The organism is Flavobacterium collinsii (assembly GCF_902804485.1).
In the GTDB taxonomy this organism is placed as follows: domain Bacteria; phylum Bacteroidota; class Bacteroidia; order Flavobacteriales; family Flavobacteriaceae; genus Flavobacterium; species Flavobacterium collinsii.
In genome coordinates this window covers 1-57,671 of the sequence record NZ_CADCST010000107.1, presented here as the reverse complement: position 1 = coordinate 57,671, position 57,671 = coordinate 1, and the positions used below count along the sequence as shown (strand labels likewise).

Annotated in this window: 47 protein-coding genes and 1 tRNA gene (1 of these 48 running past the window's edge); 28 read left to right on the top strand and 20 right to left on the bottom strand. The window is 35.1% G+C overall.

Annotated elements, in window-relative coordinates:
• Positions 1–401, bottom strand: the 5' portion of a protein-coding gene (locus FLA105534_RS17380) for an Lrp/AsnC family transcriptional regulator (protein WP_173967360.1). It extends 55 nt beyond the left edge of the window; the window shows 401 of its 456 coding nt (coding positions 1–401); its start codon is at positions 399–401; its stop codon lies beyond the left edge, outside the window.
• Positions 402–883: 482 nt separating this feature from the next.
• On the opposite strand from FLA105534_RS17380, the gene FLA105534_RS17375 reads away from it, so the two are divergent.
• The gene (locus FLA105534_RS17375) at positions 884–2,128 is read left to right on the top strand and encodes an aminotransferase class I/II-fold pyridoxal phosphate-dependent enzyme (RefSeq protein WP_173967359.1); all 1,245 of its coding nucleotides are present in this window, start codon (positions 884–886) and stop codon (positions 2,126–2,128) included.
• Positions 2,129–2,351: 223 nt separating this feature from the next.
• On the opposite strand, the gene FLA105534_RS17370 is transcribed toward FLA105534_RS17375, so the two are convergent.
• The 3 genes from FLA105534_RS17370 to FLA105534_RS17360 form a co-directional block, all read right to left on the bottom strand.
• Positions 2,352–3,446 (bottom strand): DUF695 domain-containing protein, encoded by a 1,095-nt coding sequence (locus FLA105534_RS17370; protein ID WP_173967358.1) that lies wholly within the window; start codon positions 3,444–3,446, stop codon positions 2,352–2,354.
• A 290-nt stretch (positions 3,447–3,736) separates the two neighbouring features.
• Positions 3,737–5,671 carry an amino acid permease gene (locus FLA105534_RS17365; RefSeq protein WP_173967357.1) on the bottom strand — a complete coding sequence of 645 codons (1,935 nt, stop codon included), beginning with the start codon at positions 5,669–5,671 and terminating at the stop codon, positions 3,737–3,739.
• Positions 5,672–6,369: 698 nt separating this feature from the next.
• Entirely contained in the window at positions 6,370–9,276 is a 2,907-nt protein-coding gene (locus FLA105534_RS17360; protein ID WP_173967356.1) for an FAD-binding and (Fe-S)-binding domain-containing protein, read from the bottom strand.
• An 852-nt stretch (positions 9,277–10,128) separates the two neighbouring features.
• Between FLA105534_RS17360 and FLA105534_RS17355 the strand changes: the two genes are divergently transcribed.
• The 3 genes from FLA105534_RS17355 to FLA105534_RS17345 all read left to right on the top strand — a co-directional run bounded on the left by FLA105534_RS17355 (position 10,129) and on the right by FLA105534_RS17345 (position 12,673).
• Positions 10,129–11,109 carry a hypothetical protein gene (locus tag FLA105534_RS17355; protein ID WP_173967355.1) on the top strand — a complete coding sequence of 327 codons (981 nt, stop codon included), beginning with the start codon at positions 10,129–10,131 and terminating at the stop codon, positions 11,107–11,109.
• 223 nt (positions 11,110–11,332) lie between these two features.
• Positions 11,333–11,803 carry an Imm26 family immunity protein gene (locus tag FLA105534_RS17350; RefSeq protein ID WP_173967354.1) on the top strand — a complete coding sequence of 157 codons (471 nt, stop codon included), beginning with the start codon at positions 11,333–11,335 and terminating at the stop codon, positions 11,801–11,803.
• A 186-nt stretch (positions 11,804–11,989) separates the two neighbouring features.
• On the top strand, positions 11,990–12,673 hold the full coding sequence (locus FLA105534_RS17345) for a hypothetical protein (protein ID WP_173967353.1): 684 nt from the start codon (positions 11,990–11,992) through the stop codon (positions 12,671–12,673).
• 401 nt (positions 12,674–13,074) lie between these two features.
• On the opposite strand, the gene FLA105534_RS17340 is transcribed toward FLA105534_RS17345, so the two are convergent.
• Both FLA105534_RS17340 and FLA105534_RS17335 read right to left on the bottom strand, forming a co-directional pair.
• Positions 13,075–13,449 carry a hypothetical protein gene (locus FLA105534_RS17340; protein ID WP_173967352.1) on the bottom strand — a complete coding sequence of 125 codons (375 nt, stop codon included), beginning with the start codon at positions 13,447–13,449 and terminating at the stop codon, positions 13,075–13,077.
• Between the two features lie 43 nt (positions 13,450–13,492).
• Complete coding sequence (locus FLA105534_RS17335) at positions 13,493–13,930, bottom strand: DUF6896 domain-containing protein (protein ID WP_173967351.1); 438 nt, start codon at positions 13,928–13,930, stop codon at positions 13,493–13,495.
• Positions 13,931–14,187: 257 nt separating this feature from the next.
• Here FLA105534_RS17335 and FLA105534_RS17330 point away from each other — a divergent pair, with 257 nt between their 5' ends.
• Complete coding sequence (locus FLA105534_RS17330; protein WP_173967350.1) at positions 14,188–14,421, top strand: hypothetical protein; 234 nt, start codon at positions 14,188–14,190, stop codon at positions 14,419–14,421.
• Positions 14,422–14,953: 532 nt separating this feature from the next.
• On the opposite strand, the gene FLA105534_RS17325 is transcribed toward FLA105534_RS17330, so the two are convergent.
• Positions 14,954–15,484 carry a hypothetical protein gene (locus FLA105534_RS17325; protein ID WP_173967349.1) on the bottom strand — a complete coding sequence of 177 codons (531 nt, stop codon included), beginning with the start codon at positions 15,482–15,484 and terminating at the stop codon, positions 14,954–14,956.
• Between the two features lie 280 nt (positions 15,485–15,764).
• The gene (locus tag FLA105534_RS17320; RefSeq protein WP_173967348.1) at positions 15,765–16,514 is read right to left on the bottom strand and encodes a DeoR/GlpR family DNA-binding transcription regulator; all 750 of its coding nucleotides are present in this window, start codon (positions 16,512–16,514) and stop codon (positions 15,765–15,767) included.
• Positions 16,515–16,737: 223 nt separating this feature from the next.
• On the opposite strand from FLA105534_RS17320, the gene FLA105534_RS17315 reads away from it, so the two are divergent.
• The 23 genes from FLA105534_RS17315 (at position 16,738) to FLA105534_RS17205 (ending at position 43,381) form a co-directional block, all read left to right on the top strand.
• Positions 16,738–19,800 (top strand): SusC/RagA family TonB-linked outer membrane protein, encoded by a 3,063-nt coding sequence (locus FLA105534_RS17315; RefSeq protein WP_173967347.1) that lies wholly within the window; start codon positions 16,738–16,740, stop codon positions 19,798–19,800.
• Between the two features lie 15 nt (positions 19,801–19,815).
• Complete coding sequence (locus FLA105534_RS17310) at positions 19,816–21,093, top strand: RagB/SusD family nutrient uptake outer membrane protein (RefSeq protein WP_173967346.1); 1,278 nt, start codon at positions 19,816–19,818, stop codon at positions 21,091–21,093.
• A 66-nt stretch (positions 21,094–21,159) separates the two neighbouring features.
• On the top strand, positions 21,160–21,981 hold the full coding sequence (gene murQ, locus FLA105534_RS17305; RefSeq protein WP_173967345.1) for an N-acetylmuramic acid 6-phosphate etherase: 822 nt from the start codon (positions 21,160–21,162) through the stop codon (positions 21,979–21,981).
• Between the two features lie 220 nt (positions 21,982–22,201).
• Entirely contained in the window at positions 22,202–23,707 is a 1,506-nt protein-coding gene (locus tag FLA105534_RS17300; protein WP_173967344.1) for a sodium:solute symporter, read from the top strand.
• 229 nt (positions 23,708–23,936) lie between these two features.
• A complete protein-coding gene (locus tag FLA105534_RS17295; protein ID WP_173967343.1) occupies positions 23,937–25,145 on the top strand; it encodes an anhydro-N-acetylmuramic acid kinase in 1,209 nt (402 codons plus the stop codon).
• A gap of 215 nt (positions 25,146–25,360) precedes the next feature.
• Positions 25,361–26,629 carry an acyltransferase family protein gene (locus FLA105534_RS17290; protein ID WP_173967342.1) on the top strand — a complete coding sequence of 423 codons (1,269 nt, stop codon included), beginning with the start codon at positions 25,361–25,363 and terminating at the stop codon, positions 26,627–26,629.
• Between the two features lie 83 nt (positions 26,630–26,712).
• Complete coding sequence (locus FLA105534_RS17285; protein ID WP_173967341.1) at positions 26,713–28,284, top strand: glycoside hydrolase family 10 protein; 1,572 nt, start codon at positions 26,713–26,715, stop codon at positions 28,282–28,284.
• The gene (locus tag FLA105534_RS17280) at positions 28,271–29,593 is read left to right on the top strand and encodes an MFS transporter (RefSeq protein ID WP_173967340.1); all 1,323 of its coding nucleotides are present in this window, start codon (positions 28,271–28,273) and stop codon (positions 29,591–29,593) included. Before FLA105534_RS17285 ends, FLA105534_RS17280 begins: the two co-directional genes overlap by 14 nt.
• A 23-nt stretch (positions 29,594–29,616) precedes the next feature.
• Positions 29,617–29,958, top strand: a complete 342-nt coding sequence (locus FLA105534_RS17275) for a hypothetical protein (protein WP_173967339.1) — start codon at positions 29,617–29,619, stop codon at positions 29,956–29,958.
• A 144-nt stretch (positions 29,959–30,102) separates the two neighbouring features.
• Positions 30,103–30,555 carry a GNAT family N-acetyltransferase gene (locus FLA105534_RS17270; RefSeq protein ID WP_173967338.1) on the top strand — a complete coding sequence of 151 codons (453 nt, stop codon included), beginning with the start codon at positions 30,103–30,105 and terminating at the stop codon, positions 30,553–30,555.
• Positions 30,556–30,757: 202 nt separating this feature from the next.
• Positions 30,758–32,371: a glycoside hydrolase family 3 protein gene (locus FLA105534_RS17265; RefSeq protein WP_173967337.1), complete on the top strand. Its 1,614-nt coding sequence runs from the start codon at positions 30,758–30,760 to the stop codon at positions 32,369–32,371.
• A gap of 137 nt (positions 32,372–32,508) precedes the next feature.
• Entirely contained in the window at positions 32,509–33,147 is a 639-nt protein-coding gene (locus FLA105534_RS17260; RefSeq protein WP_173967336.1) for a peroxiredoxin, read from the top strand.
• 225 nt (positions 33,148–33,372) lie between these two features.
• The gene (locus tag FLA105534_RS17255) at positions 33,373–33,681 is read left to right on the top strand and encodes a thioredoxin family protein (protein WP_007805605.1); all 309 of its coding nucleotides are present in this window, start codon (positions 33,373–33,375) and stop codon (positions 33,679–33,681) included.
• Positions 33,682–33,788: 107 nt separating this feature from the next.
• Positions 33,789–34,046 carry a DUF6952 family protein gene (locus FLA105534_RS17250; RefSeq protein ID WP_017495510.1) on the top strand — a complete coding sequence of 86 codons (258 nt, stop codon included), beginning with the start codon at positions 33,789–33,791 and terminating at the stop codon, positions 34,044–34,046.
• Between the two features lie 553 nt (positions 34,047–34,599).
• Positions 34,600–35,097, top strand: coding sequence for a thiol peroxidase (tpx, locus tag FLA105534_RS17245; protein ID WP_173967335.1), 498 nt, complete (start codon positions 34,600–34,602; stop codon positions 35,095–35,097).
• A 9-nt stretch (positions 35,098–35,106) separates the two neighbouring features.
• Positions 35,107–35,481 carry a diacylglycerol kinase gene (locus FLA105534_RS17240; protein WP_089054575.1) on the top strand — a complete coding sequence of 125 codons (375 nt, stop codon included), beginning with the start codon at positions 35,107–35,109 and terminating at the stop codon, positions 35,479–35,481.
• Positions 35,482–35,499: 18 nt separating this feature from the next.
• On the top strand, positions 35,500–37,953 hold the full coding sequence (locus FLA105534_RS17235) for an FtsK/SpoIIIE family DNA translocase (RefSeq protein ID WP_173967334.1): 2,454 nt from the start codon (positions 35,500–35,502) through the stop codon (positions 37,951–37,953).
• A gap of 7 nt (positions 37,954–37,960) precedes the next feature.
• The gene (locus tag FLA105534_RS17230; protein ID WP_173967333.1) at positions 37,961–38,653 is read left to right on the top strand and encodes a LolA family protein; all 693 of its coding nucleotides are present in this window, start codon (positions 37,961–37,963) and stop codon (positions 38,651–38,653) included.
• A gap of 8 nt (positions 38,654–38,661) precedes the next feature.
• Entirely contained in the window at positions 38,662–40,116 is a 1,455-nt protein-coding gene (locus tag FLA105534_RS17225) for an LptF/LptG family permease (protein ID WP_173967332.1), read from the top strand.
• A gap of 2 nt (positions 40,117–40,118) precedes the next feature.
• On the top strand, positions 40,119–41,252 hold the full coding sequence (gene ribB / locus FLA105534_RS17220) for a 3,4-dihydroxy-2-butanone-4-phosphate synthase (protein WP_173967331.1): 1,134 nt from the start codon (positions 40,119–40,121) through the stop codon (positions 41,250–41,252).
• A 6-nt stretch (positions 41,253–41,258) separates the two neighbouring features.
• Positions 41,259–41,657, top strand: a complete 399-nt coding sequence (locus tag FLA105534_RS17215; protein WP_173967330.1) for an acyl-CoA thioesterase — start codon at positions 41,259–41,261, stop codon at positions 41,655–41,657.
• A 152-nt stretch (positions 41,658–41,809) separates the two neighbouring features.
• A tRNA-Ser gene (locus tag FLA105534_RS17210) sits at positions 41,810–41,897 on the top strand.
• Between the two features lie 260 nt (positions 41,898–42,157).
• A complete protein-coding gene (locus tag FLA105534_RS17205) occupies positions 42,158–43,381 on the top strand; it encodes a site-specific integrase (RefSeq protein ID WP_173967329.1) in 1,224 nt (407 codons plus the stop codon).
• A 1,468-nt stretch (positions 43,382–44,849) separates the two neighbouring features.
• Here the strand turns inward: FLA105534_RS17205 and FLA105534_RS17200 are convergent.
• From FLA105534_RS17200 to FLA105534_RS17145, 12 genes are all read right to left on the bottom strand, one after another.
• Positions 44,850–45,773: a HipA domain-containing protein gene (locus tag FLA105534_RS17200; RefSeq protein WP_173967328.1), complete on the bottom strand. Its 924-nt coding sequence runs from the start codon at positions 45,771–45,773 to the stop codon at positions 44,850–44,852.
• Complete coding sequence (locus FLA105534_RS17195) at positions 45,766–46,080, bottom strand: HipA N-terminal domain-containing protein (protein WP_072964549.1); 315 nt, start codon at positions 46,078–46,080, stop codon at positions 45,766–45,768. Before FLA105534_RS17195 ends, FLA105534_RS17200 begins: the two co-directional genes overlap by 8 nt.
• Positions 46,081–46,083: 3 nt before the next feature.
• Positions 46,084–46,293, bottom strand: coding sequence for a helix-turn-helix domain-containing protein (locus FLA105534_RS17190; protein WP_173967327.1), 210 nt, complete (start codon positions 46,291–46,293; stop codon positions 46,084–46,086).
• 667 nt (positions 46,294–46,960) lie between these two features.
• Positions 46,961–47,704, bottom strand: coding sequence for a zeta toxin family protein (locus FLA105534_RS17185; RefSeq protein ID WP_173967326.1), 744 nt, complete (start codon positions 47,702–47,704; stop codon positions 46,961–46,963).
• A 1-nt stretch (position 47,705) separates the two neighbouring features.
• Positions 47,706–47,981, bottom strand: coding sequence for a hypothetical protein (locus tag FLA105534_RS17180; protein WP_173967325.1), 276 nt, complete (start codon positions 47,979–47,981; stop codon positions 47,706–47,708).
• Positions 47,982–48,515: 534 nt separating this feature from the next.
• On the bottom strand, positions 48,516–49,454 hold the full coding sequence (locus FLA105534_RS17175) for a DNA/RNA non-specific endonuclease (RefSeq protein ID WP_173967324.1): 939 nt from the start codon (positions 49,452–49,454) through the stop codon (positions 48,516–48,518).
• Complete coding sequence (locus FLA105534_RS17170; protein WP_173967323.1) at positions 49,435–50,475, bottom strand: trypsin-like peptidase domain-containing protein; 1,041 nt, start codon at positions 50,473–50,475, stop codon at positions 49,435–49,437. The genes FLA105534_RS17175 and FLA105534_RS17170 overlap by 20 nt, the downstream gene beginning before the upstream one ends.
• Before the next feature lie 8 nt (positions 50,476–50,483).
• Positions 50,484–51,626 carry a hypothetical protein gene (locus FLA105534_RS17165; protein ID WP_173967322.1) on the bottom strand — a complete coding sequence of 381 codons (1,143 nt, stop codon included), beginning with the start codon at positions 51,624–51,626 and terminating at the stop codon, positions 50,484–50,486.
• Between the two features lie 5 nt (positions 51,627–51,631).
• Entirely contained in the window at positions 51,632–54,169 is a 2,538-nt protein-coding gene (locus FLA105534_RS17160; protein ID WP_173967321.1) for a GAP1-N1 domain-containing protein, read from the bottom strand.
• Positions 54,169–54,996: a TRAFAC clade GTPase domain-containing protein gene (locus FLA105534_RS17155; protein WP_173967320.1), complete on the bottom strand. Its 828-nt coding sequence runs from the start codon at positions 54,994–54,996 to the stop codon at positions 54,169–54,171. Before FLA105534_RS17155 ends, FLA105534_RS17160 begins: the two co-directional genes overlap by 1 nt.
• Positions 54,997–55,959 (bottom strand): TRAFAC clade GTPase domain-containing protein, encoded by a 963-nt coding sequence (locus tag FLA105534_RS17150; protein WP_173967319.1) that lies wholly within the window; start codon positions 55,957–55,959, stop codon positions 54,997–54,999.
• 1 nt (position 55,960) lies between these two features.
• Entirely contained in the window at positions 55,961–57,205 is a 1,245-nt protein-coding gene (locus FLA105534_RS17145; RefSeq protein WP_173967318.1) for a GTPase-associated system all-helical protein GASH, read from the bottom strand.
• Positions 57,206–57,671 lie beyond the last annotated feature (466 nt).

Genomic DNA, 57,671 nt, shown 5'->3' with positions numbered 1-57,671 from the left:
CTTCCAATGTGTTGCAAATTTGTGAGTTTAGTAACCAAAAACTCTCGATAGGCTTCCATGTCTTTGACTAAAACTTTCAAGATATAGTCGTAATCACCGCTTACGTGGTGGCACTCTAAAACTTCATTGAGTTTGATGACTTCGCTTTCGAATTTAGTGAGGAATTCTTTGGTATGCTGAATGAGTTTTAAATGACAGAAAACTACAAATCCTTTTTCGATTTTAGTTTTATCAACCAATGCTACATAGTTTTTGATGATTCCCTCACGCTCTAACTTTTTAATCCGTTCGTAAACTGCTGTAACAGACAAATTGAGTTTTAGTGACAATTCTTTGGTTGTCTTTTTACTATCGGTTTGTAATAAAACCAGCAGTTTTTTATCGGTAGTATCTAAAGTCATTTCGTTGAGGATTAGTGTATTTGGTTTGTTGTTAGTGGTTTGTTGTTGATTGTTAAAGTGAAAGAAAATCTATTAAATTATCTTTTATCAATCAAATTTAGATTAAAAATCATAACAAACACATTTTTATAGTTTTAAAATCTAATTACATGTTTTACAGTTGATTATTTTTCTAATTAAGTCTTATTTTGAGTAGATTTTCTTTTGAAAACGAAAGCCCTAGCCCTGATGGAAGTGAAAATCCTTTTGTGTCCGCCGCGGCGGACGCAAAAGATTGAAACGGACAGCAGGAATTAGCTTCTGAGAATTTCAATGTCAATGTCAATTTCAATGTCAATGGGAATTTCAATGTCAATTTCAATGTCAGTTCCAATGTCAATGGGAATTTCAATGTCAATGTCAATGTCAATGTCAATGGGAATTTCAACAAATCACAAACCACAAACAATAAACAATTAACCACTAACTATAAACTATTTAAAATGAAAAACTTTAATCCAGCAGACAAAATCCAGGATTTACAATACTTTGGGGAATTTGGAGGGGTGAATCCATCGATTTCCGATTCTTCTACTTATACTTTTCTTTCAGCCAAAACTATGTTTGATACTTTTGAAGGGAACATGGAAGGCTGCTACTTATATTCGCGTCATTCATCGCCTAGTAATTTGTATCTGGATCAGGCTTTGGCAGCTATGGAAGGAACAGAAACTGCAAATGTATCGGCTTCAGGAATGGGGGCTATCACACCTACCTTGCTGCAACTTTGCGGTGCTGGCGATCATATTGTTTCGAGTAGAACAATTTATGGCGGAACCTATGCTTTTTTAAAGAATTTCGCTCCGCGTTTTGGAATTGAAACCTCCTTTGTAGACATTACCAAACTGGAGTTGGTAGAAGCTGCTATTACCTTGAAAACAAAAGTTTTGTATTGCGAAACCGTAAGTAATCCATTGTTGGAAGTAGCCGATATTGCAGGTCTTGCCCAAATTGCTAAAAAATACAACCTGAAATTAGTCGTCGATAATACGTTTTCACCATTATCGGTTTCTCCGGCAAAACTGGGAGCCGATATTGTAATTCATAGTTTAACCAAATACATTAATGGAAGCAGTGATACTGTTGGCGGCGTAACCTGTGCTTCGAAAGAGTTTATCAATTCGCTGAAAAATGTAAACTCCGGAGCAAGTATGCTGCTAGGCCCTACAATGGACAGTTTGCGATCGGCTTCGGTGATGAAGAACCTGCGCACGCTTCATATTCGCGTCAAGCAACATAGTCATAATGCACACGTTCTGGCCGATAAATTTGAAAAAGACGGCTTAAAAACGGTTTACCCAGGCTTAAAAAGCCACCCAAGTCACGAATTGTACAAAACAATGATTAATCCGGAATATGGTTTTGGAGGTATGATGACAATTGACGTTGGGACTTTAGCAAAAGCCAATGAACTGATGGAATTAATGCAGGCCAGAAATTTGGGTTATCTGGCAGTAAGTTTAGGTTTTTACAAAACACTATTCAGTGCACCGGGAACTTCGACTTCGAGCGAAATTCCGCTAGAAGAACAAGCCGAAATGGGTTTAACAGACGGCTTAATTCGTTTCTCTATTGGTCTTGATAATGATATTGAGCGCACTTATGAAATGATGAAGGCTTGTATGATTGAACTTGGGATTTTGAATTCCACAGAGATTCGCAAAGAAGTTTTCACAGAGATCCGCTAAGTTTTCTTCTGTAAGCAACTTAAAGTTTTCTTTTACGCAGATTATAGCAGATTTTCTTTTTAGATTATAAATAGATTCACACCGATCTGCTTAGATCTTTTTAAAATCTGCATGAAACAAAAAAGATCGTTGTAAAATATTCTCGATAGAGATTCACTAAGTTTTTTTGCCACGAATTCACGAATTTTTTTAACAATACATCCGTGAATTCGTGGCTATAAAACTATCTCGGCTCGTAATGGCTAAACGTTTGCCAGTACTTGTCTTTGTAGATTTCGTAACTTACATCAAAAGAACTACTGTATTTTTTAAGTATTGCATCTGCCGTTTTTGATGGCTTTCTAAAATCTTTACATGCAAAAAAGATTTCTCGCTTATTCTCTCCTGTTTCTCTCCCAATGTTTAAATATCCATCAGAATCTTTTAGTTCGACCATAATTTCATCTTCAATTTCATTTAACAATTGATACGTTTCCTCATCAGGCATTCCATTAGTATTACTTCCATCAAACGGAATGCTAATAATAAATATCCACGGATGTGATGCTTTTTTATCCCATTTCAAAATAGATGTATTCATAATAGCCAAAAGAACGCCGCCTTCCTTCGTACCTGCTTCAAAGCTTGAATAATTATCCTTTTCAGTATCGTACCAAATATCTTCGTATTTTTCTACAAACTCTTTTTCTCTCCAAATCAAATAATCTTTTAATTTTTCAATTGGTACTAACTCTTCAGAAATTTCGTTGTTTCCTATTACTTTCATGTTATCTATCGAAGTAACAGAATCCAATTCGCCTAAATAATTATCCAGAAAAATATAAACTCCATTAGTTATTAGCTGCTTCTTATCTTCTGTAAAATGATAATAAACAATTGTCAAATCAATTTCATCTGGAAAGTCTTTATTTATAGTAGGATAAAATTTTAAATTATCAGCATTGAGTTCAAAATTTTCAAACTTTATTCCAACATTTTTAATATTTATTGCAGGCTTAAGAGCAGTGAATTTCCAACCTTCAATCTTTGGCGCAGCATTTACTAACTCTTCTATTATATAAATATTCCTAATTACTCCGTCGGGCGTTAAAACTAATTCAGCTATTTGATCGTCAATCATTCCTGCCAAAAAATAAATCTCAGGGTGAATTTCTGCTAATTTTGGTCCTAATTTATCAAAGAAACCCTTAGGGATGTTTTCTCCCCTTTGAACAATATTAAAAAACTCTTTTTCATTTTTCAGAAACCAATTCCAAAAATCATCATACGAATTTATTGGGCCTCGCTTCTTACCCAATACTTTATCAAAAAAACTCATGCATAAAAAATTAAAAATTCATAAAAACCAAAAATAAGAAAAAACCTTCTTTTAAATTCAGTTTAAAGTAAGAAATCTCATAAATTATTTCTAAAGTTCTTCTGTAAGGAATACAAAGTTTTTCACGCAGATTTAGCAGATTTTATTTCAAAATTATAAATTGATCTCCGCCGATCTGCTTTGATCTTTTTAAATCTGCGTGAAACAAAAATCTCCTTAATCTGTGACAAAATAAAAAGCCGTTCTGAAAATTACTTCTCAGAACGGCTTATCTCTTTTGTATGCTTAACTTACAAGGTTTCTATATTCAGTTTACTGTTTTTACGACTGAAGCCAAAGTAAATACAAAGACCAATAAGTAACCAAACTGTGAAATAAATCCAGTTCCATACACTTAATTCAGCCATCATATACAAACAACAGATTAAACCTAAAAGCGGAATCAATGATAAATTTTGTTTGAAAGCCCAAGCTGTCAAACCAACCAGAACAAGTAAGAAGATCCACATTGGAATTTTATGCTTGAACAAGCTGAATCCGCTTTCAAATTTTAAGGAATCACTAATTGGTAAACCTTTTACAACCTCAGCATACTTCGCATCATCAGATTGATATTGGCTTAGTAAATGCTCTAAATCGGCTGTTTCTGAAGTTTTATTTTGTACATCAATACTTTTTAGATAATTGAAAACTTTTTCGGACTCACTTTTATCCAATGACGTAATAATATCTGCCGGGCTATTAATTTGAGTCTCGTTTGTAATAAAGCTCATAGTGGCTTTTTTATTATATCCGAAGGCAAAAACTAATCCGATGGTTAATAAAACCGGCATTATGTATTTGGAATTGATATATGGTGTTTTGAACTTTCCTCTTGGAATCTCAGGTTTGTTTTGCAATACCAAAACTCCGGCACAAACCAATACGAATGCGAATAAAGTTCCAATACTACATAAATCTGTTACCATGGTAAGATTTAAGAATAAGGCCGGAACAGCAACCACAAAACCGGTTACAACGGTCGCATAAGAAGGCGTTTTGAATTTTGGATGTACGCGTGAAAAACGTTTTGGCAATAATCCGTCACGGCTCATACTCATCCAGATACGAGGTTGTCCCATTTGAAATACCAATAAAACGCTGGCCATTGCCACTACCGCACTTACTGCAATAATTCCGGACATCCATTTTAAGTCTAATTTTTCGAATACAAATGCTAACGGATCCCCTACATTTAACTCATTATAACGTACCATTCCGGTAAGAACCAGGGCAATGGCAATATACAAAATCGTACAAATAATAATCGCCCACATCATTCCGCGTGGTAAGTCTCTTTGTGGGTTTTTACATTCTTCAGCCGTGGTAGAAATAGCATCAAAACCAATGTAAGCAAAGAATACTGCCGAAACACCTTTTAGTACTCCACTCACTCCGTTTGGTGCAAACGGATCCCAGTTGGCTGTATCTACATAAAATATACCTACTGCAATTACCAAAAGTACAATACAAAGCTTCACCACAACCATAATATTACTGGCATTACGGGATTCTTTCATTCCGCGGTAAATCAATGCTGTAATTAAAATAATGATTAATAAAGCCGGAAGATCGGCTACAAAATGAAAAGAACCAAACAAAACCGGAGAAGTCGTCCAGGCCGTATAAGCAGCTTGTAGGGCTGGCTCTAAGTTATCAAAAGCTTTTCCGCTGTGCATCAGAGCAGTTGCATTATTAAATCCGTTTGAGGCCGTTAAATAGTCCATTTGAACCCATTGCGGAAGGTGTATGCCTCCGCTGGCGAGCAGTCCGGTAAAATAATCACTCCACGATATCGCAACGGTTATATTTCCAACCGAATATTCCATGATTAGGGCCCAACCAATAACCCAGGCTATAATTTCACCAAATGCCACATACGAATACGTATATGCACTTCCTGAAACGGGTACCATTGAGGCAAATTCAGCATAAGCAAAAGCAGCAAAACTACAAGCCACTGCTGTAAATAAAAACAAAAATATAACAGCTGGTCCACCATCTGCGCTGGCTTTTCCGATCGTACTAAAAATCCCGGCACCAACAATAGCAGCGATTCCGAAGGCGGTTAAATCCCTGGCAGTTAAGTGTTTTCCTAATGCATTATGACCGTCTGCATCGTTCTTTGCAACTTGCTTCAGAATATCTTGTACCGTTTTTTTTCGGAATAAACCTGATAATGCCATATATGATTTTGCTTTTAAAATTAATTTAATTCGGTCTTTGTGGTTTTATTTTGCAAATAATGCAAAAATTATCCTGATTTCAAATATATAAAACGATTTTGTTTTGCACCGCTTTTTGTGGTGAATTATTTTGCCCACGGATTATTACAGATTAAACGGATTTACGTTATTTTTTCTTTTGCCACGAATTTCACGAATTAACGCGAATTTTTTTGTTTCTAATCTTTGTGAAAAATAATGGAATCTATTTTAGAAAAAAAATCGCGTCTTCCGATAGTAGTCAGGAGTTGTAAAAAAAAGCATTCGTGTCAATTCGTGAAATTCGTGGCGAAAAGAATAATTCCTGAAATTGCTTCGCCTGTGCGCTATGACTCGGGTCGTGACAACACCCTCTACTTTTAACAGTTTCTTAAAATACTTACCGATTTAATTTATTCCAATCTGCAGAATCTGCGAAAAACCTTTTTTTAGCACTTCAAATACTTGACTAATTTTCTCTCGCAGATACTGCAGATTTAGCAGATTAATGCCAATTTCTTTTGTTCTAAATCATTTTAATCCTCATAATCTGTGGCAAAAATAAATCAGCTCACCCAAGCTACAGCGAACTGACAAAGCAATCTGCGTGAGAAAAATCTAAAATCTACATTCTAAAATCTACATTCTAAAATCTAAAATCTACATTCTAAAATCTAAAATTACTTCAGGCAATTTCTTAAAATACTCACCGGATGCTGTGCTTCCCTGTTCGTTCCGTCATAAATTTGGTGACGGCAACTGGTTCCTGCTGCTGCGATTTTTACTTCCTGGGCGGTCGCTCTTACTTTCGGAAACAACGTATCTTCTCCCATTTGCATGCTCACCTGATAATGCTCTTTTTCGTAACCAAAGGATCCCGCCATTCCGCAACAGCCCGAATTATAAATTGTAACCGTATTGTTCATCGGTAAATTCAGCATGGCAAAAGTCGCTTCAACCGAACTCAGAGATTTCTGGTGACAATGCCCATGAATCTTAATTTCTTTCTTTTCTTCTGAAAAAGAATCAGCCGTAATCTTACCTTCGATACTTTCTTTTTTAAAGAATTCTTCTATCGTAAAAGCATTTTTAGCTACTTTTCCGGCTGCTTCCTTGTCGGTTGCCAGACGTAAATATTCGTCCCTGAACGTTAAAATCGCCGAAGGTTCAATTCCGATTAAAGGTGTATTTGCAGAAACTAAATCCTTAAAAATAGTCACATTGATATCTGCAATTTTCTTCGCTTCTTCCAGAAATCCTTTCGACAAATAGGTTCTTCCGCTTTCTTCATGATCGACGATTAAAACTTCATAGCCCAATTTCGTCAGTAATTCAAAAGCATCGATTCCGATATTGACATCGTAGTAATTCGTGAACTCATCATTAAACAAATACACTTGTCCGTTTGGGAAATTCTTTTGTTGTGGTTTATACTTTTCGTACCATTTTCTAAATGTCTTTTTTGCCAATAACGGAACCTGCCTTTCCGGCGCAATTCCCATGCTTTTTTTCACGAGAGACTGATTAGAAATAAAATTGGTAATCGACGGAAACAAACTTCCCATCTTATTCAGTTTGGCGTTATGTGCAAAAATTTTGTTTCGGGTCGAAAAGCCATTCGCTTTTTGATATTGGTATAAAAATTCTGCTTTCAGCGTTGCTACGTCTACATTACTCGGACACTCGCTGGCACAGGCTTTACAGCTCACACACAATTCAAAAACTTCGTAAAGCTCTTTCTGGTCGAATTTATTTTCTTTCTCTGAATAGGTCAAATATTCGCGTAAGGCATTCGCCCTCGCACGCGTGGTTTCTTTTTCGTTTTTGGTTGCTCGGTAACTCGGACACATCGCTCCACCTGCCGACGGCAATTTTCTACAATCGCCCGAACCGTTGCATTTTTCGGCAGCACGCAAAATCCCTAAACTATCCGAGAAATCCTGAAACGTTTTAATATCCGGTTCAACTCTGCCCGAAACAACACGATGATTCTCGTCCATTTTTAAGGCATTCACAATCTTACCAATATTCAAAGCCGAGTTCGGATCAAACGCCAGCTTGATTCGTTTCAGCAATTCATAATTCGTTTCGCCAATCATGTACGGAATAAACTCACCGCGCACAATTCCGTCGCCATGTTCTCCGCTCAGAGATCCTCTGTACTTTTTAACCAAAACAGCCACATCGGTTGCAATGGTTCTGAAGAGTTTTAAGTCGGATGTCTTCTTCAAATTCAGCACCGGACGCAAGTGTAGCTCACCCGCTCCTGCATGTGCATAATAAATTGCCTCTTGTCCGTGTCGCAGCATCATGGCCGAAAACTCGGCAATATAAGCTGGTAAATCACTCAATTCAACAGCAGTATCTTCGATTGAATCGGCCGCTTTATTATCTCCCACAATACTTCCTAAAAGTCCGAGACCGGCTTTACGAAGCTCGTTTACTTTTTCGATATCGGCACCATAAATTTTAACAAGTGCGTAGCCGAAATTGTTTTTCTCTAAATCGGCTACTAAAGCGTTGGCCTGATTTTCCGCATCAGAGGCATCGTGCGAAGCTACTTCAAACAGCATAATCGCTTTGGGTTCCCCCACTAAAAAGAACCTGTTTTTAGATTGCTCGCGATTCGTTTTAGTACAATCCAAAATCGTATCGTCGATCATTTCGGCGGTATACAAATGATGTTTCATCGCTACCACAACAGACTCCAGTGATTCCTGAATACTATGATAATGCGCCACCACCATAATGTTATTGGCGGGCGGCAAATCGTCCACTTTTAATGTAATTTCGGTCGTAAAAGCCAGCGTTCCTTCGCTTCCGCAAAGTAACTTTCCAAGATTAATGGTAGGTTCTGTCCCGCCAAACAAATCCGATTTTAGCAGAATATCTACAGCATAACCCGTATTTCTTCTGTGAATTTCCGGCTTAGGAAACTCTTTTATGATTTCGTCCTGCGTTGCTTTTACCGAAAGTTCGTCGTAAATGCTTTTGTAAATTTTATTTTCTAAGGTATCCCCTTTGGTTTTTTCGATAAATTCAGCCGAAGTCAGCTCTTTAAAAATCGTCGCCGAACCATCACTCAAAATGGCTTTGATCTCGACAATTTTATCACGCGTTACCCCATAACGAATCGAAGTCGTTCCAGAAGAGTTATTCCCTACCATTCCGCCAATCATACAGCGATTAGAAGTCGAAGTATTGGGACCGAAAAATACGCCGTGAGGCTTCAGGAATAAATTCAGTTCATCGCGAATGACACCGGGTTGCACCGTAACCGTTTTTTTAATCGGATCAAAATCCAGAATCTTGGTAAAATTCTTCGAAACATCGACCACAATTCCGTCGCCAACCGTTTGTCCTGCAAGAGAAGTTCCGGCCGTTCTTGGTGTAACCGAAATATGATGTTGTCCCGCAAACCGAATTAGTTTACTAATGTCTTCGATTGTTTTAGGCACGGCGACCGCTTTTGGCCGGATCCGATATACCGAAGCATCGGTTGAATAAAGTGTTTTATGAAGATCGTCGTATAAAAGTGTTCCTTCTAATGATTCTGATAAGTGTTGTAACTCCTTAATTATTGACATTATAACTTAATTTATGAACTAAAACGGATTCAGTGAATTACAAAAATAGTTTTTTTTAGGTTCTTTTTAAAGGTTCAGAGGTGCAAAGTAGCAAAGGTTCAGAGGTTTCCTTTTCTTTGGCTTTCTTGAGTTCGATTTTTTTGTTCTTTTCAACGGATTGAAATCCGTTGCTATAAAATAAGCCATTCCTACAGAATTCTATAAAAGAGTTTCAGAGGAAAAAAATATATTGTAGAGATGTCCCAAAGCTTCGGGATTAATCCATCATTCGCAACGTAGTCACAATCTTGTCATCCCGAGGAACGAGGGATCTTCACAAGCAACTCCGCAAAGAATGTCGACAATCGTTGTCAATCAACTAGTGTGACCCTTCCTACAAATCAGATAACACAAAGTGACTTTATTGTGGAGTTACTTGTGAAGATTCCTCCTCTGTAGGAATGACAAAAAGCCCGAATAATAAAGATTGAGATTAATTAAAATGCGCACCTTATACAAAATATTGCCACCCTCAATGTAGTCTAAGACTTATGAAACTTTTTGAGATTCTGAGGTTCTAAGTTTTTTTCTTTGATTATCCTTTTTTGAATTGGAATTTGGAATTTTTTTATTGGAATTCCACCCCAATTGTCACCCTGAGCACCGCGCCACCTTAAAATAATTTATGCATTTCTTGCCCTTTATTTCTTAAAAATTTGCTCATTAAGAGAAGCCTATCAAACCAGTTATGACGTTCCACTAACCATTTATTACAAAAAACAAACCGACGGTTACTTTCTAAATATCTTATCAACTATGACGAGCTACTTTTGTATTTAATTTCACTCTAATAGAAAAAATAAAAGTAAAAAAATGAATAATCCAAAAGAGGATACCATTATACCCTGTAAACGACAATGCCGTGAAGCAAAACAAAGCTTATCCTTTTACATAGATACAAATAAACTGCATCCCAACGGCCCATCCCTCAAGGTAGAACCAGCGGCGGACAATAATGTTGCAAAGGTAACCGAAAACTGTCTCTTCATGCGAATCTACCCTGATTCTGATTATGGTGGTCGCTACAGTATGAGTTGGTCTACTACCGTAGGATTTGTACTCACTTGGGCGCTTTTTACTTTCTTTACCATAAAAAGTTATTACCATGAGATATCTACTGGGAGCTTTAGAGGTAGTTTATTTGAATATATGAATTATGTCCCCCTATTGATAGCAGCAATATTCTTTATTGACTCTTCCTGGATATTTATTCCTTGGCGTCGTCAGTTGCCAATTATCTTCAACCGTAAGACTAACAAAGTCACATGCTTCATCGACGGACATGTCGTCAGCGAAGACTTTAACAGCCTCAAAGCCAACATCAGAAGTTTTATAAAAAAAGGACATTCAACCCATGAAGGTATTCCCATCTTAGTTTTTCAACAAGTTGAAGAAAAATCACGCCCGATGATCAAAAGTACAAGGAATACACCAATGGGACCAGTCAGTGTAGGTGTATGTGGCGCAGGCATGGTTTGGGAATACATCCGCCTCTATATGCGAGAGGGCGTCGAAGCGGTTCCACTCATTACGCCAATCAACGAATATCGCTTAAAGAATATCAGTGATTCGTTCAGACACTTTAATCCTCTAAAAGCTTTGGATGTAGATTTTTGGTGGTACCCTATCGCAATTCCATTTTTCATATTTATTGCGCTTCCATTAGCTCCAGTAGTAATAATAGGGGATCTACTTTACTATGCGCTTGACCACATCCTTCCCCGTCGCTCATGGCCAAAAGAACTAATTGATGCCTGTGAAGGTGTATGGGACGGAAATGAAAACTCGGATTAAAAAAAGCTTTACAAAACTTTAAATAGCACAATCGCCATACAAAGTTGAGAGAACCCGTTTTTAAATTGGAATTTCCCCGAGCTCTGCGAAGTCTCCCGAATTCGTAGCGACAACAATGATCAAACAAATTCAAAAAACGACTAGATTATTGGAACGGGTACGAAGTCGGGAGACTTCGCAGAGCAGACTAAAAATGACTTAAGAACAATAAAACCAATATAAAATGGCTCATAAACTAACAGTAATGCCAAGAAATGAAAAACAGAGAAAATGGCCAAAAGAAGGTGATGTTTTTTACTTCTGCTTAAGTGATGGCCGTTTTGGATATGGAATGGTTTCTTTAGGTAAAATAGATGTTGGTCCATTTAAAAATGCCATTCTCATATACTTATACAACAACTTCACATCATCGCTTGATGAAAATACAACATTAAGCAAAGACAACTTACTATTACCACAGATTATTACCGACGCTTCATGCTGGAAAAAAGGCTATTTTACAAAAATCAGAACTTTAGAAAAAAATAATATGGATATCTATCCGTGTCATTACTTTAAAAGTCCGACACGAGATAAAATATATGACACCAATGGAAAACAAATAACCTCTCCCATTGACAAAATACCCGTAGGTAGAGAATCTATCCAACTCCACAACAACATTATAAGATCTATCGAAAACATAATAAATTGATATTATTCAAGCTATCTAAAATTTAAAACACATTGTATTCTGTTTTTCAATTTCTCCCTGCGCTCTGAAAAGTCTCCTGACTTCATAGCGAGTAGAAGGCTTATAAAACCAATATTTCAATACAGCCTTTTGCAATTTGGAATTTAAAAAATTGAAAATTACATTTGAGTTACAAATTTCCAATATATGAACCAGCCAAACAGAATCTATTTTTTAGGAAATCCATATCCAAATGGTCACACTTTAGAACAATTTAAATGGAACGGAAGAATCGAAGAAGATGAATCGATTTGGTTTGATTTTCACTTAAAAACAGATGCTTATTATGCCGAAGATCGATCCGAAGACGACGATGAAGAATATAAAGGTGACTGGCATTCCAAAGGAGTCTGGGGCAATTTTCATCAATGTACAATGTCTTCAACATATTGGGGAGATTATGGGATTAAAATCAATAAAACTTCACAAAAAACTGTTTTCAATGATTTTATAAAAGATGATTTATTGGCAGACACTTTCCCCCTTGATGATGATTTTGATTATGACGAAATTGCATTCGGAATTTATTTATTAGGACACGATACCTGCGCCAATCATAGAATAAAAATTACTCCCACAGCTCAAAACAAATATGATATTGAATGGACCGGAAAAATTGCTTTAACCTATTCCGGAGCCAACGAATTTAAACATGATTTTGAACTTCTTCTTCATAATACTGAATTCGATGGTTTTTATTATCCTAAATCCTGGTCGCACGAAAAAGCAGCCGATTTCTTTAAAACTAATTTTGAAGATTTTGAAGAATACGAATTTGTCGACCTCAACCCAAAAAGCAAAAAACGAGAATACAAATTCCAAAAGAAATAAATCTCTTTCACCCCAATTGTCACCCTGAGCGGAGTCGAAGGCTAATGAAACTTTGAGGCTCTAAGAGGCTAAGGTTCCCCCCGCTCTGCGAAGTCTCCCGACTTCGTAGCGACAACAATGATCAAACAAATTCAAAAAACGTCTAGATTATTGGGATGGGTACGAAGTCGGGAGACTTCGCACAGCGGGACTATATTTTTTATTGAATTTAAACAACAACATGCAGTTTAACAAATTTGATTTTTCAGAAGCTAATCCTGCTGTCCTTCCAATCTTTTGTGCCGAACCCCGACACAAAAGGATTTTCCCTCCCATCAGGGCTAGGACTTTTGGTGTCATAAGAAAACATTAATTAATAAGAAAAGGTGGTTCTTGAATATTTTCGAAACAATACCGTTAATTCACACCAAATCCTTCATTGAAATATTAGATAAATTTTCTTGAGACTTTAAAAGCAATTCATCAATGTTCTCAGCGATAAAAATAAAGTCTTTTTGATCTACTAATATTTCAATCCATTTTGGTCTTGAAACTGAGAAGCCATCGTCGTAAATAGCAACATTTACAAAATTCCAAATATTTGAATTTACTCCATTTGCTTCAAAATTTGGTTGAATTATAATTGCTTTCATTATATCACTTTCTATCCAATCAATCCTTCGTTCTTCAAATGTTCTTAATACTTCCGGATAATCAGGTCGATCTTTAGTCAATCTTCCATTAAGCTTACTTGCTAAATCAATCAGCTTTGAATCTATGTTTTTAAATCTACTCATTTTTTACTCCGTTTTATGGGCCATAAGATTTCTATTGAAAAAATTAATCGATAAGAAAAGACGGTTCTTGAAGAACTCTATAACTCATAAAAACACATCCAAAAGGAGGCTTTTCAGTATTCTCAATAATCACCCAATCTAATATTCCTTTATTTATAAGCTGATACAATTCATATTCGATATATTCTGGAGTATAATTTAGTTTCCGGTACTCCGGATACGTTCTAACAAACTCCGAAAATTTCCATTGCGAAAACGTAATTTCATTTATCGAAATATCATAGTCATAAATAACACCGTCTTTATTGGCCGTACAGCCACTTCCGTGAAAGCAATATTCAATTCCTTCGATAGTTCCTTTTCTTTCAAAAAAAGTACTCGAAAATGAACATGGATGTATATCCTGTTTATATTTATTTTTTAATAAAGTTTCAAATGTTCTTATAAAACTGATATACTCCGCTACTATTTTTTCGATCATAATTATCCCAAAATTAAATCGAAAATATGGGATTTACAACCCTGCCAAAATTAAATCAAAACACTTCTAAATATATTATTTTTCTTACTATAATTACTTTGTTTTTATTATATTTGCGCTTCCTAATTTACAGAATACTGACATTTAAAAACTTTTGCCCTTGTGGTATGGTGGCGGCATTAGAAGTAATATTATTGCTTTCTGATAGTATAAGCTACCTTATTAACACGGGTTTTATATTCACCAAAATGTAAATTATGGACACCAAAAATCTTTCACAAGTAGCCGAAACCAGGCTAACCAATTTCTTCAACAACACTATTGACCCAAAAGAAATGGCGAAAGCCATAAGACAAGTCAATTACATCCTTGCCTTAGGTGTTTTAAGAGAACATGAAACACTTAAAAATGAAGTCAGCAATCTCGAAAACAGCTTTTACTGGCTCAATGAATTAGCCGAAGTTTTAAATCCGTATTTGGGTGTGGAATAGAATGCTAATTATCCCATTTTAGAACTAACACAACTAAAAGCCTCGATCTTAAAAAATCGAGTTTTTTAGTTTATCCTGTTTTAGATTTTCTTACACGCGCTCTGCGAAGTCTCCCGACTTCTTAGCAACAACAAGGATCGAACAAATTCAAAAAACGTTTAGATTATTGGAACGGGTACGAAGTCGGGAGACTTCGCACAGCGGGGAGGGTAAATCTATATTATGAATCTGTTTTGCAGAATTACTTTTTAAAATCAAATTATAGCAATACATTTAATCCATTATATTAAAATCTAAACTTCATGATAGAACTAATAATTGAGATGTTAACTTATATAGGATTACTTAAATCCTCAAAAGATACAAAGAACGAAAAAACAAAGTAAGCAATCTCGAAAACAGCTTTTATTGGTTCAATGAATTAGCCGAAGTTTTAAATCCTTATTTGGAGTGGAATAGATTACTGATTACAACATTTTACAATTAACAGAAAAGCCTCTATCTTAAAAAAATCGAGGCTTATTCTATTATTTTATTTATTGACACTAAATGAATTCCCAAAGTTCTCTTTAAAAAACTTAGCAAGTTCCTGTGTCTTGCCTTTTTTTATTGTACATATGACAGCTTGCTCTTTTCCTTCAGATTGGGCAATAATTATGACACTATCGTTATCTTTAATTATTTTATCCTTCACTCCACTTACTCCTCCTACAATAGCACCTATTGGCCCCAATAGTAAACCTCCAACGACTGCTCTTTTAATTACAGAACGCTCTTCAACATCAATTACGCCACCTGATTCCAGAGTTATTGATTTTATATCGGAATTATTAATAGCAAGATGATAAAGCTTGAAATTATGCATGATTGATATTTCAATTCCATCAGAATATTTAGTAAAATTTACCAATGGTTTTATTTTAAAAAAGTTTTGCGTCCCTAAAGCATCATCAATTTCTTCGATTCCTGCACCGTATTCGCATAAACCAACAATTTTTTTAGGTGACCAAAAGCTTTTCTTACCTATTATTTTTTCAAGCTCATTTTTCTTGATTAATTTCATATTGTTTCGTTATAAGTTAGTTTTGCTTTTTAAAATATTAATTTCTATACATTTACATCATTAAATCAGGCTTATTGATTACGAATATAAAACTATTTTAACTACAATTAGTATTTTTTTTGAGATGTAATCCTAATATAATTATAGCAAACATTTCAAAATTATTATGACATAAAAAACTCCTCAATCGCTTAAGGAGTTTAATAATTTGTAAAGTTATTTTTCTTTCTATTGGATAATGTGCCTCAAAACAAAAACCCGCATAAAAACGCAATTTAATCTACACAACCCTCACCCCGGCCTCCACAAAGCCTTTAATTTTAGCGCTCTTCGGGTTCAGTTCGGTAACGATAGCATCTACTTTATCGAGACCACAAACCTGATGTGGCATTTTGCCATTAATTTTATCAGAAGTCGCAAGGACAATTACCTTATCGGAAGCTTTAATCATTTCTTTTTTGATGATTGAAACTTCATATCCCATTTCGGTAAGTCCCTGATTTACATCTAAACTACTCACTCCCAAGAAGCAAACATCGGCTCTGATTTTAGACAGCACCTGAACCACGTCGATGCCCACGGTTACCATCGCTTTCTTCTGTAGCTTTCCTCCAATAAAGATCAATTCGATATTGGGATGCTGAGACAATTGCATTGCGATCGGCAGACTGTACGTATATATGGTAGCCGAAAAATCGATTGGAATGAGTTTGCAAAAAGATAAATTGGTAGTTCCCCCCGTCATGATAATCACCTGACCTTCATCAAGAAACGACAAGGCCTTTTGTCCTACTACAATCTTTTTATCTTCATTGATAATGGTAATATCAAATACATTATTGGATTTCTCCTTTACCGGAAAAGCAGCTCCATATACCTTATTGATCAGCCCTTTGTTGTGCAATTCGTTAAAGTCTCTGCGTATGGTATCCTCAGAGATGCTGAGCTCTGCGGCAAGATCGATCGTATGTATTTTTTCGACATCCTTAAATTTATCCATGATAAACTGGTGTCTTTCTTTCTTAAGCATTTTAACTTTTTTGAACAAATATAAATTATAATGCGTTATTATGCATCATTTACGCCTTAAAATTTATAAATTATCCTACACAAGCCCTAAAACACTAAAAACAAAAATTAAAAATGCATTATTATGCGTTTTATAACAAAAAACATAAAAAGTTTGCATTAAATCGCATTTATTAAAATTAATTCTTATATTTAGAATCTCTAACCAAACAAATATTTTAAAAATGAAAAGACTATTATTTATTCTATTTGGAATTATTTTGTTTGCGCAGCCCATTTTTGCGCAGTCAAAAACCGTATCCGGTACCATTACCAGTACTACCGACGGACTTTCTCTTCCAGGAGTATCCGTTTTGATTGAAGGTACTTCAAAAAGCACGACAACTGATTTAGACGGAAAATTCAGCATCGCAGTAAAAGAAAACGAAACGCTCGTTTTTAGTTTTGTAGGATTTGCTTCGAAGAAAATTAAAATTTCAGCAAACACAACTTCCATCAACCTAAAAATGGCCGAAGAAACAAATGCCCTTTCCGAAGTGGTTGTACTGGGTTCCACCGTACGCGCTACCCGTAAAGAGCTTGGAAATGCCGTAACCAGTTTAAAAGGAGAAGATTTGGTTAAAGCACAACCCGGAGGGCTTTCTACAGCTTTGCAGGGAAAAATTGCGGGTGCTCAGGTTTCTCAAAACTCGGGTGATCCAGCGGGAGGTTTCAGTATCAAACTTAGAGGAACTTCTTCGATATTAGGTTCTTCAGATCCTCTATATGTTATTGACGGTGTGGTTTTAAACAACGCTACCACCAACGTAACCAACTTAAACGTAACCACCGGAAACTCCAACATGCAAATTGGTCAGAACAGATCTGCGGACATTAATCCTAACGATATACAAAGCATTGAGGTATTAAACGGAGGTGCTGCAGCCGCCATTTACGGATCGAGAGCAGCCAACGGTGTGGTTTTAATTACGACTAAAAAAGGAGTCGCAGGAGAAACCAGATATACGTTTTCAACCAGCGTAACATCTAACCAAATTCGCAAAAAACTGGATATGAATACGTCTGACAAACAGTTTGTTAGTACTTCACCAGCCCTGTTCCCAATTCAGGGAAATCCTGCGAGTCCAACTACAGTTACGGTTTTAGGCCGAAACCTTGAAACCAAAACGACTAACGTACAACGACACGATTATCAGGATGATATCTTTACTACCGGTGTTGGAACCGATACTTATTTCTCGCTGCAAGGCGGAGACGAGAAAACCAAATACTTTGCTTCTCTTGGTTATTTGGTAAACGAAGGAATTATAAAAAATACCGATTTTAAAAGAGCCGGAGCCAAAGTAAGATTGAAACATGACTTCAATTCTAAACTATCCGCTACGGTGGGATTAAATTATATCAACTCAAGTTCAAATGAAAAACCGGACGGGAATGTTTTCTGGAGTCCGATTAATGCCATCAACATCACCAATAATATCTACGACATCAATCAAAGAGATGTAAACGGCAATCTGTTGGCGGTTGATCCGAACAGGGTGAATCCTCTTTCGATTATCGAAACTTTCAAAATCAAACAAAATACAGACCGTATTATCTCTGATTTACAATTAAACTATACGCCGTTTAAAAATTTCAATGCCGATTTGATTTTTGGTATCGACAATTACAATCAAAGAGGAAATGTCTTCATTCCAAGATATCCGTATGTTGTGAATCCTGCGTATTACAATGATGGTTATGTTTCTGAAGCGACCAACAGAGTGGTACAATTCAACAACGATTTGAACTTAAGATACCTTTGGAATATTAACGACAAATGGAAAGCCACTACTTATGGAGGTTACAATGTGCAGACTTACCGCGATAATTTTGTGGCAGTTGAAGGCCGTAACTTAAAACCGTTTATCGAAACCATAAATGCTTTTAATACGCTGATTCCTGGTTCACCAAGTTCCAGCCAGTCCAAATACAATTTATGGGGTTATTACCTTCAGGAAACTGTTGGTTACAAAGACAAATTGTACCTAACGATTGCCGGAAGACAGGATGCTTCGACTATTTTTTCGAGCGCCAACCGTTCACAATTTTATCCAAAGGCGAGTGTGAGTTATGTGTTTTCAGATGAACCTTTCATGCAAAGCATTCACGATGCCGTAAGTTCAGTACGTTTTAGAGCTTCATGGGGAAAATCAGGAAGTTTAACGGCAATTAAACCTTATGCCCGTTTTACCAATTATTCTACCGGAACACTTTTAGGAAACAGTGCTTTTTCTATTGAAGGATTCAAACAAGGAAATCTGGATTTAAGACCGGAACAAAGTGTTACGTATGAAATTGGAGGTGATTTTGGTTTTATCAAAGACCGTCTGAATTTATCTTTTAGCTATTACAATGCTGATATTGATGATTTGTTATTGCCGGTTCAATTGGCTGCTTCTGAAGGAGCTACCAATACGATTAAAAATATCGGACAAATGAACAACAAAGGATTTGAAATCAATTTGAAATACGCTTTAATCAAAAAAGAAAACCTTAATCTTGATGTTTTTGTAAACTACAGCAGCAACCGAAACAAAGTAACAGGATTACCGCAAACCCGTTTCAAACTGGACAGTAACTTAGCCGGAGCGCCTGTTTTTGTGGAAATGGACAAACCGATCGGAATTTTCTACGGAACTTACTTTGCCCGAAATTCCGATGGAAGTTTATTGCTGACACCTTCCGGATATCCGCAAACCGAAAAAGGAGATGTAAATACCGGAGCACCACAAAGAGATGCTTCAGGACAGCCAACAGGAACCATTTTGAACAAACAAATTGGTAATCCGAATCCGGATTACATCATCGCATTCGGAGCGAATCTGAATTACAAGAAATTTGGCCTTTCAGTATTATTTGACGGTGTTCAGGGCGTAGATGTTTTTGATGCCGATTACAGAACCAGACAAGGTGTAGGATCAGGTAAAATAGTTACTCAGGAACTTAACGGCGAATTACCGCGTGGGTACATCTGGTCGGTTTATAATGTGGAAGAATTTAGAGTGGTAGACGGAAGTTACCTGAAATTAAGAGAAGTTTCGCTTAATTATTCTTTTGGGAAATTAAACAAATTCTTTGACGATCTAACCGTTACAGCCAGTGGAAGAAACCTGATTTCGTGGGATCACTTTACCAGTTTCGATCCGGAAACCAACTCAGGCGGACAGTCTTCTGTAGCGAAATACAATTTTGGAACCGTGCCAATTCCAAGTTCTTATTCCTTGGCGGTAAAAGTTCAATTTTAATCAAATCAAAACATCATGAAAAAAATATTAATCCCTATAGTTGCTCTTACATTGCTTTTAACGAGCTGTAATGAAGATTATTTAGACCCAACCAAGCCCTCTCAGGAATTAGTTTTTGGAACCCGAGAGGGAGTTATTGGTGCTGCCAACGGACTACAACTGCTTTGGAGCGTTGACCGAACAAGCCCTGTGTACAACACCATTACCGGAAACGGATTTACCACAAAAGAACTACGACTGCTAAACGCCGGAAATGTCGATGAAGGCGAACTTTCTGTAGGCGCCGGTGTACTTTCGACCAAAAATCAGGTCGTGAACAATCTATGGTCACAGTGTTTGGTGATTAAATCTGAATCACAAAAAGTAATCGATAATATCAACGTATTAACTTCAGATACCGAAAAAGCCAGTGTTCTGGTTCATGCCTCTATTTTTAAGGCAATGGCAATTACAACTCTGGTGCAATATTTTCAAAGTGTACCATTAAAAACAGGTAAAAACGCCACTTTTGATTCGAGAGCCGATGTGTTAACAGAAGCCATCAAAATTTTAAAAGTAGCAGAACCACTGCTGGACAAAGCCACCGGAGCAACGGGATTGGTTACCAGTATTAATTACAAAAATACCGTTTATGCGCTTTTAGCCCGAACGTATCTGATGGCCGGAGATTACGACAATGCCATCGCTTATGCCGGCATGGTTGATCTGTCTGTAAAATCGGTATTTGCTTTTGATCCCATTAGTCAGAATCCTATCGCCTATATTTCGATCACAACCAATAATGTTTTTCAACCTGTTGATCTGACTTTGGGATTGCCAGCTGCTTTAGCTCCTTCTAATGCTGACGGAAGGCTTAATTTTTACATCAAACCGGGTTCAAACCCAACAGTTGCCACAGGCTTTTTTGATTCGAATACCAAATCAATTCCACTGTATTTACCAGGCGAAATGATGCTGATTAAAGCCGAAGGTTATGCCCGAAAAGACAATTTACCTCAGGCACTTATCGAACTAAATAAAGTTTTAACCAAAACAACCGGAGCAGATACTTACGGCATTGGTGCCAATCTTCCGCCATACACGGGCGCTGTAACCAAACCTGCTATTTTAACCGAAATTTACCGCAACCGCTGTATCGAAATGTACATGTCAAGCCTAAAACTGGAAGACAGCAGGAGATTTGATCGTCCGGGAGCAGGAACAGCCGGTGCCGAGAGAAACCGTAACTGGTATCCTTATCCGGATTCTGAAAGAAACAACAATACGAATACCCCAGCTGATCCGGCTATCTAAAAAATGGTAAAATCGAGGCATAACCTTATGCCTCGATTTTGATAAAACAACCACAACTTATTTGTTATGCAAAACAAAATTCCCGAAACCGAACAAGAATCCCTTTATAAGAATCTGGATCAGATGAGCACCAAAGAACTGCTCGTCAACATCAACACAGAAGACAAAAAGGTACCTCATATTGTTGAAAAACAAATTCCGAAGATCGAAAAACTAGTCAAAGCCATTGTAAAAAAAATGCAATTGGGCGGACGCTTATTTTACATTGGTGCCGGAACTTCAGGACGCATCGGTATTCTGGATGCCTCCGAGTGCCCTCCTACTTTTGGAGTGTCCCATGATATGATTATCGGAATTATTGCAGGAGGCGATACCGCCATTCGAAAAGCCGTAGAAAAGGCCGAAGACGATACCGAGCAAGCCTGGAAAGATTTGTCACAACATCAGATCTCGAGTTTAGATTTTATCATCGGGATCGCTGCTTCCGGAAACACTCCCTACGTACTGGGCGGACTCCAAAAAGCCAAAGAAAACAATATTAAAACCGGGAGTATTTCCTGTATCAGCAACGGTCTTATTGCTCAGGTTGCCGATTATCCCATTGAAGTAGTTGTAGGCCCGGAATTCTTAACCGGAAGTACCCGCATGAAAGCCGGAACAGCACAAAAGCTAACTTTAAATATGATTTCAACCTCGGTTATGATTAAACTGGGGAGAATTAAAGGCAACAAAATGGTTGACATGCAATTGTCTAACGAAAAACTGGTCAAAAGAGCCATTAAAATGATCATGGAAGAACTTCATATCGAACACGATCCTGCAGCTGAACTATTAGAGAAACACAAAAGCGTGAGGGCCGTTTTACAGGCAAATAACGCTAAGAAATAAACTCTATACTACTATGGTGAATAAATTTCCCGCAAAGTTTATGTCATTTCGACGAAGGAGAAATCACACTAGTACTTCGACAAAGATTGGCGACTTTCTATGTGGAGTTTCGTGTGTGATTTCTCCCTTCGGTCGAAATGACAATATTGTGTTTAACAGACCTTTTATCAAGCTCATGAACAAGTTAAAAAAATAATCTCATCACTAATCCAAAACCAAAATGTCTTCAAGCACCATCTTAATCTTCATCATCGTATATTTTGGCATACTATTACTGATTTCACAAATCATCAGCAAAAAAGGACAGGATAACGATTCGTTTTTCAAAGCCAATAAAAACTCCAAATGGTATTTAGTCGCTTTTGGTATGATTGGCACTTCCCTTTCCGGACTTACTTTTATTTCAGTGCCCGGTGAGGTTGGGTCTCCAAACGGAGAACAGTTCAAATACTTTCAGTTTATATTGGGTCAAGCCGTAGGACTTATCATTATTGCAAAAGTTTTACTTCCTCTATATTACAGAATGAACCTTACTTCGATTTACAGTTATATCGAAAAAAGGATGGGAACAAACAGCTACAAATCCGCAGCTTCTATTTTTTTGGTAAGCCGCACCATAGGTTCTGCTTTGCGTTTTTATTTGGTTGTGCTTGTACTGCAACGCTATGTTTTTGACTACTATCACATTCCGTTTCCGCTCACCGTATTTTTAGGCCTTACCTTTGTTTTTTTATATACTTACAGAAGCGGCTTAAAAGCTATTATTATCACAGACACCCTTCAGACATTCTTTCTGGTATCTTCTGTTTTTATTACCATATATTTTGTTTTAAACAGTTTAGACCTAACCATTTTCGAATCGGTTTCAGCAATTCGAAACAGTAATTATTCCAAGACCTTTTTCTTTGATGATTTTCTGACGAATAAATTCCATTTTGCCAAACAATTTTTGGGAGGATTGTTTATAATGATTGCGATGGTTGGACTCGATCAGGATTTAATGCAAAAAAATATCAGCTGCAAAAACATCGGAGAAGCACAAAAAAACATGTATACCTTTACCGTTATTTTTGTCACCATCAGTCTTCTTTTTTTAAGTTTGGGAGCCTTACTGTACATGTACGCTGCAAAAAACAATATTGCCGTACCGCTGGACTTAGTAACCAACAAACCCAGAACCGACTTGCTTTTTCCGGAGATTGCACTAAATCATTTGTCGACGATTCCTGCTTTGGTATTTCTGCTAGGAATTATTGCAGCCACTTTTGCCACTACAGATTCTGCTTTAACGGCCCTCACGACTTCTTTTTGTGTTGATTTTCTGGGAATGGATAAAACCGAAAATATTTCAAATCCCAAAAATGTAAAACGAAGACATTTGGTACATCTTGCCTTTTCTTTTCTTTTCTTTCTGGTGATTATTGTTCTGAATTCTTTTAACGACAGCTCTGTTGTTGCACTGGTTTTCAAAGCAGCTTCTTACACTTATGGACCGCTTTTGGGTTTGTATGCTTTTGGATTACTTCAGAAAAACAGAATTGTACAAGACAAACTGGTACCTTGGTTTTGTATTCTCGCTCCTGTGTTGACGTATTTATTAAGTGAAAATTCCAAAGCTCTTTTGGGTTATGTTTTTGACAACGAATTAATAATTGTTAATGCGCTGATTACTTATACAGGCCTTTATTTTACCAGTAAAAAAACCGACAAAAAAATATACTTTTAAGCCGATTACTGCCAAAATACTCTAATTTTAACCCGTTAACAAATAAATGATACATCTTTTACATTTGATTAGTGAATAAAAAATTTAGCCACGAATTCACTAATTATTGCTTTATAATAAATTAGTGAATTCGTGGCGAAAAACAAATCTATCTGTTAAAACAATTATACCCAACGAGTTAATTTTATCACTTTTATAATTCAAATCGTCTTTATAAAATTCAATTTTCATGAATAAAAATATAAATGCTCTGTACCAAATTGCTCAAAAAGAAACCCGCAGCATTATTGGGTTAATGTCCGGCACTTCGCTTGACGGGCTCGATATTGCCTTATGCGAAATTTCGGGTTCAGGGCAAAATAGCGCTGTCAAAATAACTGAATTTGAAACCATCGATTATTCGGAAGACATTAAAACTGAAATTCGTAAAGTTTTTGCGAAGAAAGAAATTGATTTTCAACATTTGGTGATGCTTAACGAATGGATTGGAATTTTGCATGCCGAAATGATTAACGATTTTCTGAAAAAACGAAATATTCCCGCCAGCCAAATCGATTTGATTGCCTCACACGGACAGACGGTTTTGCACGCACCCAAGTTCTTGCACCAGCAGGAAAAATTTCCAAACGCCACTTTGCAAATTGGTGACGGCGATCATATTGCCGTAAAAACAGGCATCATTACCCTTTCTGATTTCAGACAAAAACACATTGCTGCCGGTGGCGAAGGAGCTCCTTTGGCCGTTTATGGAGATTATTTTTTATTTGGAAAAAAGGGAGAAAACCGCATCATGCTCAATATGGGTGGTATTGCAAATTTTACTTTTTTACCCGCTTCTTTAAATTCTGAAGAAACCTTCGTAACCGATACCGGAACCGGAAATACGCTCATCGATCTTTTTACCAAACACTATTATCCTGAAAAAAGTTACGACAAAGATGCTGAAATAGCCAAACAAGGAACCATAAACCAGTTGTTACTAAACCATTTAAAAGACGATGCTTTTTTTCGTCAGGAATTCCCAAAAACTATTGGACCTGAACTTTTTAGTGCCGAATACGTAAAAGCAGCTTTAGCCAAAAGTACTCCCGATACCATTTCGCCTCCGGATTTGCTGGCTACTTTAACCCGTTTTAGTGCCGAAACAATCGCCGAAGCCATTCAGTATGCCGTAAGCCATTCAAATTCTAAACTGGAAGATTTCAAAATTTACCTGTCCGGCGGAGGTACGCACAACCCTTTATTAGTCCAATGGCTTAAAGAATTGTTGCCTTGCGATTTTCATAAAACAGATGAACTGGGCATTTCAGGCGATGCCAAAGAAGCCGTTTTGTTTGCTATTCTAGCCAATGAAACTATAGCCGGAGATGATTTTAATTTTGGCTCACACAAAGGAATTCCATCCGTAACCATGGGGAAAATTTCGTTACCACAGTAAATAAAAAATTGGGTATAATCCCTCAAAGATTAAATAAACACATAGAAACATAGGTTTTATGTGTAAAAAAGAATACAAAAAAGAAACCCGTTTCCTTCATATAGCAGGCTATGTGTGTTGAGAAAAAGTGAAACGCCTGTTCTTTAGTTTGCAAAATACTATGTCACTATGTGTTAAAAATAAGTACCCCGAAACGGACTAAATAAAATAAAAAAATGAAAGATCGTATCATTTCAGTTGATGTTTTAAGAGGACTTACCGTCTTGTTAATGACCGTTGTAAACAATCCGGGAAGTTGGGATTACGTTTACCCCATTCTCGATCACGCAAAATGGAACGGCTGTACCTTAGCCGATCTTGTTTTTCCGTTTTTTATTCTGGTTGTCGGAATTGCGATTCCTCTTGCCATGCCCATCAAACAGAACAAACCCGAAAATATCTTAAAAATAATTACCCGTTCCCTGCGCATTATTTGCCTTGGGTTCTTTCTGTACTTTTTTAACAGTATTTATTTTTTAGGACTAGATGGATTCCCGCTCCTTCTAATACGTTTACTTATTACTGCGGCAGTTGGATATGCTTTAATTGGAAATTTCAATCTTAAAACCAAAACCATTTTGGCCGTCGGGCTTTTCGTCATTTTCCTGGCTTTAGCTTACGGTGGACACGAAAATTTCAGCGATGTCAGGCTTCCGGGTGTGTTGCAACGCATCGGGATTGTCTATTTATTGGTGTCGATTGTTTATTTAAAAACAAACATAAAAACTCAAATCCTTCTAAGTGTTCTTATTTTATTGGGATACTGGGCCATAATGACGCTGATTCCCGTTCCCGGAATTGGTCCTGCAAACCTCGAACCCGGTACCAATTTAGCTTCGTGGCTGGATAGTATTTTACTCAAAGATCACATGTATATCGCTACCAAAACCTGGGATCCCGAAGGTGTTTTAAGCACGGTACCCACTATAGCCAACGGATTGATCGGTTTACTAATTGGACAATTACTGCTTAAACCTTTACCTAAAATCGAAATTGCTAAAAAAATGGTAATCTTAAGCAGCGTACTCCTTATTTCAGGGCTGCTATGGTCAATTGTTTTCCCGTTAAACAAAGCACTCTGGAGCAGTTCTTATGTATTGTTTACTGCCGGAATTGCCCTTTTCCTTCTAACTCTGATTTATTATATCGTAGACGTACTGAACCATAAAAAATGGACATCTTTTTTACTAAGCTGGGGTGTAAACCCGATGATCGTATTCTTTGTTTCCGGAATATTGCCGCGTGCACTCGCGTTGCTTAAAGTTCAGAACCCTCAAAATATTTCAGATCCCATCAACGTTAGAGACTATGCTTACCAATATTGGATCAGTCCGCTTTTTGAAAATCAAATGTTATCTTCCCTGACCTATTCTATACTATATGTTCTTTTGTGGAGTTGTATGTTAGGATATTTTTACAAAAAAGGACTCATTTTTAAGGTATAATTTTTGTAAAAAAAACGAAGAGCATATAATTTCTTATACTCATCTAAAAAAACTATTTTTGGTTTCTGTTAAAAAAGATTGAAATGCATAAAAATCAGCAACTATTATTCTCTATTCTATTTTTATTTCTCTTTGGATGGAAATCCAATGCACAGGAAAAAAACCTTTACCCTAAAAACGAATTTAGAGGGGTCTGGATTGCAACCGTGGTAAATATCGACTGGCCCAAAACGGCTACAGACGGCGTGGAGAAAGAAAAAGCAGACTATCTTGAAATTTTAGAAGCTTATAAAAAATTAAATTACAACGCCGTAATTGTTCAGGTGAGAAGTGTTGGTGATGCTTTGTACCCTACAGAACTGGCACCCTGGTCCCGTTTCCTGACTGGTAAAGAAGGTCAGGCGCCAAATCCGTATTACGACACATTGGCCTGGATGATCGAGGAAGCCCATAAAAGAGGTTTTGAATTTCACGCCTGGCTGAATCCATATCGCGCCACTTTCGATCTAAACAAACAGCAACTTAGCCCCAATCACGACATTTTTAAACATCCGGAATGGATGATCGAATATGCCGGAAAAATATATTACGATCCGGCATTGCCTGAAGTGCAGGAACACTTAACCAAAGTAGTAAAAGAAGTAGTTGACAAATACGATATCGACGCCATTCATTTTGACGATTATTTTTATCCGTACACTGTTTCGGGAAAAACCTTTAACGATACTGCCTCTTATAAAAAATACGGAGCCGGACTAAGCATTGGCGATTGGCGTCGTGCAAATGTGAGCAATTTTGTACACACCATTTCTACAATGATAAAAGCCAGTAAACCATGGGTACAATTCGGAATCAGTCCGTTTGGCGTTTGGAGAAATAAATCTCAGGATCCAAAAGGTTCTGAAACCCAATCGACTTCCAATTATGACGATTTGTACGCTGATCCTGTTTTATGGATGGATCAAAAATGGATCGATTACATTCTGCCTCAATTGTACTGGAGCATGAACAACCCGAGAGCCTCCTATTCAAAATTAGTAAAATGGTGGTCAGAGAACTCAAACAATACCGCTTTGTATATCGGACATGCCTCTTATAAAATTAGAGGAGATAATGATAAAAGCTGGAATTTTGCCAGTGAAATCCCAAATCAGATTGATTATGCCCGAAGCTTCAAAAAAGTAAGCGGAAGTGCTTATTTCAGCTCCAAATGGTTTATGAACAAAAACTTTGACATTGTTCGTCTTTTAGAGGAAAATCAATACAAGTATCCGGCACTTCCGGCTGCAGTTCCTAATTTAAAACACATTGTAATCGATATACCAGTTGTAAATGAATACTCCAAAGACAACAGCAAATACACCTTCACGATCAAAAATCCGTTGAACACAAAAGTGCGCTATATGGTAATTTATGGTGGCGATCATGTCTCGAAAGTAGATATTAATGATGCTACAAAAATCATCGATAAAATTACAGTTCACGAAACTGGCGATGTGATTACCTTTAACATTCCTGCCGAAAAAATCAGCAAGTACAAAGCCTGTGCCGTAACTTTTATCGATTATTATGCTAATGAAAGTACTCCTGCTGCCATCGACTTAAAAAAGACATTTAAACCTTATACCCCTGCTCAGCCTAATGAAAACAGATAACAAACCATGGTTCTGGATTCCGTTTCTCAATTTCGCATCTGGATTACCTTATGCCATCATTATCTCCGTTTCAGTAATTATGTACAAAAATCTGGGGATTTCAAATGAGGATATCGGTGTTTACACCAGTTTATTATACTTACCCTGGGTGATAAAACCACTCTGGAGCCCTTTTATTGAATTGACAGGAACTAAAAGAAAATGGTTTTTATCGATGCAATTGCTCATTTCTATTGCTTTTCTATTAGTCGGATTTACGATACCGGCGAGTGGATTTTTCATGATGACTTTAGCCATATTCTGGGTTGCCGCTTTTGCTTCAGCTTCTAATGATATTGCCAGTGATGGCTTTTATCTATTGGTTTTACCAAAAGAGCAACAATCTTTTTTCTTGGGAATCAGAAGTACATTTTACAGACTTTCGATGCTTACCGGAAATGGATTAATTGTTTTGCTTGCAGGTTATTTAGAACATAAATATGGCGACAATACAAAAGCCTGGTCGTATACCATGATTTTTGTCGGTTTATTAATGACATTTATTACCGTTTACAATTTCATCTTTACTCCAAAAGACGAAATAAACACATCAGAAGGGACAGATAAAACACATCATCAAAACTTTGCAACTATATTCATAAGTTTCTTTCAGAAAAAACAAATTGGAGTAATTCTCGCTTTTATCCTTGTTTTCAGACTTGGTGAATCTCAATTACTTAAAATGTTAAGTCCTTTTTTACTTGACGGAAAGGAATTAGGCGGAATGGGATTAGATACGGAAGCAGTTGGAATAATTTACGGAACTTTAGGTATTTTTGCCTTGACTGTTGGAGGAATTTTAGGCGGAATCGCCATCTCTAAACACGGTCTTACCAAATGGATGCTTCCTATGTTTTTGACCATGCATCTGCCTATTCTTGGCTTTATTGGATTGGCTCATTTTCAACCGGAGAATGTTTTCCATCTTCATTTAAATCTTTATTTTTTCGAAATTAACTCTCCTTTAAATCTTTATACCTGTATTACTGTTATTCTGGAACAATTTGGATACGGTTTTGGTTTCACAGGCTTTATGATGTATTTAATACATGTTGCAGAAGGAGAATCAAAAACCGCACATTATGCGCTTGCGACTGGTTTTATGGCATTAGGAATGATGCTTCCGGGAATGCTTAGTGGCTTTATACAAAAATATTTAGGCTATGAAAACTTCTTTATTTGGGTCATAATAGCTACAATTCCAGGTCTTATTTTATCACGTTTTTTAATTTTCCCGAAAGATTTTGGGAAAAAATCTGAAGAAGTTTAAACCCCAAATCAAACATCTTACCTATGGAAATCAATGAGAATTTGCAGGCCGAACGCAACTTAAAAGGAACTGAGTTCGAGAAAACAGGAAATTTAGAAAAAGCAATTGAGCTATACGAGGAAAATGTCAAGGAAAGCTTTAAAGGAAATCATCCTTATGATCGATTAGCAACGATCTACAAAAACGAAAATAATATCGATAATGAAATTAGAGTTTTAGAAAAAGCCATTATCGTTTATGAAGAAATTACAATCGAAGACAGAATCGAAGGTTTGCCGAAACTCTTCCGTTTCAAAAATCGATTAGAAAAAGCAATTGAAACTAAGAAACAATTAGCCAAACAAAAAAAGGCAAAACTGAAATAAATAAATATTTTAAAATTAAGCTTAATTTTCTTTTCACCATTAAGAGATTAAGATAATAAAGCTCAGCTTGGCTTAATTTACTTAATATCTTAATGGTAGAAAATAAGAGCAACTTGGTTTTATTTTACTCAACTTTTTTGAATCATGATCAAACTAAAACGAACAAACTCAGACGATACTGATTTTAAAAATCTGGTCATTTTACTGGATCAGGATTTAAAAATCAGGGATGGAGAGGACCATGCCTTTTACAATCAATTCAACAAGACCGATCAAATAAAACATGTTGTCGTTTTTTACGAAAATGATGTGGCTGTAGGTTGTGGCGCTTTCAGAGAAAAAGAAAAAGATACGGTAGAAATCAAACGCATGTTTGTACATCCGAATTTCCGCAAAAGAGGAATTGCTTCTCAGGTTCTGGCAGAACTGGAACGATGGGCCAAGGAAGCTGAATACCATTATACGATTTTAGAAACCGGTAAAAATCAGCCGGAGGCAATCAATTTGTACCAAAAATTAGGTTACGCTATTATTCCAAATTATCCTCCTTACGAAAAAATGGAGAATAGTGTTTGCATGAAAAAGACTTTAGAATAATCTATTGGGTGTAATTATTTTTAACACATAGAAACATAGATTTTTTTAGCAGAAAAAAAGCATTTGACCTATTTAAAATACACAAAGCCGGTTATGTGAAAGAAATATAATTCTTTTTTGTATCCTTTTTTACACATAAGATCTATGTTTCTATGTGTTTAATTAAACTTTTACGAATTACAACCTAACGGGTTTTATACTAATGAAAATGACAGCACAAGCATTAAGACAAAAAGTGGGACAATTCTTTTTTCCTGCAGTTTTTATAAACGATACCGAAGAAAACATTCAGGAAACCGAACGTTTAATAAAAGAATATAACATTGGTGGGCTTACCTTTTTTCACAGCCGTGCCAGTGCTGCAACGAACTACGAAAGCAAGAAAAAAGTCATTTTTAATGATGATAGTTATCAAAAAATAAAAGACCTGATTGTTCGTTATCAAAAAGCAGCTTCTACCCCTCTTTTAATCAGTATTGATGCCGAATGGGGCTTGGCCATGCGCATTGAGAAAACACCGCAATACCCGTACGCCATTACGTTAGGCGCCTTACCGGAAAATAAATCGAATCTGGTTTATGAAGTGGGGAAACAAATTGGTTTAGATTTAAAAGCCGCCGGTATTCATTACAACTTGTCGCCACTGGCAGACATCAACAATAACCCGAATAATCCCGTAATAGGTTATCGTTCTTTTGGTGAGAACAAAGAAAAAGTAGCCCATTTTGCTGTCGAATATCTTAAAGGTATGTCCGAGGTCGGAATTTTAGGCTGCCTGAAACACTTTCCCGGACACGGAAATACCAATGTCGATTCGCATCTGGGATTACCCGTTTTAAACGAAACTTTGGACGAATTACTGGAGAATGAATTGTACCCATTTATTAAAGGAATTGAGAACAATGTCGATTCGATTATGATTGGACATTTGGCGGTTCCAAGTTTAAATGATGGAAAAAACACATCGGCGACCTTATCAAAACCTATTATCGAAACACTTTTACGAGAACAACTGGGTTACGACGGTTTAGTAATTTCTGACGCCCTGAACATGCACAGCGTTTCTAAATTATACGAAACCAAAGGAGAACTCGAATGGGAAGCCTTCAATGCCGGTAACGACATTTTATGTTTCGCCGAAAATGTTCCGGAAGGAATTGAATCTATTCTTAAAAATGCTTCTCCGGAACGCATTGAAGAAAGTTTTAACAGAATCATTAGCGCCAAACAAAAAGTTGGCATTTTAGATGAAACTCCCTTTACTTCAGGAGAACTGAATTTTGAAAACGCTTCGGCTTTAAACCTTGAAATTGCTCAAAATTCTATCACCAAAATCATCGATAATTTCACTACAGAACAGATTCTTGAAGCACAAGAAAACAAGCAGCTGGCCAAACTCAGTTTGTACAAAAACAGCAATAATCCTTTCTTTCAAACCTTAAATTCAAAATTAAATTCAGCTGAATTTGCTTTTGAAAATCCGGAAGATTCAAATATTCAGGAAATCCAAAAAAATCTGGAACCGTTTGAAACCATTATCATTTCCTTATTTGTTCCGAAAGCAAAACCGATGAACAATTTCGAAATCAATACCGAAGTTTTAACACTACTCTCGGATTTACTTCAAACTAAAAAGTGCATTCTTTATGTTTTCGGAAATCCATATGTTTTACCAATAATCCCAAACCTTTCAAATGCTTCAGGACTTATTCAGGTATATCAGGATTTTGAAGAGTTTCAAAAAAATGCCGGAATTCAATTTCTTGAAAATGGAATTTGCAAAGGCAGCCTTCCTGTAAATATTGACATTCAATAACTTACAACTCACAAACAATCAAGTATAACCAAAAACTATCGGTTAATAAATATTTATAATCACATCTTATTGTAAGAATGTATACTTATACCCTACTTTTGCACCAGAAATAAATTTTTAACTTTAAAACGAAAAATATGTCTTTAGTAGGAAAAAAATTCCCAAGTATTGCAGTTGATGCTATCTCTGAAATGGGTGATAATTTAAAAATCAACATTTTTGAAGAAGCAGTAAACAACAACAAAAAAGTATTATTGTTTTGGTACCCAAAAGATTTCACTTTTGTTTGCCCAACTGAATTACACGCCTTCCAAGCTGCTTTACCAGAATTTGAAAAAAGAAATACTATCGTAATCGGAGCTTCATGTGACACAAACGAAGTACACTTTGCTTGGTTAAACACTCCAAAAAACAATGGTGGAATCGAAGGTGTAACTTACCCAATCTTAGCAGATACTAACCGTAACTTAGCTAATATTTTAGGTATTCTTGATATCGAAGCTACAAGCTACAGCGAAGAAACTGATTCAGTTATCATCGAAGGTTCAAACGTACCATACAGAGCTACTTACTTAATTGACGAAACTGGAAAAATTTTCCACGAAAGTGTTAACGATATGCCATTAGGACGTAACGTAAACGAATACTTAAGAATGGTAGACGCTTACACTCATATTCAAACTAAAGGTGAAGTTTGTCCTGCAAACTGGGAAGCTGGAAAAGAAGCAATGAGCGCAGACAGATTAAGTACTGCTGAGTATTTGAGCGCAAACTAATTTTTTAAAAGTTACAAAGGTTCATAGGTACAGAGTGGCAAAGTGTTTTTGTCACAATGGATAACGTTATTATTTTTAATCCCGTGAACCTTTGTAACTTTAACTCTCCTAAAAAAATACGGCAAAGATTAAACAACGAAAGAAATTTGTTGTGATATTAAACAAAGTTTTCAAAACTTTGTCCCTCTGCACCTTTGCCACTTTGAACCTTAAAAATATAAACAAATGTTAATCGACTTAAACGAAGATACGTTAGCAGATTTAGTTGCTAAAAACGAAAAAGTAGTAGTACAATATTCAGCTTCATGGTGTGGAAATTGCCGTATTATGAAACCAAAATTCAAAAAATTAGCAACAGAAAACGAAGCTATCACTTTTGTTTTGGTTGATGCTGAAAATTCTCCGGAATCAAGAAAGTTAGCCAATGTAAGCAACCTGCCTACTTTCGCTACTTTTGTAAACGGACAATTGGTTGGAGAAACTCAAACCAACAAACAAGAAGTTTTAATCGACTTGGTAAACGCTATCGCGTAATGAGATTGGTTAGACTTACTTAGATCTTTAGACTCCTTAGACGACGTCTGAATTTTCAAGAAAGTCTAAGAAATCTAAGAATGTCTAAAAATCTAAGAAATCTAATTATGAAATTACCCGTAATAAAGCAATTGACGCAATTCATCGAAGAAAACGATCAGGATTATATCATTGAAACCATCGAAGTTTTAGAAGCTATGACTGAAATTCCGTCTTTAAAAGATGAAGAATTAGATGTAATTGGCGAATTAATTTCAAATATGTATGGTGCGCTTGAAGTACATAAAATGGTAGTTCAGGGCACTGATAAAAAAGAAGCTCTAAACGCGTTTATGAAACGTGTTTTAGGTTCCATCGATAAATAATCGAGCATTACAAATAAAAAAAACATGACAAGGAAAAAAGCGTTTCAATTTTGAGACGCTTTTTTTTAGTTTTCAGTCTAAGTATTCAGTCTAAGTATTCAGTCTCAGTTCTCAGTCTCAGTTCTCAGTCTCAGTTCTCAGTCTCAGTTCTCAGTCTCAGTTCTCAGTCTCAGTTCTCAGTCTCAGTATTCAGTCTCAGTATTCAGTCTCAGTTTTCGGTCGTGGTCATAGTTTACAGCCTCAGTTTGCCGTCACACTCTCGGTTTAAACCACGAGTGTTCTCCTGAGCGAGGTCGAAGGAGACCCGAGCGATAGTGTATAGACGAAGCGGATCAAACAAGAAACTCTACAATCAAAATCACCAATCTTTATCGATTCACTGGCGCGATTTCTCATTCATCGAAATGACATACTTTGCGATAAATCTAAAATAATTCATGAATTCGTGGCCGTCCACAAAACATCCTTAATCTCTCCTTAAACCCACGAACAAATACTTTTAGATTCAAATATTAATCCTTACTTTTGAACCTCATTAATTTAAATAAAAATCATGGCTTCAATAACATTGGGAGGAAATCCTATTCATACTTCAGGCGAGTTACCAACAGTTGGATCGCAACTAGCTGATTTCAAATTAGTACAGAACGATTTATCCGTTGCTTCTTTAAGCAATTTCGCCGGAAAAAAATTAGTTTTAAACATTTTCCCGAGTATTGATACCGGAACTTGTGCTACATCTGTTAGAAAATTCAACGAAAGCGCCAGCAATTTAGAGAACACAACTGTATTGTGTATTTCAAGAGATTTGCCATTTGCTCAAAAACGTTTTTGTGGCGCTGAAGGATTAGAAAATGTAGTTAATTTATCTGATTTCCAAGCAGGAGATTTTGGAAAAACTAATGGTTTAGAAATTGTTGACGGACCTTTAGCAGGCTTACATTCAAGAGCAATCATTGTAGTTGATGCTGATGGAAAAGTAATTCACACAGAACAAGTAGCTGAAATTGCTAACGAACCAAATTACGAAGCAGCTTTAGCAGCACTATAAGATCTTTAAATGGAATTTCAAAAAGATAATACCTTTGTTACTGGCCGATTAAAAAGTATGACATACGCTTTTAATGGAGCCGTAAAACTTATTAAAACAGAACACAGCATTATGGTTCAATTCTCTCTAGGAATTATCATGACCATTGCCGGGTTTTATTTTCATATTTCACAGACCGAATGGCTGTGTCAAACATTAGCCATAGGTTTAGTTTTAAGTGTTGAAGGTCTGAATACCGCAGTAGAAAAAATTGCTGATTTTATTCACCCTGATTACAGCAAACGAATCGGTTTTATTAAAGATATTGCGGCCGGAGCGGTATTTTTTGCTGCAATGACAGCAATAGCAATAGGCTTAATCATTTATATCCCAAAATTTACATAGGCAACAGGAAACGCAAGAATGGCAAAAACAACCAAAAAAGAAACTTTAGACAAAAAAAACGAACCAAAGACTGAAACGGCAAAGTACTGGAAATTAACCAAGCAACAAAAGTTTGTTTCCGGATGCCTTTTGGTGCTCTTTTCAGTTGCACTATTAGTTGCATTTATTTCTTTTTATGTCAACGGACAATGGCAATCTGACCAAAGTGCTGTAAGCCAGCTTGGCGATCGTGCTGAAGTTGTAGAAAACTGGCTCGGGAAATTCGGGGCTTTCCTCGCCGATCTTATTGTATACAAAGGTTTTGGTATTGCCGCTTTTATACTGGTACGTTTATTTTTCCTTACCGGAATGTTTCTGGCCCTGGAACTCTCTACCAAAAAATTAAAAAACATTTGGTTTTGGGATCTTTTTGCTATTATTATTGTTTCTGTCCTTTTTGGATTTTTTGCCACATCGGCACCTGAATTGGGTGGAACAATTGGATACGAGCTTAACCTGTTTTTACAAGATTACATTGGAAAAACAGGTACTTTACTTACGCTTCTTTTTGGATTAATTGTGTACCTGATTTTCAAAATCAAACTATCACCTGAAAAAATTCAAACGTTTTTTGATTCTACCAAAAAAGAATTCAGTTCGGAACTAGCCGCTATGAAAAAACCTCAGGAAGCCGAAAGTGCTTATAACTTAGAGGAATTTGCAATCAAGGAAGAAGATTCGGAATTAGACAATATTCACTTAAAATCTGATGTCAGCCAATTCGAAATCAATAAAGAAGCATTGAAACCAACCATTTCAAATGCATCCGAAATTGATTTGAATCCGATTTTAAAACCAGTTCAAATGGATGTAAATCCGGTAACTGTTAAAACTCCTGTTCACACAGAAGAATTCGTAATTGAAAAAGCGGAAGAAGAGGATATTATCGAAGAAAATCTGGCTTCACGTCTGGTAGCCGATTTCGGATTATTTGATCCAACTTTAGATTTATCCAATTACAAATTCCCAACAATTGATTTATTAAAAGAATATTCGACTGGCGGAATCACCATCAATCAGGAAGAATTAGAAGAAAATAAAAACAAAATTGTAGATACACTCCGCAATTACAAAATTGAAATTGCCCAAATTAAAGCAACCGTTGGTCCATCGGTAACTTTATACGAAATTGTACCGGAAGCCGGAATCAGAATCTCTAAAATTAAAAGCCTGGAAGACGATATCGCGCTATCGCTTTCGGCACTAGGAATTCGTATTATAGCTCCAATTCCAGGAAAAGGAACGATTGGTATCGAGGTTCCAAATAAGAACCCAACAATGGTTTCAATGAAAAGTGTTATTGGATCAGCTAAATTTCAGGAAGCTGAAATGGAATTGCCAATTGCTTTAGGAAAAACCATCTCAAACGAAACTTTTGTAGTCGATTTAGCCAAAATGCCTCACTTATTGATGGCGGGAGCAACCGGACAAGGAAAATCTGTAGGTTTGAATGCCGTTTTAACCTCTCTTTTATACAAGAAACATCCGGCTGAAGTCAAATTCGTACTGGTAGATCCGAAAAAAGTAGAGCTAACACTTTTCAATAAAATTGAAAGACATTATTTAGCCAAACTTCCAGATACCGAAGATGCTATCATCACAGACAATGCCAAGGTAGTAAATACGCTGAACTCTCTTTGTACCGAAATGGACAACCGTTACTCCTTACTAAAAGACGCAATGGTACGTAACATTAAAGAGTATAACGAAAAATTCAGAGCTCGAAAATTGAACCCTGAAGCAGGTCACCGCTTTTTACCTTATATTATTTTAGTAGTAGATGAGTTCGCTGATTTGATTATGACAGCCGGTAAAGAAGTCGAAATTCCGATTGCGCGTTTAGCTCAGCTGGCTCGTGCTATTGGTATTCACTTAATTATCGCCACTCAAAGACCATCGGTAAACGTTATTACAGGTTTGATTAAAGCCAATTTCCCTGCGAGAATTGCCTTTAGAGTAACTTCCAAAATCGATTCCCGAACTATTCTGGATACCCAGGGAGCTGATCAACTAATTGGACGTGGAGATTTATTATACACCAATGGAAATGATGTGGTACGTGTACAGTGTGCTTTCATCGACACTCCTGAGGTAGAAAAAATTACGGATTTTATCGGTTCGCAAAAAGCTTATGCTACGGCTTATTTGCTTCCGGAGTTTGTTGGAGAAGAAACTGGCATCAATCTTGATGTGGATATTTCCGAAAGAGACACTTTATTCAGAGAAGCTGCAGAGATTATTGTCAATGCACAACAAGGTTCCGCTTCATTACTGCAAAGAAAATTAAAATTGGGATACAACAGAGCCGGTCGATTGATCGACCAGCTGGAAGCAGCCGGAATTGTTGGCCCTTTTGAAGGCAGTAAAGCAAGAACTGTAAACATAACTGACTTAAGTGCTCTTGATCAATTTTTTAACAATGAACAAAATTAACCCCATCATGAAAACAAAAATTCAGGAAATCCAAAACAATTCTATTACTAAGACGACTAAAAAGTGCATTCAAATGGCAGTTTTATTGCTTTTGAGCTTCACTTCTATTCAGGCTCAGGATAAAAAAGCCAAAGATCTATTGAATGAAGTAACTTCTAAAATAAAAAGCTACAACAATATTGTTATTGACTTTAAATACACCCTGAATAACACCAAAGAAAACATCAACCAGGACAGTAAAGGTAATGTGACAATGAAAGGCAATCAATATGTATTGAATTTTATGGGAGTAACTAAGATATTTGACGGTCAGAAAACTTACACTATTGTTCCGGAGGATGAAGAGGTTACCATTTCTAAAGTAAACGAAAAAGACGATACTGCTATTACACCTTCAAAAATGCTGACTTTCTTCAATTCAGGATATAAATACAATATGGATATTGTTCAAAACGTGAAAGGAAGAAAAATTCAATATATCAAATTAGCCCCTACAAACTCAAAAGACCAAAGAAAAGAAATTCTATTGGGTATTGATGTTCAGACTAAACACATCTATAATTTGATTGAAACCGGAAAAAATGGAACAAAAACCACTTTAACCGTTAATTCTTTTAAAACCAATCAGCCTTTATCAAAAAATCAATTTACATTTGTAGCGAGCAAATATCCAAAATACTACATCAATAAATTAGACTAATTACAAGGTTGAAAATTTTAGACAAATACTTACTAAAAACATTCCTGATTACATTTACTACGGTATTTGTAATCCTTTTTTTTATCTTCATACTTCAAACCGTATGGCTCTTTATCTCAGAACTTGCAGGTAAAGATCTGGATTTGATTTTGGTGGTAAAATTCCTTTTATTCTCCATGCCCCGAATCATTCCGCTGGTTTTACCCCTATCGGTTTTACTTGCCTCCATTATGACTTTTGGTAATTTGGCTGAGAATTATGAATTCGCGGCCATGAAATCATCCGGAATATCACTTCAAAGAGCAATGCGAAGTTTAATCGTATTTATCTTTGTTTTAAGTATAGTCGCTTTTTGGTTCGCCAATAATGTAATTCCGTATGCGGAATACAAGTTTATTAATTTCCGAAAAAACATTGCACAGGCCAAGCCTGCAATGGCAATTGCCGAAGGACAGTTTAATGATGTTGGTTTTTACAACATTAAGGTCAACAAAAAATCCGGTGAAAATGGGAATATTTTAACCGGCGTTACTATTCACGAAAAGCCAACTAATACCGGTGAAAATAAAACGGTAATTAAGGCTAAAAGCGGTAAACTGATGAGTAACGAAAAATCCAGCATTTTAAAATTAGTTTTAAATGATGGTTATTACTATCAGGATGTCACTCCAAAAAAATATGAGGATCGCGCTAAACTGCCTTTCATAAAGGGAGCTTTTAAAAAGCAAATTATCAATATCGACTTATCTGAATTAAACAAAACCGATGACGATAAGGAAAATATAAGCAATACAAACGGAATGCTGAATGTTAGTGAACTTCGTTATACTCTGGATTCACTTAACAAAAATCTGGATAATGAAATTATTTCTTTTTCAGAAAACATCAATCAGCGTGTTGGGATCCGGAAATCGCCGACACCCTTAAAAACAGATAAAAAGAAAAAAGATTTACCCAATAATCTTTTATCGCTCTATACCACTAAAGAGAAATCTGATGTTATTAAAATGGCCAGTAGTAATGTTACAAGCAACATCTATTCTATTGAAACCACACAAAACGATTTAAAAGAGAAACAAAGAGACATCAACAAGCACTTAACGGCCTTATATGAAAAATTCGTTATTGCGTTTGCCTGCTTTCTAATGTTTTTTATTGGTGCGCCATTAGGAGCCATCATCCGTAAAGGAGGACTTGGTTTACCTATTGTTTTTGCAGTTTTAATTTTTATTACTTTCCATTTCATCAATACTTTTGGAAAAAGACTTTCTCAGGAAGGCGCGATGAATCCATTTATAGGATCATGGATGTCTTCTTTCATATTATTGCCTTTAGCAGTTTTATTAACGTATCGCGCTACTAACGACAACGGATTAATCAACTTTGACGCAATTACAACTCCAATATCACAACTATTTCAAAAAATTTCAGAGCGGTTCTTTCCTGCTCAAAATCAAAAATAATTATGTCAACAACAAAAATACAACTGAATACCATTGAAGAAGCTATTGAAGACATTCGTCAGGGTAAAGTAATCATTGTAGTCGATGATGAAGATCGTGAAAATGAAGGTGATTTTTTGGCTGCAGCCGAAAAAGTAACTCCGGAAATGATCAATTTTATGGCTACTCACGGACGTGGGTTAATTTGTGCCCCATTGACAGAAAGCCGTTGCAAGGAATTGGATCTAAGACCAATGGTTACAAACAATACAGATCATATGGAAACTGCTTTTACTGTTTCTGTTGATTTAAAAGGACATGGAGTAACCACGGGAATTTCAGCTGCTGACCGATCTAAAACAGTACTAGCACTAACAGATTCAAATGTTAAACCACATGAACTGGCACGCCCGGGACATATTTTTCCTTTGGTAGCCAAACAAGGCGGTGTTTTAAGAAGAACAGGACATACAGAAGCTGCAATTGACTTTGCCAGATTAGCTGGATTCAAGCCAGCCGGCGTGATCTGTGAAATTTTGAATGAAGACGGTACGATGTCACGCTTACCGGAACTGGTTAAAGTAGCCAAGAAATTCAATTTGAAATTAGTTTCAATTGAAGATTTAGTAGCCTACAGAATGCAGCACGATAGTCTGATTGTGAAAAAAGAAGATTTTGACATCGAAACACGCTTTGGAACTTTTAGATTGAGAGCATACGAACAGACTACCAACAAACAAATTCATATTGCGTTAACAAAAGGTACCTGGAATCTGGGAGAACCAATCTTAACGAGAATCAATTCTTCACAAGTAAATAATGATTTGTTAGGAACATTGACCAATAATGCCGAGCAGCAATTAGACGATATGTTTAAGGTGATTAATGAAAACGGCAAAGGCGCTGTACTATTCATAAATCAAGACATGACGGCTGTGAATCTATTGAATAGAATTGCAGAGCTTAAAGCCTTGCAGGCAGGAGGAACAATGAAAGCACCAAAAGTGATCATTGACAGTAAAGATTATGGAATTGGCGCTCAGATTTTACACGATATTGATATTTCAAAAATCAGACTAGTCTCTAACACGGAACAAACAAAACGTGTGGGAATGATTGGATATGGACTTGAAATCACCGAATACGTAAGCTACTAAATATACATGGGAACATTAGAAGAAAGAATTGCAAAATCGGAAACACGTATTTTTAAAGCGGTTTTTCCGAGTACGACAAACCATTATGATACTTTATTTGGAGGTACAGCACTTCATCTTATGGATGAAGTTGCTTTTATTTGTGCGACACGATTCAGCCGAAAAAAAGTAGTTACGATTTCAACCGGTCAAATTGATTTTAAAAAAGCAATTCCTGCCGGAACTTTAATCGAATTAGTAGCCAAAGTGATTAGCGTTGGAAGAACGAGTTGTAAAATTCACGTTGATATTTTTATGGAACAAATGTATTCTGAACTTCGCGAAACCGTAGTTTCAGGAACTTTTTCGTTTGTTGCAGTTGATGAAAACAAAAAACCAGTACCGGTTTTAGACGACCTGGATTAATTTTTTCAAAAATCAGTTTCTCGTAAATACTGGTAACTAGACACTTGAAAATTATTAAAAAAAACTTTCAAAAAAAGTCTAAAAAAAGTTTTGAGAACCGAAAAAGCATCTTATATTTGCACTCGCAATCAGCAAATGATCTGCGACATACTGGAGAAATGGCAGAGCGGTCGAATGCGGCAGTCTTGAAAACTGTTGACTGTAACAGGTCCGGGGGTTCGAATCCCTCTTTCTCCGCCAGTAGAAGTTTCAAAAGAAACTTTAAAAGTCAAAAGCCTTTAAACACTAGTGTTTAAAGGCTTTTTCGTTTTTATACACTTTTCAAAAAGCACATGTTTTATCAAAGAATGGTGGCACAATCAGTGTCCCACTTTTTTTGAGATCGTTTTTCTCAAAAATGGACCACCAAAACAAAAGAATTCCCCGGGAATTCCCTGCTGTTAACGGGCTCTCTTAAAATTTTTAATTCAATTTGATTATTAATTTTAAAACTAGATAACATGTTAAAAACAATTTTTCTGCTAAAATCCGGCAGAGTTAACCGAGATAGAGAAAGCTCTATTATCCTTAGGCTTTCTTATAAAAACAAAACAATTACAATCGCCTCGGGAAAATATATCTCGAAAGAAAAATGGATCCAGACAAACCATCTGAAAAATACACTGAAGGCGGAAAAAGAAAAGGTAATCAAAAGCTCTCTTGATCTCATGCAGCTTAATGCCGAAAAGAAATTCACAGAACTTTTCCGAATTGATCCTGACGTTGACCTAGAATTGCTAAAAGCTGAACTTACAGGAAAAGTCCAAATCGGCCAGCCTCAAGGTCCTTCCATAATTTCAATTATGGAAACATACAATATGTTCTTCACCAAAAGAGTCAATTCTGGAGAACGCGCAGCCGCTTCACTGCAGAAGTATAAAAGAGCAAAGGATTTACTTTTGGCTTTCATTACCAGTACCTACGAAAAGGAAGATATGCCTGCATCTGAAATATCAAGCTCTTTTGTTTTTAAACTCGAACAGTTCCTTAAATACGAGAGCAATTTTAAAGACCAGACAGGCATCAAAAACAATTCAGTGGTAAAATATATGAAAATGTATAAAACTGCCTGCAATTACGCTATAAAAATGGACTTGATCATAAAAAACCCATTCAACGTATATGACGGAAGGCTGAGCGTAAAAGATGCTGTTTTCCTAACCCAGCTAGAACTGAATACAATCGAGAATAAAATATTTTCAACGCCCCGTCTGGAAAAGGTTAAGGATATATTCCTTTTCAGCTGCTACACAGGATATGCACCCGTCGATGCCTTGGAATTGACAGAAAGAAACTTATCTGAAGATTCAAATGGAAACTTATGGATTATGACCAGTAGAGCCAAAACTGCTATCAGAGCCAATGTCCCGGTATTGGCTACAGTTGAAAAAATTATTGCCAAATATAAGAACCAGCAGAAAGGTCTTATCCCGAAAATTTCCAACCAGAAAATGAATGCCTACCTTAAGGAAATTGCTGACGTCTGCAACATAGACAAGCATCTTACCTGGTATGTTGCCAGACATACTTTTGCCACCACTGTCACTTTAGGGAATGGAGTAAGACTCGAGAATGTTTCTGCAATGATGGGACATACCAATACCAAGCAGACACAGCACTATGCAAAGGTTTTAGATGTTAATATAATGGAAGATATGGAAAAACTTAAATCTAAGTTTAAGTAATATTTTTTTTAGAAAGAGATCCCTTAATTTGCAACCTCTTTTAAACTTTCATCAAATTTATAACATAAAATCAAAGCACTATTTGTCGGACATATAAATAAAATGAAACGAACCCTACAAAAACATTTCAAATTGTGTCCGCACTGCGGACACAATTGACATGGACAAAAAAGTTATATCCCTTTTATTTTTTTTAGTGAATAAAGATTATCCAAATCTCTCAACAGTGTTGAGAGATTTCAGCTAAACAGAGATTTTTAATTTGCAGGTTGAAGGATATAGGTTTCGGCTCGGAAACGATAATCTCCACATTTAATAGCAATTTACAAATTGAATAAATCTATTCTTTCTAAACATTTCTAATTGCGTCCGCACTGCAGACGCAATTAGAAAAATAAATAAAATTCCCAAATAAGGATCACAATAATACTGGAATTGCTACAATTTTGCAATAGAAGTTAAGGCGTAATTTTACTGATTTTCCCCAGTTTTAATTTTGTGGCATCATACATTTTCAAAAATTTAAACCTTAACAAAGACATTACTTCACAAGCTCAGGTTGAAAACTGTATTACGCGGTTTGAAGCATAAAAATTGCTTTCTCTCTCTCAATTAATTATTCTTTAATTTCAATTGTGTCTACAGTGTAGACATAATTGGATTTGAAATTTATTTAGAAAGCTATTTTCTTTCTATTTTTTCTTTTGCTTCGGTTAATAATGAATGATTTTTTCTTAAAACTGTTTTTTAGGAAGCAAATCGGTCCAGTGCTCAGCAACTATTATTCCGTCGTTGTACATTTCAAGTAATTCAATAAAGTATGATCAGTTTAATTTTTGAGACAATGCTACCACCATATGCTTATCTAAAAATTGTTCTCCAAAACGAAGCATTCGTCTTATTTTTTTTCTGTAAAACTTCTGCCATATTTAACTTCTAATTGTGCCGACACTGTCGGGACAATTTATTTTCCATATTCAGCACCATCACGTGTCAACGTTGCTGATTTTGAGATTGGAAATACAAAACGAATAACCAATCAATTAGGCTACATTAAGTACAATGAAAATACAGGATTTAATGATAAAGCTATTATTTCAATATAAACTGATTTCTTTTATAGAATAATCACTATACTTTATTCATTAATAAATTAATTTTCAATATAATAAACCTATACTTGCACAATAAACTTATATGGTTTACTATTAATTTTACTAGTTTATTATGGAAAAATTAAAAGACAATATCCAACAAATACTTAGCGTACAGCTCTAAATAAAAAGAGTTACAAAATGAACAATTGAATAAGTTGCCTTACTGTTTACTAATTTTAACACAACCAAATATACTAATTAAAGCACGTTTGATTTTACTTTTTTTTGCAAACCAACGACTAAGCTGATATGAAAAATTGGACTAAAAATTGAATCAATAAAAAAAATACAAAATTCAAAAATATCAATAACTAAAATCTCGCCAATCGTTCTTTCATCAGTGTAAAATACTTTTCTTTCATTGCTTCAGACAAAAAAGAAATCTCAATTAATTCATTCCATTTCATTGTCTTCTCAAACATTGATTTTAAAGCGCTATCGATAATTTTGTCATTTAACCCTAATCTTTCTTTTCCAAAGTAATCAATAAAATCACCAGCTTTAAAATTGCTTTTTTTTCCTTTTAATTTAAGAGCCATTTCTTCCTGCGGATTTTTTATAGCAATAGACGAATTCAGGAAATCATAAGCAGGCGTTAGAGTTGTTTTTCCTGATTTTGTTATCAAGGAAAAGTTTTTGAGATGCATGTCTTCATTACCAGTGATAAAACAGAATAGAATTCTCTTAAAAAACTCTGCTTTTTCAATTGAAGGAAATGTACAAAAGTCCTCTATCACTTTTACAATTTTCTCCATCGTAAAATTATATTTAGTATCCCTGGAACTCCCTGTCAGCTGTGCAAAATCTTCAGTGGCATACTTCCTGCCTTTACCATACCGGTCAAACCTTTTTATGAAATAAGATTTCGAATTATCTTTAGAATATATCAGTCCGTGAAGTGGTACTTCAATTCCATAAACCTTAGCCATTCGCATAGTAAGATCTTCATTTTCGGGTAATTCCGGAAATATATCGCTCTGCGGTTTGATAATAAAATTACCGTACTGATCTACAATTTCAAATTGCTGGTTTTTAACCGATAATACGGCGCTTAATTTAGGCTGAACGCCCTGAATTGATAACTTAGTTGCTCTATTTGCTGCTTCCTGACGTAGTTCTGATGCAGAAAAAGGAAGCGTTTCTAATGAGAGCAATTTAGGAGATAATAATTTCAAGCCTTCTATGCTATACAGATCTTCTCCACAAGTTTTATAAGTAATCGGACATCTATTCATCGCTTTCAGCTTTAACCGTTACTGCCCCTACCAGATCATTTCCTACAGCCATAAGCTGTGAAAAATAATCTTTCTTATCTATTTTATTTATTTTTAAAAGACCTTCAAGCATTATACCCTCTGGTAACAGCCCTTCAAAAAACGGCGGAAAATCCAGAAATGAATATTTTTTGTGGGAAGAAGGCATAGTTAATGACACTGGCTCTGAAGAATAATCATCATCATAGATAAATAAATATCTTCCGCTTTTTTCTTCCATAAGCTCACCCGCTCTCGTACCGTGAACATAAACTACCGCTTTTCTCATCTCTTATTTTTTTAATGGACTTATGAATTGAATATCAATATTCAAAATATTTAAGACTGCTATTAGACTGTCCCATCTTACAGATGCTTTATTCTTTTCAATATCAAACACAGTTGTTTTGCCGATACCTGCTAAATCTGCTAATTGGAGCTGCGTCAGTCCAGCAGCTTTGCGATGTTCTTTAATTAACTTTCCTAAATTAAAATCAATCATAATTACTGTTTAAACGGTAAATATACTCAATTTTTATCTTATAAAAATTTAAAACATATGTTTTATGATATATTTTACCGCTTTAACAGTAAATAATTTCAAATATTTAAATAATTACAAAATTTAGTGTTTCATTTAAAAAAATTACTGCCCTAACAGTAATTTTTGTATATATACGGAGTTCCTGTCTTTTTAAGACGACAAGTTAATACTGCATTTAAATTAGAAAAAAAAGATATATATGATCTTCTAAGTATTTCAAGTCTTGTGGCAGAATCGTGGCACATTGATTTTTGATAAAGTAAATTCAGTAAAATCAAGGAAAGCTGAGTTTAGGTTCGAAATCGCTCTAAAACTTGTTGTAGCAATAAAAAAATATGAGGTTTTTATATAATTGGGTCCGCAATACGGATTCAATTTATTTTTTTTGATCCCAAACAGTTTTAAAGTTTGTGCCGACAATGTCGGCACAATTTATTTTATCTTGTTTATTATTTAGTGTACTCGCTTAATTACACTAGTTACGGAATAGATAAGAAAAAATTCTTGTAAAAAATTTATCTATAATTATGCGAGCACCACTTGCACAATTAAAATATAGAAAAGGATTCTAGAAAGTTACTTAGATTCTAAATTTGAAAAAAAATCAAGGTAATCATCGAAAATACTAAATGTAGTACTTAAGTACATACTCGATAAACCAGTTAGGAAGTTCAGAAGGGTCTATTTCTAATGACAATTTATTTTCAGCAATTTTAGCAATTAATTTGTACTCTTCACTTGAATTATCAAATAAATAACATTTGTCTACATTTTCAATCATTGGCATAAGATTGTTTAATGTATTAAAGTAACGGCTTGAAATTTTTTCAGGCGAAACATTATGACCGCCTTTGATTACTCTATTTTCAACTCGCGAAACATTTACCTCAGGATCATCTATACAAATAAAATATAAGTATGTCTTGTAGCCTTTTTGTTTTGCTTCCCTTATTTCTTCAATTTTAGAAGGGTGACTCATTACTGTCTCAAAACAAAAATCAATTTTGCTTTCTTGTAAATGATGTCTTAAAAATGCACTTATAAGAGCTCCTTCGTAACTATGCGTTTCTTTTTGTGCATCAACTATTACATTTTCTTTTAAAGAAAAATCCATTTTATGATTATCTTCTAAAGATTTTTTCAGTAAAGAAATAGCTCTCTCAGTGGTTAAAAATTTATTTAAATCATTTTGAGTAAGATTTAAATTAAATTCACTTAAGTCAATATATCCATTATTTGCCAATTCCTTTTCAATTAAATCAGCATTAAGAAATACCCCAGAATTGTATTTTTTAGAAAAAGAATCAAAGAGAGTACTTTTTCCCGAACCATTTGGTCCTGCAAATATCCGTAATCTTGCTTGAAACATATTACTTTCTTTCTAAAATCATTCCTTTTCTCAATGATGATAAATCAATAGAAGGCTTTGCAATTTTTCTTATAACCTTAAAAGATCTATCAGGATTGACAGCAATAATTTCATGATCACGAATAACTTTTATTGTGATACCTAACGCCATAGAACTTCTGACAGCTTTAGATGATGCAATTTTTGCGGAATCTAACAATGCACTATCTTCCTTAGAAGATAATATAGCTTTTCTACTTTTGGTTCTTGCACTAAAATGTCTTCTTCTATTATTCATAATTCAACTTTGCTCAAAAATACGAAATATCTGCAATTATTACAAGCTTTAATATATGGACTTTCTAGGTTAAAAAAAGTTTAGATTTTTTTATTTCATTTTTTGGGGCAGAATCATGGCACATTCAAGATAAAAGTAAAACCCCAGCATTTACAAAGCAGGACATTATTTGAGTTCGAATGGCAGAGCATCCCTCCTCTAAATTCGGAGAATATGTAAATTATTCAAAAAATAGGCCGTTTGTTGTTCGTACAAACTAAATGTTTAGCTAGCTGTTCTACCGATGCGAAAAATAGTTTATTTGTGATCCTTATGTTGCGGAGTCTGAAGTTCCGAAATAACATGTTTGTCCTGCGTACTCTTCCATACTAATCATAATCCTGATGAATATAGTCATCTTGAAATTTCCATTTGTCTCAGCATCCCTGAAGTCTAGGTTAACCTGCCAGAAATTAGTTTATTTCTAGAGTTTTTTACAACCTAATTACCCTAATTTAGATTATTCAAGTATTACTTCCATTTTATTTTGTTGTACTATAATATAATATTTTTAATGCTAAACCCTATTTCATATTCTATAGAATCGTTTTCTAAATCAGGATCAATATCAATTTCATTTAAAATTAACTTGACAGTTCTATTATCTACGTATGAGTCAATTGCATATGGTAATTCCAAGCCAGTAATTTCTTCAATCAGAGCAATATTGACTTGATAAGTATCTGCATCTTTAAACTGCATAAATCGCTGATCCTCGGACTCCAATTCTTCAATTATGTTATCATCAATCAATAATTTATTTTGACTCATCATAAATCCTACGCGATAAAGATTACCATCTTCTTTTTGAAATACAACAACCTTCCAGAATAAAAATGGAATTTTTATATCTTCATTATTAATTGAAGTAATAAATGTAGGATTGGATGTTAATAATACCGGACCAGTAAATACACAAATTCGAAGTTGATTTTGTTTAGCTTCAGTATGGAGAATATAATCTTCCAAACTTCTCCAAATAGTTCTATTCAAATTTTTATGTTGTGGTACCGCATTGGAATAAAAGAACGTTGAATCAGCAGCATTTAATGCAATTCCAATTGTTTCTCCCCATTGAACATCTTCCCTTTTGGTCATATGGCCTCTGTCAAAATTACTGTTAGCTGCCATATAAAGATCCTTTCCCCACTGTGATTCTTTAGGCAATCTTGGGTCTTTACGCCAATAATCCCTCCTTGGTATCTTTTTAAACATTAATCCATCAATATTAGTTGCTGTATAAAATGGAAATCTATGAGATTTCGACAATTGCAAACTATAGTTAATATATTTAATGACCTGATTTCCTTCCACATCCAAAACCAAATCTCTAGACTGCTGAAGATTTAGCTTGGGCAGAGATACTTCATGACCAAAAATGAATTGCTCCAAATATCCCTTAAACAACATTTTACTATTCATTTCGCTTTTCAATATGTTTATTTTTTACAAAATCAACAATTCTATTTATGTAGATTCCCTCATTTCTAGATTTAAAACCTGCAGGAAGTGCCGGTTCACCAGGTCTACTTCCTCCACCGCTATGATGTAGCGCTATTACATCCCAATCAGAATTGAATACAGGTGATCCGGAAGAACCTTTCAGCGTATCGGTTAAATATTGTACAATCCGATCGTTTGTATTTGTGACTATATTGTGATAAATTGATATTTGTTTAAATTCCCCACCGGGATGCTGAATAATATTAACAAAATCGTTCTTTGAAATATCAACTTCCTTCAATTCTATATAACCATAATTGGACAATTGATTTTCTTCATCCTTTAGCTTAAAAATAGTTGCATCAAACTCATTTATTTCAGAACCATACCATGGACCCGTTTCGTCTATCGCAAAACTTTTTGACGGAAGTGAATTTCCAAAAATATCAAGTTCAAAATCGAAAATAATTTTTGCTTTATGTATATCTTCACGATTACTAATGACATGATAGTTTGTAATAAAAAATAACTCATCAAAATTTTCTATTTTAAATAAAAAACCTGTGCCAACATTAAACCTATTGCTAGCAATCTTAATTTCGACTTTAGCTACGCTTTTGCTCTTTATGACCCCTTTAGCTAGAAAATTGACGGGCAACAATGTTCTTTGCCCCATTGTAAGTACCTCCAATGTACTGGGATCAACATCCTGCCATTCGTCAATTTTGACTTCAGGGCTTAATGAGTATCCTATTTCTTTATCAGACAATGCCGAATTTAAAAATGGATTATCAGGATAATCCATTAATACCGCTTTTACTAATTCATTTAACTTCTCATGTTTAATAGCTTCACTTATAACATAACTCCACACATCAGCAGCGCTTCCGCTTGTATTGATATGCTGTAATTTTAAACCTGTTGCGAGAACAAATCTTGGAATACTTTCTTTGAAAGGCACCAAATCACTTAGCACATCATTTAATTGTGCAATCTTTTTCTTCCAGACCATTAACAATATTAATTAAAAATTTGAGGGTAATCGAAAGCCATCCTATTAATCAGATGTTCGATCTTTTCTTTTTCAATACATAGTGAAATCAATTGTGATGCCATTGATGATGCTGAGTCTTCACTAAGCATCGAGGGGTTTATCCCTATTAATCTTGCTAAACTAAATATTGATATACTTGATTGATAGAATTTTGGCAATTCATTTATTAAACGGTCAATTGCAATATTATTAAAACACGCACCTCTCACTCTTTCATGAAGCAGCTTTAACTTCGCTTTCTCAGAAGGTCTTTGAAGTTCCTGAGGAGACATGTATCTTGCCTCAAAAATTGGACTGACGATATTTGGATTAAGCAAATACTGTCCGTTTCTACCTTCTTTTGTGCGATAATATTCAAAGAAATTTTCAATTTGCAAATCAACATTTTCAACTCTGTTATCTGCTGAGACATAAACAAAATCATATAAAAGCGTATCTTTATGCTCATATTCCATAATCGAAAATGGATGATATGCTACCGGATAACTGTTATTATAAACCTCAATTTTCTTAGGGTTATCTATGATTAAATATCCCCTTGGCAGTCCTTTTGTTGAATCAAACTGTTTTGACCATTGAATATCCATAGGTTGCCATCTGGCTCTTTTAATCCTAACTGAAGAACCATCTTTTATCTTTAGACTATCCAGGACCTGAGGATACAATAAAATTGGTATACCACATGATGCATTAAGGGAAGATGTTACCGACATCAAAACTTTTCCATCTTCTGACGGTGGCAATAACAAGGTACCAATTCCTCCTAATACTTTTCTTGATTTGCCGGGAGGATTAAATTCCATCCATTCCTGGCTTTGAATAGCAATATCATTCTCTTGATGTAAGCGCATAGTTCGAGAATGTTTTGTCCAATAAAGCCCTGGAACTCTAGCAACCCATTTCGAAATCACGAATTTTGACAAAGTAATTTCCTTACCTATTAAAAGGTCGGGATCATCAATAACAGTTCTCCAAAAATGATACTCATCATAGAATTCTTCTGCTCCACCAAACCTTTCAACTATACCAACTTTAGTACTTTCCGATAAAGAATAATTTTGTAGTATTTCAATAATATTAGACCCCTTGTATAAATCTTTTAAACTCATCTTTCTTATGTTTTTATGTAGTTCTTTCGCAGATCATAAATTATTTTAAATCTCTTATTATCACCATATTGTTTTGCAATCTCTTTAAGTAATTTATTCATTGTAGTCTTCTTAAAATGACTTCTACGAATTTTGTAAAGGGCATCACTCCAGATTTCATTTGCCGTACCTCTTGTGAGCAAATCTGATTCTTTTCCGCCTGCCTTCTTCCAAATTGTGGTTAATACAGTACCATTAGGATATAATTCAATTATTAATTCTTGAGTACTTTCCCACCACTGATCCGTTGGAATATTTACTGAGGATATAGTCCCTGAAATGACAAGCGCCGCCTTAGTAATAAAATCCAAAAGGTAATGGCATTCTGCCAAGGCATATTTCCAATTGTTCCGTTTCGAAGCCTTATCATTAATTACGTATGCCGAGCCTGTAAATCGCTTACTGAAAATTAGTTTTCCTAAATGGGTTGCCTCAACTGCAGTGATTTGTCCAGCATAATTGTTAAGATAATCTTTAAGATTAGTGTCATGTAGATTAAACCTCTCGAAAATAGGAATTACACTTTTAATGCTACTTCGATTGTAAAATAAATAATCCCAAACTCCCTTTTGACCGATATGATCAATAATCTCATCGTCTTCAGGTAAGATTGTATTGGGATTCAAGCTAAGATGCTGCAAAAGGACTGCGGATGTTTTAGTCAAAAAATTTATTTTTGCGTTCGGAGCAAATTTTCCCCACAGCTTATTTTTATTTGGATAATCAAGTATATTACCATATTCTGATTCTGAAATTTTAAAAATTAGCTCCTCGGAAATTTCTATATCAGAAATTAAGCCATCAAATAGTCTATGGATTTGAAGTAATGGTTCCTTTAATCCGCTTGAAATCGCATTTCCATTATCTATTGCTTCAAGCCAGATTCTTTGCCAGTTATCATTTAAAACATCCAACCTTTTTAACTCTTTTGGAGAATCTCTGCAGATTTTTCCAGCAATTTTAATTAAACGTCCTTCACCAGACTTAACAGCATAATCGATTATTAAGTTATCTCGTTTCCCCTTAATAATGATATCAATGCATTCATAATTATTTATATCAGTATCCAATTTCAGTAACTTGGTCAAATTCTGTTCTATATTTCGATTAAAATTTAGAAGGTGTGCATATAACCTTAACCAATCATTTTTTAATGATAAATTCGTAAGTTCCTCAATTATGGATGCTGAAAGCTTTTTTGGCATCAGTTGGATAAGGCTTATTTCCGCCTCTTTTGATTGGTCTATAAACCTAGTTATTCTAGATAAATAATCTGCAGATAATTGGATCAAAAAAAATATCACTTCTGAATTCGAAGCATTTACCTTTCCTAAATATAATTCCAGTTCATTTTCAATAAGTAGGTCCCACCAATTTATTTTGCCGGAATTTAAACTTCCAAAAAAGGAATTAACATTTTCTGAACTACTTTTAATCGATAGAATATTTTTTCGCAACCATTGAGACAATGTTTCAGATAATTTCTCCTTAGAATCATTATAACTCTCTGTTCTGAAGTTTTTCAAAATAACAATTTCCGAAAAATTCCTCCCGCCTACTAATTCTATAATTTTTTGAAGCAACTTCTGTTTAAAATCCGATCCTTGTCTATCCGAAGGAGCAAATTTTGCAACAATATGCGAAAGCGTATTTAATTTTTTTAGATCTGAAACTTCTTCTAAGTTTTCGAACGCATCAAGACCTTTTGCTATAAAATTAATATCATCTCTTAAAATTACATCTGAACCAATGGCTATTTCAAAATTTTCTATTCGTTTTTTAACCGATAAATCACCGACTAACAACTTCTCAAGAAACTCTGTCGGATGATGACTATCGTTTTTTCCAATAATGAAAAAATCTGACCTCAGAAACTTGCTGTGAACACTATCCGGCACAGTGATTAAACTAATTCCTTCTATTGCCTTATTATCGTTATTGAAAGAAATTCCAAAGTTAAACTTTACTCTTTCCTCCTCTGTAAGTCGTTTCCAAAGTTCGATAACTGCAAATTGAAAATTCTCCTGTCCAATCCATATTAAAGTATTTTTAAAATTTTTAATTTGTATATAACCATTGATCAGCTTATTAAATCTTCCTTCTATTATTGAAGGCACTAAATCCACAACCTCTTTGTTCTTATATTCTACATCTATAATTTCAAGAGTTAGATTCTTGTCCATTTTTTCAGGGAGGTGATCAATTATTGGAGTCAAGTCATCCATTGCAAGCATATCTCTTTTCCTAATCATTAAGACATGCGAAAACTTCCTGCCTCTTCTTACATCGTTAGATATATCTTCAAAAGTTTTCATTACCAAAAAAAAATCTCCTTCCAAAAAGCCTCGAATAGCGGGATTCCATACAATTCCTCCAGTCTGTTCCTGCAGATCTGCTTTAAAGGCAATATTTTTGGCCAGATTTAGATCTTGGAGAGTTGTGTTAATCAACCCCCAGGCTTTATCTACTTCTCCGCATATTGATTGATGAATTACAATTTTCATTATAAAGCCTCTTCTATAAGTTGAGTTATATCATTTGATTGGGTTCCATCAGAAAGTACCAAGTATCCAAACTGTTCTGGGCCTTCCGTCAAATATTTTTCCTTATTTTCAATTGTGTCAAGAGGAAAACCCTGCGCCGATAACCCAACAATTTTAAGCAGTTCGGAACTCCAATTAGATTCAACAAAATTTAATAAAAGCGGTAGCTTACTTTTCAGTATATCATATGGTTTGTCCGTTGTATTCATTTCGTCCCAACATGTAAGAACGACAGTTAATTTTACTTTCTCATTAAGAATATGATAATCATGTCCTTTAAAATGCAATAAAATTTGTAATAGCTCTATAAAAAAACTTTGATCAGAAATCTTGTCTTCAATAACCGCTTCTGAACGTCCTACGCCTTTTTTGTGTTCTTCAGAATATGTAATATCACTTAAGTCTAATGATTTATTGATATTGTTTAACCTTATAAATAGAACCCAGCTATTACTATCTTCGATTGAAGATTTCCATTCTTTATTAACTTCCCTATTTTGCACAATACTTTGCACCTGCTCTCCTCCATATTCTGGGCATCTTAAATCCACCTGACCTGCTGAAAATTGTATTGGTAAATAAAATTTCACACTTTCCTCCGCTGGCGTCGTTTGTGGTTCCTCGCCAGATGACAAAGCTTCCCTTGCCGCATAAATTGGTGTTAAATCTTCTACTGCTTTGTAAAGTTTAAGATTACTTTTCTTTTTTTGAAGCCTTGAATATAACTGCGATAAAAACACGGTTTTAGATGAATGTGGCTTGCCAATTAATAATATTGATTTATTCATTTAACTTACTTTATAATTTAAAAAAGCATCTCCATCTGAAATTTCACTTCCAAGTACAATTTCTGTCTTGTGAACAGAAAAAAGAACAGAAAGAATCCAGTCAATAACACCAATATTATTCTGATGAACCATTACATCAGGATCATCTTCCGAAAAATTACTGATATCTATTGCTGTATAATCGCCCTCAAAAATTTCTTTCAATTCTTCTTCTAAAGTTTCCTTTATTCTAACGTGAACTTCTCCCTTTCTGTCACTTTTTGACCAGACGGCAATTAATGGTCTGTTTTTTAAATCTGACTTCAACATCTGGGCTAAATCTATAATTTCGGTTTTAGCCTGATTTTTTCGATTAATAAGATCTTCGCAGTCAATAAATAAAATAAATGCATTAGAATGTTTATAAACCCATCTGGCATTTTCTGCTCTTTCATCTTCCCTATTTTGAGCCCAAATAGAGAAAACCTCACCAGATGCATCTGATAAGAGAATGTCTTTTAACAATTTCGATTTACTACGAAGTGCTAAATGCATCAATCTTATATATTGGGCAGGTGTAGGATCAGGAAATGCGACGCTTTGTTTCTGCACTTTTAATTTATGATAAAACTCATCCCATGCCTTAATAGTTTTCGTACCACAAAAATCAAAATCTTGAAGCTTAACTCCCCTTAGAAGTAATGTAAAAAGCATAGCTAAATAGGTTGTTTTTCCAGCATCTGCTCTACCGACCACACCTATTATTAGTGCTGGATTACGAAAAGTTACATTAATCAATTCATTAAAAGTTAAAGCTTCTCCGGTCCATGGCAAATTATTTTTTTTATCTTTCTTGGAACTCGAACTACTTTTGGGCTGCTGTGATTTAGTATTGGTCCAGAATTCGCACTCTGTGTGATTTTCTTTTCCTTCGTGACAGTTAATTGGAGCAGCACATTCTGGATTTGAACATTTTCCTCCCATACTACTTAATATTCAGAATTTTTTCTGATTGAAAATCATGAAAAAACCAATTTAAAAACTCATCTCTAGAAATCTTGGTACTTAAAGGTATTCCAACATTAGCTTCAAATTGCGATATATCTTTCTGATTCCTATACAAGCTATTACAGAAACTTAATAAACAGCATTCATTTCCAGCAATAATTCCTTCTTCAAATATTGCTTTTAACTGCTCAGAATGTTTTAAAATTCCCAAAATAAAATTTTCAATGGTCAGCACTTCATCACTACTGTCTTTGAGGGCTTTATAAGTTCCTTTGAGGAAATAATCAACTGCCTGCGGATATATAGCAGGAATAAAAGCAGAGAAATCATAAGCTAATACCACGCTTAAAATATTTTGATCTATTTCATCGTAACTTAAATTAGCTGATTTTGAATACGATGCTTCTTTCCACCATAAAAGTTCAGATTTAATTTCTGCCGCTTTGTCTCGATTGTAACTATTTTTTTTAATTTGATCTATTTCATTTAATGCATTTTGGACAACTTCTTTATTTTCATTGATAGTTGTTACAATTGCTTTAAGACTAGCATCTACACTATTTTTTATTCCTTTCGCTGCTCTTGAGGGAAATTCGTGCGACCACTCTTCTGGTTCATCAGGTAAATGTGGATTTGGAGAAGAAAAATTGGATTTACCTTCACTATTAGTTGGGCCAACTGCATCTTCCAAATATTTTATTAAATTATCATCATTAAGTAAATACTTAGAAATCTCTTTTAAGTTAAAAACCTTTTCAATTAACATTTTCTCGTCTGACAATGCCCACTCTGTATTTGCTTTACGATCGATTTCGTGCCCTAAATTGGACAGGAATTCGAATATGATTCTCTTCTCTTCTCCAATAAGTGAAAAATACTTCACTACATTCCTAGCTGTAAACCAAATGACTAAAGAATTATTAATATCAACACAAACATTTCTTAATGCTTCAAGCATAACCGCTTTTATAAAAGTTAACGGTGTGTCTTTAGTATTAGATAAAAAAGTACTCCAATTTTTTATAATAATGTCCTTTACTTCTACAATATTTGGATTATCAGCAGAACTATTAGGATTTATTGCAGTCAAAGTAAAGGACTGTATTTTTGCTTTACTCTTTAAAAGTTTTTTTGTTATATCATCTGCTGATTTTTTTAATTTTTTAAAATCATCATCCGCAACTATTGAAATCAGATTAGAATTCAAGTAATCTTGTATCATATATTATTTAGTTTTTTTAATAGTTAATACTTAAAATGTAGCACCGTAAGTTTTTATCAAAATCAATTCCAGTTTATTCGTTAAGTCAGTATTTTCCTTTAAATGCAAAAATCATCGATATATAGCATTGTTGTGTCATAATGTCAAAAAATTTGTCATAAATTGTTACGTAATAAAAAATATTAATCAAATATCAATTATTATATTATTTATTCTTTACGGAAAACCACATTAGTGAAAAATTTTGTAAGTTTATTAAATCATTATTTGATGAATAATAAATTTGCATAGTCGCTTATAATAAATAATAAGTTTTCCAAGATATTGCGCTATCATTAAAACCTTGTAGAAGATGGGTTAACTTGTCAAATGTATTATTTAAACCTAATTCAGCATTACGTATTTACACCTGTTTTTGCCTGATTAAGAGAATAACTTCTTATCACATTTCGAATTATTATAGCAT

Coding starts and splice junctions, on each gene's coding strand:
- FLA105534_RS17330 (WP_173967350.1), top strand. CDS start 14,188: ATGGACACCAAAAATCTTTCACAAGTAGCCGAAACCAGGCTAACCAAT.
- FLA105534_RS17375 (WP_173967359.1), top strand. CDS start 884: ATGAAAAACTTTAATCCAGCAGACAAAATCCAGGATTTACAATACTTT.
- FLA105534_RS17240 (WP_089054575.1), top strand. CDS start 35,107: ATGGAATTTCAAAAAGATAATACCTTTGTTACTGGCCGATTAAAAAGT.
- FLA105534_RS17275 (WP_173967339.1), top strand. CDS start 29,617: ATGGAAATCAATGAGAATTTGCAGGCCGAACGCAACTTAAAAGGAACT.
- FLA105534_RS17235 (WP_173967334.1), top strand. CDS start 35,500: ATGGCAAAAACAACCAAAAAAGAAACTTTAGACAAAAAAAACGAACCA.
- FLA105534_RS17320 (WP_173967348.1), bottom strand. CDS start 16,514: ATGCTTAAGAAAGAAAGACACCAGTTTATCATGGATAAATTTAAGGAT.
- FLA105534_RS17345 (WP_173967353.1), top strand. CDS start 11,990: ATGAACCAGCCAAACAGAATCTATTTTTTAGGAAATCCATATCCAAAT.
- FLA105534_RS17290 (WP_173967342.1), top strand. CDS start 25,361: ATGAAAGATCGTATCATTTCAGTTGATGTTTTAAGAGGACTTACCGTC.
- FLA105534_RS17205 (WP_173967329.1), top strand. CDS start 42,158: ATGTTAAAAACAATTTTTCTGCTAAAATCCGGCAGAGTTAACCGAGAT.
- FLA105534_RS17260 (WP_173967336.1), top strand. CDS start 32,509: ATGTCTTTAGTAGGAAAAAAATTCCCAAGTATTGCAGTTGATGCTATC.
- tpx (WP_173967335.1), top strand. CDS start 34,600: ATGGCTTCAATAACATTGGGAGGAAATCCTATTCATACTTCAGGCGAG.
- FLA105534_RS17325 (WP_173967349.1), bottom strand. CDS start 15,484: ATGAAATTAATCAAGAAAAATGAGCTTGAAAAAATAATAGGTAAGAAA.
- FLA105534_RS17160 (WP_173967321.1), bottom strand. CDS start 54,169: ATGAAAATTGTAATTCATCAATCAATATGCGGAGAAGTAGATAAAGCC.
- FLA105534_RS17250 (WP_017495510.1), top strand. CDS start 33,789: ATGAAATTACCCGTAATAAAGCAATTGACGCAATTCATCGAAGAAAAC.
- FLA105534_RS17360 (WP_173967356.1), bottom strand. CDS start 9,276: ATGTCAATAATTAAGGAGTTACAACACTTATCAGAATCATTAGAAGGA.
- FLA105534_RS17315 (WP_173967347.1), top strand. CDS start 16,738: ATGAAAAGACTATTATTTATTCTATTTGGAATTATTTTGTTTGCGCAG.
- FLA105534_RS17195 (WP_072964549.1), bottom strand. CDS start 46,080: ATGAGAAAAGCGGTAGTTTATGTTCACGGTACGAGAGCGGGTGAGCTT.
- FLA105534_RS17265 (WP_173967337.1), top strand. CDS start 30,758: ATGAAAATGACAGCACAAGCATTAAGACAAAAAGTGGGACAATTCTTT.
- FLA105534_RS17280 (WP_173967340.1), top strand. CDS start 28,271: ATGAAAACAGATAACAAACCATGGTTCTGGATTCCGTTTCTCAATTTC.
- FLA105534_RS17295 (WP_173967343.1), top strand. CDS start 23,937: ATGAATAAAAATATAAATGCTCTGTACCAAATTGCTCAAAAAGAAACC.
- FLA105534_RS17215 (WP_173967330.1), top strand. CDS start 41,259: ATGGGAACATTAGAAGAAAGAATTGCAAAATCGGAAACACGTATTTTT.
- FLA105534_RS17190 (WP_173967327.1), bottom strand. CDS start 46,293: ATGATTGATTTTAATTTAGGAAAGTTAATTAAAGAACATCGCAAAGCT.
- ribB (WP_173967331.1), top strand. CDS start 40,119: ATGTCAACAACAAAAATACAACTGAATACCATTGAAGAAGCTATTGAA.
- FLA105534_RS17310 (WP_173967346.1), top strand. CDS start 19,816: ATGAAAAAAATATTAATCCCTATAGTTGCTCTTACATTGCTTTTAACG.
- FLA105534_RS17370 (WP_173967358.1), bottom strand. CDS start 3,446: ATGAGTTTTTTTGATAAAGTATTGGGTAAGAAGCGAGGCCCAATAAAT.
- murQ (WP_173967345.1), top strand. CDS start 21,160: ATGCAAAACAAAATTCCCGAAACCGAACAAGAATCCCTTTATAAGAAT.
- FLA105534_RS17230 (WP_173967333.1), top strand. CDS start 37,961: ATGAAAACAAAAATTCAGGAAATCCAAAACAATTCTATTACTAAGACG.
- FLA105534_RS17255 (WP_007805605.1), top strand. CDS start 33,373: ATGTTAATCGACTTAAACGAAGATACGTTAGCAGATTTAGTTGCTAAA.
- FLA105534_RS17185 (WP_173967326.1), bottom strand. CDS start 47,704: ATGTTTCAAGCAAGATTACGGATATTTGCAGGACCAAATGGTTCGGGA.
- FLA105534_RS17300 (WP_173967344.1), top strand. CDS start 22,202: ATGTCTTCAAGCACCATCTTAATCTTCATCATCGTATATTTTGGCATA.
- FLA105534_RS17340 (WP_173967352.1), bottom strand. CDS start 13,449: ATGAGTAGATTTAAAAACATAGATTCAAAGCTGATTGATTTAGCAAGT.
- FLA105534_RS17155 (WP_173967320.1), bottom strand. CDS start 54,996: ATGAATAAATCAATATTATTAATTGGCAAGCCACATTCATCTAAAACC.
- FLA105534_RS17270 (WP_173967338.1), top strand. CDS start 30,103: ATGATCAAACTAAAACGAACAAACTCAGACGATACTGATTTTAAAAAT.
- FLA105534_RS17285 (WP_173967341.1), top strand. CDS start 26,713: ATGCATAAAAATCAGCAACTATTATTCTCTATTCTATTTTTATTTCTC.
- FLA105534_RS17365 (WP_173967357.1), bottom strand. CDS start 5,671: ATGGCATTATCAGGTTTATTCCGAAAAAAAACGGTACAAGATATTCTG.
- FLA105534_RS17350 (WP_173967354.1), top strand. CDS start 11,333: ATGGCTCATAAACTAACAGTAATGCCAAGAAATGAAAAACAGAGAAAA.
- FLA105534_RS17145 (WP_173967318.1), bottom strand. CDS start 57,205: ATGATACAAGATTACTTGAATTCTAATCTGATTTCAATAGTTGCGGAT.
- FLA105534_RS17180 (WP_173967325.1), bottom strand. CDS start 47,981: ATGAATAATAGAAGAAGACATTTTAGTGCAAGAACCAAAAGTAGAAAA.
- FLA105534_RS17355 (WP_173967355.1), top strand. CDS start 10,129: ATGAATAATCCAAAAGAGGATACCATTATACCCTGTAAACGACAATGC.
- FLA105534_RS17335 (WP_173967351.1), bottom strand. CDS start 13,930: ATGATCGAAAAAATAGTAGCGGAGTATATCAGTTTTATAAGAACATTT.
- FLA105534_RS17200 (WP_173967328.1), bottom strand. CDS start 45,773: ATGAATAGATGTCCGATTACTTATAAAACTTGTGGAGAAGATCTGTAT.
- FLA105534_RS17165 (WP_173967322.1), bottom strand. CDS start 51,626: ATGAGTTTAAAAGATTTATACAAGGGGTCTAATATTATTGAAATACTA.
- FLA105534_RS17150 (WP_173967319.1), bottom strand. CDS start 55,959: ATGGGAGGAAAATGTTCAAATCCAGAATGTGCTGCTCCAATTAACTGT.
- FLA105534_RS17170 (WP_173967323.1), bottom strand. CDS start 50,475: ATGGTCTGGAAGAAAAAGATTGCACAATTAAATGATGTGCTAAGTGAT.